Origin of the sequence: Parabacteroides sp. AF21-43 (assembly GCF_003635435.1) — a bacterium.
GTDB lineage: Bacteria > Bacteroidota > Bacteroidia > Bacteroidales > Tannerellaceae > Parabacteroides > Parabacteroides distasonis.
Genome location: NZ_QTMG01000023.1, coordinates 50,064 through 94,463 on the forward strand (window position 1 = coordinate 50,064; position 44,400 = coordinate 94,463).

39 protein-coding genes are annotated in these 44,400 nt (G+C 42.7%); 22 read left to right on the forward strand and 17 right to left on the reverse strand.

What is annotated here, in order from left to right:
- Nucleotides 1-12: 12 nt before the first annotated feature.
- The 14 genes from DWX84_RS15340 to DWX84_RS15405 all read left to right on the forward strand — a co-directional run bounded on the left by DWX84_RS15340 (nt 13) and on the right by DWX84_RS15405 (nt 14,327).
- A complete protein-coding gene (locus DWX84_RS15340; protein WP_009017866.1) occupies nt 13-402 on the forward strand; it encodes a hypothetical protein in 390 nt (129 codons plus the stop codon).
- Complete coding sequence (locus DWX84_RS15345) at nt 399-1,541, forward strand: MraY family glycosyltransferase (protein WP_005856244.1); 1,143 nt, start codon at nt 399-401, stop codon at nt 1,539-1,541. The genes DWX84_RS15340 and DWX84_RS15345 overlap by 4 nt, the downstream gene beginning before the upstream one ends.
- A 51-nt stretch (nt 1,542-1,592) precedes the next feature.
- A complete protein-coding gene (locus DWX84_RS15350) occupies nt 1,593-2,351 on the forward strand; it encodes a DNA-binding domain-containing protein (RefSeq protein WP_122377551.1) in 759 nt (252 codons plus the stop codon).
- A 137-nt stretch (nt 2,352-2,488) separates the two neighbouring features.
- Complete coding sequence (locus DWX84_RS15355) at nt 2,489-2,830, forward strand: hypothetical protein (RefSeq protein ID WP_011966449.1); 342 nt, start codon at nt 2,489-2,491, stop codon at nt 2,828-2,830.
- Nucleotides 2,831-3,055: 225 nt separating this feature from the next.
- Nucleotides 3,056-4,867 carry an aminotransferase class I/II-fold pyridoxal phosphate-dependent enzyme gene (locus DWX84_RS15360; RefSeq protein WP_011966448.1) on the forward strand — a complete coding sequence of 604 codons (1,812 nt, stop codon included), beginning with the start codon at nt 3,056-3,058 and terminating at the stop codon, nt 4,865-4,867.
- Between the two features lie 84 nt (nt 4,868-4,951).
- Complete coding sequence (locus DWX84_RS15365) at nt 4,952-6,202, forward strand: oligosaccharide flippase family protein (RefSeq protein WP_011966447.1); 1,251 nt, start codon at nt 4,952-4,954, stop codon at nt 6,200-6,202.
- 6 nt (nt 6,203-6,208) lie between these two features.
- Nucleotides 6,209-7,168 carry a phosphorylcholine transferase LicD gene (locus DWX84_RS15370; protein ID WP_011966446.1) on the forward strand — a complete coding sequence of 320 codons (960 nt, stop codon included), beginning with the start codon at nt 6,209-6,211 and terminating at the stop codon, nt 7,166-7,168.
- Nucleotides 7,161-8,126 (forward strand): polysaccharide pyruvyl transferase family protein, encoded by a 966-nt coding sequence (locus DWX84_RS15375; protein WP_011966445.1) that lies wholly within the window; start codon nt 7,161-7,163, stop codon nt 8,124-8,126. Before DWX84_RS15370 ends, DWX84_RS15375 begins: the two co-directional genes overlap by 8 nt.
- A gap of 54 nt (nt 8,127-8,180) precedes the next feature.
- The gene (locus DWX84_RS15380; protein ID WP_048927431.1) at nt 8,181-9,158 is read left to right on the forward strand and encodes a glycosyltransferase family 2 protein; all 978 of its coding nucleotides are present in this window, start codon (nt 8,181-8,183) and stop codon (nt 9,156-9,158) included.
- A gap of 391 nt (nt 9,159-9,549) precedes the next feature.
- The gene (locus DWX84_RS15385) at nt 9,550-10,449 is read left to right on the forward strand and encodes a hypothetical protein (RefSeq protein WP_141806851.1); all 900 of its coding nucleotides are present in this window, start codon (nt 9,550-9,552) and stop codon (nt 10,447-10,449) included.
- Nucleotides 10,427-11,584 carry a glycosyltransferase gene (locus DWX84_RS15390; protein ID WP_011966442.1) on the forward strand — a complete coding sequence of 386 codons (1,158 nt, stop codon included), beginning with the start codon at nt 10,427-10,429 and terminating at the stop codon, nt 11,582-11,584. Before DWX84_RS15385 ends, DWX84_RS15390 begins: the two co-directional genes overlap by 23 nt.
- 175 nt (nt 11,585-11,759) lie before the next feature.
- Nucleotides 11,760-12,251: a DapH/DapD/GlmU-related protein gene (locus tag DWX84_RS15395; RefSeq protein ID WP_227742544.1), complete on the forward strand. Its 492-nt coding sequence runs from the start codon at nt 11,760-11,762 to the stop codon at nt 12,249-12,251.
- 14 nt (nt 12,252-12,265) lie between these two features.
- Nucleotides 12,266-13,198, forward strand: a complete 933-nt coding sequence (locus tag DWX84_RS15400) for a glycosyltransferase family 2 protein (protein ID WP_048927428.1) — start codon at nt 12,266-12,268, stop codon at nt 13,196-13,198.
- A 37-nt stretch (nt 13,199-13,235) separates the two neighbouring features.
- Nucleotides 13,236-14,327, forward strand: coding sequence for a DUF1972 domain-containing protein (locus DWX84_RS15405; RefSeq protein ID WP_011966439.1), 1,092 nt, complete (start codon nt 13,236-13,238; stop codon nt 14,325-14,327).
- A gap of 560 nt (nt 14,328-14,887) precedes the next feature.
- On the opposite strand, the gene DWX84_RS15415 is transcribed toward DWX84_RS15405, so the two are convergent.
- Nucleotides 14,888-15,181 carry a nucleotidyltransferase family protein gene (locus DWX84_RS15415; RefSeq protein ID WP_048927426.1) on the reverse strand — a complete coding sequence of 98 codons (294 nt, stop codon included), beginning with the start codon at nt 15,179-15,181 and terminating at the stop codon, nt 14,888-14,890.
- A 667-nt stretch (nt 15,182-15,848) separates the two neighbouring features.
- Between DWX84_RS15415 and DWX84_RS21675 the strand changes: the two genes are divergently transcribed.
- The 6 genes from DWX84_RS21675 (at nt 15,849) to rho (ending at nt 23,443) form a co-directional block, all read left to right on the forward strand.
- On the forward strand, nt 15,849-16,022 hold the full coding sequence (locus DWX84_RS21675) for a hypothetical protein (protein ID WP_005856296.1): 174 nt from the start codon (nt 15,849-15,851) through the stop codon (nt 16,020-16,022).
- 120 nt (nt 16,023-16,142) lie between these two features.
- Nucleotides 16,143-17,900, forward strand: a complete 1,758-nt coding sequence (aspS, locus tag DWX84_RS15425) for an aspartate--tRNA ligase (RefSeq protein ID WP_005856298.1) — start codon at nt 16,143-16,145, stop codon at nt 17,898-17,900.
- Between the two features lie 111 nt (nt 17,901-18,011).
- Nucleotides 18,012-19,109 (forward strand): Nif3-like dinuclear metal center hexameric protein, encoded by a 1,098-nt coding sequence (locus tag DWX84_RS15430; protein WP_005868213.1) that lies wholly within the window; start codon nt 18,012-18,014, stop codon nt 19,107-19,109.
- Nucleotide 19,110: 1 nt separating this feature from the next.
- Nucleotides 19,111-19,875 carry a zinc ribbon domain-containing protein gene (locus tag DWX84_RS15435; protein WP_005868214.1) on the forward strand — a complete coding sequence of 255 codons (765 nt, stop codon included), beginning with the start codon at nt 19,111-19,113 and terminating at the stop codon, nt 19,873-19,875.
- 73 nt (nt 19,876-19,948) lie between these two features.
- Complete coding sequence (gene tilS, locus DWX84_RS15440; RefSeq protein WP_005868215.1) at nt 19,949-21,265, forward strand: tRNA lysidine(34) synthetase TilS; 1,317 nt, start codon at nt 19,949-19,951, stop codon at nt 21,263-21,265.
- Nucleotides 21,266-21,466: 201 nt separating this feature from the next.
- On the forward strand, nt 21,467-23,443 hold the full coding sequence (gene rho, locus DWX84_RS15445; RefSeq protein WP_005868216.1) for a transcription termination factor Rho: 1,977 nt from the start codon (nt 21,467-21,469) through the stop codon (nt 23,441-23,443).
- Nucleotides 23,444-23,539: 96 nt separating this feature from the next.
- Here rho and DWX84_RS15450 read toward each other — a convergent pair whose 3' ends face one another.
- On the reverse strand, nt 23,540-24,820 hold the full coding sequence (locus tag DWX84_RS15450; RefSeq protein ID WP_008778281.1) for a DEAD/DEAH box helicase: 1,281 nt from the start codon (nt 24,818-24,820) through the stop codon (nt 23,540-23,542).
- A 136-nt stretch (nt 24,821-24,956) separates the two neighbouring features.
- On the opposite strand from DWX84_RS15450, the gene DWX84_RS15455 reads away from it, so the two are divergent.
- Nucleotides 24,957-26,825 (forward strand): ATP-binding protein, encoded by a 1,869-nt coding sequence (locus DWX84_RS15455; RefSeq protein WP_048927424.1) that lies wholly within the window; start codon nt 24,957-24,959, stop codon nt 26,823-26,825.
- Between the two features lie 2 nt (nt 26,826-26,827).
- On the opposite strand, the gene DWX84_RS15460 is transcribed toward DWX84_RS15455, so the two are convergent.
- The 14 genes from DWX84_RS15460 to DWX84_RS15520 form a co-directional block, all read right to left on the reverse strand.
- Nucleotides 26,828-27,652, reverse strand: a complete 825-nt coding sequence (locus DWX84_RS15460; protein WP_048927423.1) for a transporter substrate-binding domain-containing protein — start codon at nt 27,650-27,652, stop codon at nt 26,828-26,830.
- 9 nt (nt 27,653-27,661) lie between these two features.
- On the reverse strand, nt 27,662-29,743 hold the full coding sequence (locus DWX84_RS15465; protein WP_048927422.1) for a putative porin: 2,082 nt from the start codon (nt 29,741-29,743) through the stop codon (nt 27,662-27,664).
- A gap of 104 nt (nt 29,744-29,847) precedes the next feature.
- Entirely contained in the window at nt 29,848-30,390 is a 543-nt protein-coding gene (locus DWX84_RS15470; RefSeq protein WP_048927421.1) for a 2-oxoacid:acceptor oxidoreductase family protein, read from the reverse strand.
- Nucleotides 30,391-30,408: 18 nt separating this feature from the next.
- On the reverse strand, nt 30,409-31,173 hold the full coding sequence (locus DWX84_RS15475) for a thiamine pyrophosphate-dependent enzyme (RefSeq protein WP_005856318.1): 765 nt from the start codon (nt 31,171-31,173) through the stop codon (nt 30,409-30,411).
- Between the two features lie 12 nt (nt 31,174-31,185).
- Nucleotides 31,186-31,356: a hypothetical protein gene (locus DWX84_RS21680; RefSeq protein WP_005856320.1), complete on the reverse strand. Its 171-nt coding sequence runs from the start codon at nt 31,354-31,356 to the stop codon at nt 31,186-31,188.
- A 5-nt stretch (nt 31,357-31,361) separates the two neighbouring features.
- Entirely contained in the window at nt 31,362-32,441 is a 1,080-nt protein-coding gene (locus DWX84_RS15480; RefSeq protein ID WP_048927420.1) for a 3-methyl-2-oxobutanoate dehydrogenase subunit VorB, read from the reverse strand.
- A 14-nt stretch (nt 32,442-32,455) separates the two neighbouring features.
- Complete coding sequence (locus DWX84_RS15485; protein ID WP_005856324.1) at nt 32,456-32,683, reverse strand: ferredoxin family protein; 228 nt, start codon at nt 32,681-32,683, stop codon at nt 32,456-32,458.
- Between the two features lie 65 nt (nt 32,684-32,748).
- Nucleotides 32,749-32,850 carry a helix-turn-helix domain-containing protein gene (locus DWX84_RS15490; RefSeq protein ID WP_255202288.1) on the reverse strand — a complete coding sequence of 34 codons (102 nt, stop codon included), beginning with the start codon at nt 32,848-32,850 and terminating at the stop codon, nt 32,749-32,751.
- Between the two features lie 174 nt (nt 32,851-33,024).
- The gene (locus tag DWX84_RS15495) at nt 33,025-33,942 is read right to left on the reverse strand and encodes a DUF368 domain-containing protein (protein WP_008780454.1); all 918 of its coding nucleotides are present in this window, start codon (nt 33,940-33,942) and stop codon (nt 33,025-33,027) included.
- 17 nt (nt 33,943-33,959) lie between these two features.
- A complete protein-coding gene (locus DWX84_RS15500) occupies nt 33,960-35,417 on the reverse strand; it encodes a tetratricopeptide repeat protein (RefSeq protein ID WP_008771897.1) in 1,458 nt (485 codons plus the stop codon).
- Between the two features lie 10 nt (nt 35,418-35,427).
- Nucleotides 35,428-37,167: a glutamine--tRNA ligase/YqeY domain fusion protein gene (locus tag DWX84_RS15505; RefSeq protein WP_008778287.1), complete on the reverse strand. Its 1,740-nt coding sequence runs from the start codon at nt 37,165-37,167 to the stop codon at nt 35,428-35,430.
- Between the two features lie 52 nt (nt 37,168-37,219).
- Nucleotides 37,220-38,473, reverse strand: coding sequence for an Nramp family divalent metal transporter (locus DWX84_RS15510; RefSeq protein WP_008780456.1), 1,254 nt, complete (start codon nt 38,471-38,473; stop codon nt 37,220-37,222).
- A gap of 172 nt (nt 38,474-38,645) precedes the next feature.
- A complete protein-coding gene (locus DWX84_RS15515) occupies nt 38,646-39,965 on the reverse strand; it encodes a PAS domain-containing sensor histidine kinase (protein WP_048927419.1) in 1,320 nt (439 codons plus the stop codon).
- Nucleotides 39,955-41,304 carry a sigma-54 dependent transcriptional regulator gene (locus DWX84_RS15520; protein ID WP_008771901.1) on the reverse strand — a complete coding sequence of 450 codons (1,350 nt, stop codon included), beginning with the start codon at nt 41,302-41,304 and terminating at the stop codon, nt 39,955-39,957. The genes DWX84_RS15515 and DWX84_RS15520 overlap by 11 nt, the downstream gene beginning before the upstream one ends.
- Before the next feature lie 86 nt (nt 41,305-41,390).
- On the opposite strand from DWX84_RS15520, the gene DWX84_RS15525 reads away from it, so the two are divergent.
- A complete protein-coding gene (locus tag DWX84_RS15525) occupies nt 41,391-42,788 on the forward strand; it encodes an MFS transporter (protein WP_005856339.1) in 1,398 nt (465 codons plus the stop codon).
- A 5-nt stretch (nt 42,789-42,793) separates the two neighbouring features.
- On the opposite strand, the gene DWX84_RS15530 is transcribed toward DWX84_RS15525, so the two are convergent.
- The gene (locus tag DWX84_RS15530; RefSeq protein WP_036616726.1) at nt 42,794-44,140 is read right to left on the reverse strand and encodes an MATE family efflux transporter; all 1,347 of its coding nucleotides are present in this window, start codon (nt 44,138-44,140) and stop codon (nt 42,794-42,796) included.
- Between the last annotated feature and the right edge of the window lie 260 nt (nt 44,141-44,400).

Here is a 44,400-nt window from a genome sequence, read left to right on the forward strand (position 1 = left end):
AATCAAAAAGAAATGTCTTCCCTTCCTTCCGGCGTTCGTTTGGTGCGGTTGCTGAACGAGCATTTAAATGATATCATGAACCGCGAGCGTGCGAACCAAAACTCGATTCACCTGTATTGCACGGGTCCTTACTGGGTGGCATTTGAGCGCTCGGCCTATCAGTTGCGCCATGTGTTCCCGGACAGCGAGATTACGCCAATGCGTTTGCTCGGCTACCCTTTTCCTGTGGTGATGGTGTCCGTTACGGATCGTTCGCTCCGCTCGTATGCCCGCAAGCACATCTTGCGAAGAGACGACATAGATTACAAATTATTAACAGCATCCCAACTCTCCCATGAGGACTACCAAGCGTGGCATGCCGGCGAGGTGAAGGGGTTGCCTTCATTAAGTGAGATCGTATGAGTGAGGTGCAAATTCTATTATTGTTATTACTGTCCGGATATCTGATCTCCGTGTCTTTGGGCATGGTGATCATCCCGAGGATCTTGGTGATCTCCCACAAGAAAAGACTGTATGATGTCCCGGATTCTCGAAAGGTACACACGACCCCGGTTCCCCGCTTGGGTGGCCTGTCGTTTTTTCCCGTGGTCTTGATGTCGTTTGCCTTGGTGATAGGCTTTCGCCTTTATCTGTGGCCCTCGGATCTGTCTAGCTTCTCGATCGAGATGCTCCATGAGTATCTTTTCTTGTTCGTGGGCATGACACTTCTTTATCTGGTGGGTGTCTGCGATGACTTGGTCGGGGTGGGTTACCGCTACAAGTTCATCGTACAAGTCGTGTCGGCCCTCCTGCTGGTGTTGTCCGGCAATTGGCTCGATACGCTGGGAGGCCTATTCGGGATCTATTCGGTCCCGGCCTTGCTGGGTGTGCCAGTCACGGTTTTCGCCGTGGTTTATGTGACAAACGCTATCAACCTGATTGACGGGATCGATGGTCTGGCCTCCGGTTTGTGCTGTATCGCCTTATCGGTCTTGAGCGTGTTCTTTTTCATTCAAGATCAATGTGTTTATGCCTTGCTCGCTATCTGTACGCTGGGAATCCTCATGCCTTTCTGGTGCTACAATGTCTTTGGCAATGCCAACTGCGGGCATAAGCTCTTCATGGGCGATGCTGGGAGTTTGACGTTGGGCTACGTGATCAGTTTCCTGATCATTCATTTATGCGTATCGAATAGTACCTCTACGGAGCGTTCGAATCCTTATTTGGTGATTGCCTTTTCCACGGTCTTGGTACCGTTGCTGGACGTGGTACGTGTGGTGCTGCGCCGCCTTCGTGAGCACAAGAACCCGTTCTTGCCGGACAAGAACCATTTCCATCATAAGTTGTTGCGCACGGGTATGCGGGTGCGGATGGTGATGGTGACGATCATTTGCGTGTCCGTTTTCTTTATCGCATTGAATATTGTATTGGCTAATCATTTGAATGTCAATTGTATATTATTTTTAAACCTGTCTCTATGGACGGTTCTTCACTTGGTGATCGATTGGCTGATCGCCCGGAATCGGCAGAAGAGGGAATCGGCATTCGACAAGAGGTTCTAGACAAGGAAAGCCGGGAAGGGCAATTCCGTCCTTCCTATAAATCAAAATACCATGAAGAAAGTATTGAAAGGCTGGCTCATCGACAATTCGGTGACCACCGACAACAAGACGGACAAGATCTTGTTACTGGCCTCGGCCGGAAGTTTAACTTTGGATGACGTGTTGGAGGAGATGTACAAGCAAGACACCGGTCTACGCCCGGAGACGATGCGTCACTCTGTGACCCTCTACCATCGGATAGTAATGGACTTGATCTTAAACGGCTATAGCGTGAACACGGGTCTGTTCCGTGCCGTCCCCCAGTTGAAAGGCGTGGTTGAGGGCGGCGTTTGGAACAAGGAGAATAATTCCATCTACGTCTCTTTCACGCAAGACAAGGCTCTGCGCGAGGCGATCGCCAAGACCGTGGTGGAGATCCTCGGCGAGAAGTCTAACATCATGTACATCCTGGAGACCGAGGATCGTAAGACGGGCTTGAAAGACGGCAGCGCCACTGCGGGTCACAACTTCTTCGTCCGTGGGGCGATGTTGAAAGTGGTTGGCGACCACGAGTCGGTAGGTGTTACGCTGACCGACTCCAAAGGTGCCACCACGAAACTGACGGATGACCAGATCACCATCAACAACCCTTCTTCGCTCACGTTGCTCCTGCCGGCTGATTTGGCGGAAGGTGAGTACACGCTGACTGTGACGACGCAGTATTCGAACTCCTACACGCTGAAAGTACCCCGCAGTATCAGTACCCCGATCTGGATTGGCGGCAAACCTGCTGATGGAGGCGGTGACAGTGAGAGTCCGGATGAGGTTTGATGATCTTATGAGCTAGTGGTTCTTTGTCCCAAGTGTTGAGACAGGTAATTCCCAAGGCATGGGAGTTATCAGTCCCAATGCTTGGGACAAATGAGGAATACAGAACCTTGTGTTAAATGAATTAAAGGAAGGAAAGAATGGAATCAATTTATCATCATACATCATTCAATGTTTTAAAGAGTATTGTAACCGATACCGGATTAAACTTTAGAGCCAGTAAATATAGTAACTATATAAATGGCGAGTATGAATGGATCAAGGATAAGGCGAATGTTGCGATTCAGGAGATGTGCGAGGAGCAGGGCGAACCTTTTGATAGTGATCCCAAAGAACATAATCCTGATGTTTTTTCAATGTGTTTACATGACAAAAGAGGAAAGGGAAGAAAAACAGCAATGAAACGTGTTTATGATAAATGCATGGTTGGGCCTGATAACTATCAAGAGGATTTGTCGGTCTGTACTTCTTGCCTCAAATAGGAAGAATTTGAATAAGAGAAGGAGTATAGGTATATGATGCCTAAATATAACCGGATCCTTTTTAGTATGATAAACAAATAACATATGAGTTAAGTGCGGAGAGTCGTGTGATGGGAGACTGCTTAGTATGGTTCTGTGAGAAAGGAAGGTTAAAGTTTCCCTCTCTTTACTTGACCTTGAAACATCTTTTTGATAATTGAAATATAGACGTACAAACTAATTAATATGCAAGCGATTATTTTAGCGGCGGGTATGGGAAAACGCCTCGGGGAATTGACTCGTAATAATACAAAGTGTATGGTGAAAGTTAATGGTACTTCCTTGATAGATCGTATATTAACTCAGCTTTCCCTGTTGGATTTGTCGAAAGTAATAATAGTTATCGGATATAAAGGGGATCTTCTACGTAACTATATTGGTCACAAATATAAAGGATTGAAGATAGAATATATAGAAAATCCAGTTTATGATAAGACGAACAATATTTATTCGCTTTCCTTGGCAAAGAAAGAGCTGCAAAAAGATGATACATTATTGATAGAATCAGATTTGATATTCGATGATACTCTTTTCCCGATGATTGTCTATAATCCATACCCTAATTTAGCGCTGGTAGCAAAGTACGAGACTTGGATGGACGGAACAATGGTTCGCTTGGATGAGGAGAATAATATTGTCAATTTTATTCCTAAGAAAGCCTTTAAATACGGAGATGTAGATTATTATTACAAAACGGTTAATATCTACAAGTTCAGCAAAGAGTTCTCCACTACGAATTATGTTCCCTTTTTGGAAGCGTATACTAAGGCTCTGGGCAATAATGAGTATTACGAGCAAGTGCTTCGGGTGATTACACTGTTGGATAAATGTGAATTGAAAGCCTTGCCTTTGCAGGGGGAAAAGTGGTATGAGATAGACGATGTGCAGGACTTGGACATTGCGGAAACGATTTTTGCCACAGAAGAAGATCGCTTGTCGCTTTATCAAAAGCGCTATGGTGGTTATTGGCGTTTTCCGAACTTACTAGACTTCTGTTATTTGGTCAATCCGTTTTTTCCACCTCAGAAGTTGAAGGATGAGTTGAAGGCTAATTTTGACGTGTTATTGGCTGAATATCCTTCTGGAATGCGTGTTAATTCGTTACTGATAGCTAGGTATTTTCATATTAAAAAAGAGTATGCCGTAATTGGGAATGGTGCGGCTGAGCTGATCAAGTCTCTTATGGAACAGATAGAGGGAAAGATTGGTGTCATATATCCGACGTTTGAAGAGTACCCAAATCGTTGCGATAAGGAACAGCTAATTTGCTTTACGCCGGATAATAGGGATTTCTCTTATTCTGCTTCCGATTTGAGAGCTTTCTTTTCTGATAAGCCTATTTCTACTTTGCTGTTGGTAAATCCTGACAATCCTTCTGGGAATTTCATTCCATACGCTGATTTGTTGGATTTGATAGCATGGGCACAACAAAGAAGAATCCGTATGGTGGTTGACGAATCATTTGTCGATTTCAGCGTAGGTTATGAAAATAATACTTTGTTGTGTGATGATGTATTGGAACAATATGAGAATTTGGTAGTGATGAAGAGTATTTCCAAGTCATACGGTGTTCCCGGTCTTCGTTTAGGCGTGTTGGCTTCGGGTAACATCGAGTTAATCAAGAAGATCAAAAGCGATATCTCTATTTGGAATATCAATTCGTTTGCCGAGTTCTATATGCAGATTTACGGGAAGTATGAGAGCGACTATAAGAAAGGTTGTGAAAAGTTTATCGCAGAACGCCAACGCTTTTATGAAGATTTGCGATCAATACCTTTCTTGCGTGTGATACCCTCACAGGCTAATTATTTCTTATGCGAGGTGACAGATAAATATAAAGCTACAGAACTTACACAACTCCTTTTGAAACATTGCAACATTCTTGTTAAAGACTGTAGCACAAAATCAGCCTTTGCTTGCAAACAGTATATTCGCTTGGCTATACGCAACAGAATTGATAATGCTTATTTCATAAAAGCACTTAACGAACTTTTGTAATAGAAATTGTTGTTCCACTGATTATTGATATACGGGGAAAATGCAATATCTCCGATTTGGGTAAATATACTTAATATCTATAAAATGATTTCTTTCTTAAAACTGGAAAATAATAAAACAGCAAAAACGTTATTTGCCAATTTTACTTATTTGTCAATTCTAGAAATCATAGGATTATTACTTCCCTTGATCTCATATCCATACGTTATAAGGACTGTTGGAGCCGATAACTATGGGGTAGTTGTTTTTTGTCAAGCTATTATTGCGTATGTAGTTATTATAATAAATTTTGGTTATAACGTTTCTGCAACAAGGAAAATAAGTGAAAATAGAACTAATGTGTTTAAAATTAGAGAAATATATTCAAGTATTGTATATCAAAAGCTATTGATATTTGCGATATGCTTGGTGAGTGGGTTGTTCGTATTAATATTCTTGAAATATGATTACTCTGTTATTCTCCTTGGATTTATAGGACTTTGCATTCAAGAAGTGTTTTTTCCTACATGGTTGTTTCAAGGACTAGAAAGGATGAAGTTTATAACAATTATCACTTTTGTGGCAAAGTGTTCATGTCTAATTTTAATTTTTTTGTTCGTACATGATAAAAAAGACTATGCTTGTATTCCAGTATTATATTCAATAGGAGGTTTTTTTACATCAGTATTATCGGTTATTATCCTTAAAAAAAAGTTCGATATATATTTTGTGAAGGTGTCTAAGTATAGGATGAAAGAGGATTTTTTAGAAAGTCTTCCTTTTTTTACATCTCGTTTATCTGCTATTGTCATGGAAAGAGGTAATGTCTTAGTGATAGGAACTTTTTTTTCTTATGATATGGTTGCTATATACGATTTGTGTGCTAAGATAGTTTCAATTTTAAAAACTCCATTTTCATTAGTAGCACAAGTTATATATCCAAATGTAGCTAAGAGTAAAAATATGCTGCTAGTGAAAAAATCTATTAAGATAGTGCTGCTTTTTGGTGCTTTTGTTTGTTTGTTTGTTTACTTATTTGCTCCTAATATTATTTTATTATTAAGTGATACTTCAATGTTAGGGGCCGTTTCGATATTAAAGATTATGGTTTTATATGTTCCAATAGTGGGGATCAGCTATCTATTTGGTGCTTCTGTTTTAGTTGTTAAAGGGTATTCAAGGGAATATAATTTAAGTGTTGTATATTCTGTCTTGTTATATATATTGATGTTATTATCATTTATCAGTTTTTCTAAAGTAAATCTTTATACAATGGCATTGGCTTTTGTTGCACCCGAATTATTTGTTGCGTTGTATAGGATTTGTATCGTTAAATATAAAAATATATTAAATTGATGGCGTATGTTATCTGATAAGCAAAAAAAACATATTTTGGTGAATCGTGATGGTTTGAAGTATTATACTGTTGAAGGGTTGGAAAAAGTACACGAAGAAATGCTACGTCTATTATTGATAATAGATACTATTGCAAAAGAAAATAATATTCCCTATTGGATAGATGGGGGTAGTTTGATTGGTATAGTACGTCATAAAGGATTTATTCCATGGGATGATGATCTGGATATTTCTCTGCTAAAAAAGGATTACCTTAGGTTAATTAAAGAAATATCAATGTATTGTGAAATGCACAATGATGTTGCACTGTTTTATAACGAGCCATTAGTAGAACATACTTGTAACTTTTTTGCCAGTAAAAAAGTATTTTCTCGTACTCAGGGTTCTTGTGTTCTTGTTCCTGTTAAAATAGATATTAGACCTGTTAATTGTATAGTTAAAAATAAAGATAATGTAATAGAAAATAATATTTATAGAGATACTGCAAATTATATCATATTTGGTAAATCTTATGGTTATATGAAAAAAACTTTAAGCCATAAAAATGAACAAATGGATTTTTTAGAATACTATAATTATAAATATGGGTTAGTAGATTCTGGATTAGAAAATGTTATAATGGTTCATCCTTATTTTGAATTTTCTAATACATTTGAGCTTACCTATAATGATTTGTTTCCATTAAAAATGCTGCAATTTGAGAATATGTTGTTGCCGGTTCCGAATAATTATGATTATTTGCTAAAAGAGTTGTATGGAGATTATATGAGTTACCCAAATATTTGCCATAGAGCACCTGTAGCATGTCAAATTTATCAAAGGCAATTGAAAGATAATCGTTTTAACTTGTGCTTGTCGATGTTTAAACATACTAACAGAGGATTGTTGTACAGGATGCGTATTATATTAGTGCAGATAAGATTGTTGGGAGTGTTTGAATATATGAAAATAAAAATTTATGAGTAATCGTGATAAAATTTTGAGTTATAGGGATTTGATAAAGAAAAAGCTGATTCCTTTAATAAATGCTGATTATGTATTGTTGGATGTACCCAACCATCCTAATATTGGTGATAATCTTATTTGGGAAGGAGAACTTCGATTTCTTGAAAATATTCATTATAAGTGTATTTACTCGGCAAATGTTCATAATTGGGATGAAAATAAGATAAAGGATGCCAAAATTATTTTATTTCATGGAGGAGGAAATTGGGGAGATCTGTATCGAGAGTGTCAAGAGCATCGTTTATATATTGCAGAGAAATTTAAAGATAAGCGCATAATAATATTTCCACAAACGGTGTGGTATAATAATAAAAGTATTCTTCCAATAGATTGTAAAATATTTAACAATCATGCGGATATTCATATTTGTTTGAGAGACCAAATGTCTATGGATATATTGTCTAATTATGTAGATGCAAAAAAACTGTATTTACTGCCTGATATGGCTTTCTTTGTTGATGTTGAAGCCATGCCGATGAGAAAGGTAAGGAATGATTGTATATTATTCATGCTTCGCACTGATTCAGAAATAGATGATATAACTTTTAAGTTGGAATCAGATTTTGACGTAAAAGATTGGCCTACATTTTCTAATAATAAATATATTTTATTATTGTACTCATATTTTGAGTATTTTAAAGTGGTGGTTTCTAAGAGATTGCAAAAATGTAAATTTCTAAATGTTTTTGTGAGTCCTATATATGGTTTAAATAGAAAAAATAATAGAGAGCGGTATATTTATAAGGGAATAAATTTTTTTTCGAACTATGAAATTATTTATACAACGCGTCTTCATGGACTAATTTTAGGTATTCTTATGGATAAGAAAGTGATAATTGTTGATAATAAATATAATAAGTGTAAAAATTATTATGATACATGGCTCCGTGAGTTTGATAATATAGAATTGATGAGCTAATTTTTTTCTGTTATAGACATCATTGCGAAATCTTATCTGCAAACATAACAATAAATGAAAGTTACAATTTTACTACCTGCATATAATGCGGCACTTTATCTTAGAGACTCTTTAGATAGCATTATGCGACAAGCATTTAAAGATTTTGATGTGCTGTTGATTGATGATGGATCTATGGATGATACCTCAAAAATCGCAATTGAGTATAGTAATATTGATAGGCGTATAAAGTATTATAAGAATGAGAAAAATATTGGTCTAATCAAGACGCTTAATAAAGGATTATCGCTTGCTAAAGGTGAATATATCGTTAGAATGGATGCTGATGATATAATGTTTGATGATAGGCTTTACAAACAAGTAAAATATATGGATTCAAATCCTGAATGCTTTGTATGCGGAGGGCAAATGGAGTATATAGGAGGCTTGACTGGAATGGCTCCTATTTTGCCTCAAAAATATGAAGATTTACTTTATTTATCTTTGATAAACTGTCCTTTGTATCATCCTACAACTATTATTAGGAACAGTGCGATTAAGCAGTTTGGATTGAAATACAATGACTCATATAAACATGCGGAAGATTATAAGTTTTGGAGTGATATAATTTTTTCACATCCTAACTCTATTGCCAATATCAAAGATGTTGTATTGTTTTATCGTATTTCGAACAACCAAATAACCGCAAAATATAGTGATGAACAAGATTTAATATCAAAAATAGTGAGAAGAGAAAATGTTCAGCATGTTTTAGTGCCATATGGTATAAAGTTGCCGGAAGTAGTGAACTGTGAAATAATTGAAAAGGTATCTTCGCTTATAAGAAAGGAGCATATTGATGCAGCTGAAATTCTGACATTGGTACTATGTATGCTGTATATGTCTATGGAAAATTCTTATGTTAGAATAAAGCATTTTATACTGTCGAAGGATTATTCTTTATTTGTTAAAAATTCTTCGAGAATCAAATTGGGATTGTCTGTTTTGTTAAGTGGAATTTTCTCTAATAGAGGGAAAAGATTTGTGATTTAAATCTTATAGTACTCGATTCATTATGCCTAAAGTTAGGTGGTATCAAAATATACTGATTATATTTTGCTTCTTTGTTTATTTCTTTCCATTTAAAGCTTACGGGTTTGATCCAAGGCTTTTAGTCTTTTTGTTTTTCTTTATTTATATGATTAAAGATGGATTGTTACTTAATAGAAAAGTAAAGTGTAGATATATAAAGACTTTGTTTTATCCTGTCTTGATGTCTTTGTTTACAGTGCTTTCAAGTGTTGTAAATACGATAACCGAAAATACGTTTATTATATTTCCTTTTCAAGTTATTTATTTATTACTTCTTTCTTACTGTATATACTATATTACAAAAAGGTTTTGCAAGGTAATAAGCTTTTATGTAATAACACGCTATTTTTTGATGACATTAGTTGTACAGTCTGTTATAGCTATAGTAATGTTTGTCAATCAACCAATATGTTTATTCCTGTTTGATTTACAAGGTATAGATCTTACTAGTAGGGTTATTAAAATGTATTTCGGAGTCCGGTTGATCGGACTCGGTTGTTTCTACTTTGGAGCTGGAGCTATATATGGATTAGGCTTAATTGCTATAATGCCATTCATGTTAAAAGCGAAAAACAAGCAGCAATTAATTAAGTTGATATTGCTATATGTTTATATATTCATTGTAGGTATCTTCTTTGCAAGGACGGCTATGATTGGTTGTGTGTTTAGTATAGTGTATTTGATTTTTTGTATATTAATACCTAAAATGTGTAATAAGGTATTTTTAGTTTTCAGACAATTTATAATCTATCTTACTGTTTTTGGTATAGCATTAGTTTTCATTTATACATCATCTCCCAAATTGCAGGAAGATTATGGTGATATCATTGATTTTGGTTTTGAAGCTTTTATTAATTTAGTTGAAAATGGAGAACTATCGACTGCATCAAGTGATGGATTAACGGAATATCATTTGAGTATATGGCCGCAAAATCAAAAAACATATTATATTGGTGATATGCGTTGGACTAAAGGCGATAGTTATTATGGTGATTCTGATGTTGGGTATGTTAGGTTATTGTTCTATTTTGGTGTTCCTGGAGTAATACTATTTCTATTATATCAATATAGTATAGTTAGAATTTCTGGTTTGATATTTAAAGAACGGATTCTTTCGTTTTTCTTTTTTACGGTGTTTTTTTATGCTTTGATATTATTAATTAAAGGGTATATTGATGTTGCATCATTGATATTCATTTATTTACATTATAAATCATTAGATTCAAAATATGAAAATCGTATACTTTGTTGATGGATTAAACAGAGGAGGCGTAGAGTCGGTTGTTTGTCATCTATCGTCAAGTTTCGCCAAATTGAGGAATAAGATCTATATTATATGTTTGCACAAAGATATGAATGATCTGCACCTTGAAATACCTGAATATATCTCTGTTTTTTACCTTCCTTTTGAAAGTAACAGGAATCATCATGTTAATTATATTCGTTATTTGCCGAATTTAGTGGATTTGTTGAAAAAGATAAAACCGGATATTGTTCATGCGCACAATTCCTCATTTTCATATTTCTTTTTATCTATAGGTATATTGCTATCGAGAACTGTTCCGGTTAATATTAGAAGCATACATTTTAGTGGTTTTTTTCTGGAAAAAAGAACAATCGAAGATAAAATACGTTTTATCTTCGATTGGTGTGCATGTCGATTGTTAAAAACGATAATTATATCTGTTGGTCCTACGGTAAGTCGTGTTGTTAAAAGATTATATACTTCTAATCAACATTTGACGATAGTAAATGGAATTGATACAAAAGAAAAATTTTGTAAACGTAATCTTACGAAATCGTGTATGGGGATTAGTGAAGATAAATATGTTGCTGTTTATGTTGCACGAATTTGTGAAGGAAAGAATCACGATACCCTAATCAAGGCGTGGGAAATAGTGACACAGTATCACCCTTCTGCCTTATTACTATTTATTGGAGATGGCCCACTTAAAGAACAATATCAATCTGTTGTTCATGAAAAATCATTAGATGATAAAATCACATTTACTGGTTCTATTCCCAATATTGTTGAATATCTGTCAATTGCAGATGTTGGAGTGTTTCCCTCAGAATCTGAAGGGCTACCATTGGTTCTTATGGAAATGATGGCTGTGGAACTACCTGTGGTTGCTTCTAAAATACCATCTTGCTGTGATCTAATAGAGGAGAATGTTAACGGTATTTTATATGAAACCTATGATTATAAAGATTTGGCTAACAAAATTCTGAGTGTTTTATGTGATAATGAGCTAAAGAAAAAACTTGGAGAACAAGCTAAGTTGCTTGTTTGTAATCATTACTCCATTGAAAATATGATAAATCGGCATAATATTCTTTATCAGAAGTTGCTATTAAAACAGAATTTTACAGATGCGTATAATTAACAGATTTATTAGTACTGTGAAAGGAGAAGATTTTAAATTAGATTCAAGGGTTCCATTATCTTATGTTATCTTACTTTTCCTGTCACGAGGACTATCCTTGCTTTGGGGTATTATTCGTTTTCGATCAATAAAAAAACTTTTTATACATCCTTCAAGTGTAATGAGGTGTACCTCTATGATTAAAGTAGGAAAAAATTTCAGTGTAGGAAGAAATTGTTATATAAATGCTCTTTCCCAAGAGGGGCTGATATGCGGCGATAACGTATCTATCGGTTATAATACGCACATAGAATTAACAGGTTCTTTACGGTATTTTGGAAAGGGAATGCGAGTAGGAAATTATGTCGGATTAGGTACACATGGGCATTATGGAAGTGGAATGGGCTTTTTAGAGATTGGAGATGATACTATATTCGGAAATTATGTGAGTATACATCCAGAGAATCATAATTATCATAATACAAATATTCCTATTAGGCTACAAGGTGTTAATGGTGTTGGCGTTAAAATTGGCAAGAATTGTTGGATTGGAGCAAAAGTTACGATTTTAGATGGTACTATCATCGGCGATAACAGTGTTGTAGCAGCAGGTGCTGTTGTGCGTGGACAGTTTCCTGATAATTGTGTTATAGGGGGGATTCCGGCAAAAATTATCAAATATATTTAACAATCATTCTATTTATGTTATTATCTATATGTATTCCGTGCTGTAAAAGGATTGAGCAACTAGAACTAACACTTACAAGTATTTTTCAAGATAATTCAGATGTTCCAATAACTGATTATGAGGTTATTCTTTCTGATAATGATCCTCTACATGAAATAGAACTGTTGGTTAATAAATTTGATTTTGAAAACTTAAAATATTTCCATACAGATTGTGAGGGATTTTTAAACTCCTATTGTGTTCTTACATATGCGAAGGGCACATTCTTAAAACTTCATAATAGTCAAGCAAAATTCAAAAAAGGGAGTTTGACGAAAATAATTGATGATATTAGAGGGTCGCAAGATGATAAAGCTTTACTATTCTATTCAAATGGAATGCTTAATAAAAACAGAGTGTTGGCATATGATGATTTTAATTCTTTTATGTATAACTTGTCATATTGGTCTTCGTCAAGCAATGGCTTCTGCATATGGAAAGATGAATTTGATAAGATAGGAGAAATAAAGTTAAATCCTTTATTTCCTCATACCTCCTTGTTCTTGACGCAACATTGTTTAGGAAAATATATTATTAATGATGAATATTTGTTTGATGTTCAAAGGATTCCTAAACGAGGTGGGCATAATAAATTCAAAGCTTTTACTATTGAATATCCGTCTTTGATTGATGCTGTATATAAATCTGGATATATTTCCATGAAATGTAAAAAGCATATATTGAATGATATATTATTCTATTTTCTTCCTACGCTTCTTTTTAATAAATATGTGGCAAGGATAGAATGCTTTGATATATACGGATATAAGCAAAATATTAAGAAGTATTTCCCGTGGTTTTCTTATTATTTGACATATATGTTAATACTTATTGTTCCTTTTAATAAACTATATAATCGTATTAAGAAGCGGTTGAAAAAATTATCTTTTTTAGTGTATAGTGGTTGATTTTGCTATGATAATGTGTGTATAATAAGTTGTTTACATGAAATATATAACAATCATTGGTACGGTTGGAGTACCTGCTAATTATGGAGGTTTTGAAACCTTAGTCGAAAATGTGATAGGTGAAAATGCTTCTAAGGATGGGAATTATACGGTATATTGTAGTAGTAAAAGTTATCCTAAGAGGCTTAGTTTGTATAAAGGTGCTTCGTTAAAGTATATTCCTTTAGATGCTAATGGCATTCAAAGTATCTTTTATGATATTCTGTCTTTGATTCAAGCTACACGGAGAAGTGATGTTGTTCTGATATTAGGTGTCTCTGGATGTTGCTTTTTACCCATTTATCGTTTGTTCTCAAAAAAGAAATTGATAATTAATATTGATGGATTGGAACACCGAAGAAATAAATGGGGAAAGTGGACACGGCGATTCTTGAGGTTCTCAGAAAAAATGGCTGTGAAATATGCAGATGTAGTGGTGGCCGATAATAAGGGAATTCAAGATTATGTATTAGAAGAGTATGGTAAACAGGCTGAGTTGATTGCTTATGGTGGTGATCATGTTTTGTGTGACGTTTCTGATATAGAAGATGAAGTATTAGAGCAATATGGTCTAAAAGATGTAGATTATTCTTTTTCGTTATGCAGAATAGAGCCGGAAAATAACGTACATATAACATTGGAAGCTTTTAAACGGACTGGGAAAGAATTGTTTTTTATAGGAAATTGGGAAAGAAGTTCGTATGGAAAGATGCTAAAAGATAAATATGGTGATTGTGAAAATATCCATTTACTTTCCCCAATTTATGATGTGAAGGTGTTGAATGTTCTTAGAAGCCATTGTTGCTATTATATTCACGGACATAGTGCAGGTGGTACCAATCCGTCTTTGGTGGAAGCAATGTTTTTTAATAAACCGATATTGGCTTATGATGTGATTTATAATAGAGAGACAACGGAAAATAAGGCGGATTATTTTTCTTCTGTAGAAGATCTTGTGAATTTATTGAAAATGCCTGATTCTTATTATGTTTTAAATGCAGAAAATATGATGGAAATAGCTCAAAGATGTTATCGATGGATAATGATAACAAAACAATATGAGCGTTTATATGGCGTATCTGCAAAATAAATTATTATGCCGTTAATTGAAGATTTTGGCATGTTGATTTATACTGTCCTTCCAAATAGATATTCTCTCCTTTGCAATTCATAAATGTATGATGGACTCTGAATGTATAGACTATTCTTCTTGTCTAACTTACAGACTTTTTGGGTGATACCGAATTGAAGAGTATCATGTCTGTAAGCACTCAATTTAGGGCTGAGATTTAGAATCCGTACCTTCGTTGCGAACAAAAACTTATAGATTTGTGTATAGCAACGAGGATTTAGAGCGATTTTATTTTCAGTACCAAACAGAGTCACTGCCAAGAGGCGAGTCTGTTCAGTCTTTTTGTAAAAGGAATAAGGTTTCTTGTAATATCTTTCAATCAAACAGAAGAGGGAGTAGTTGAGCAGGGAAACCTTCTTTCGAGCTCCTGTAAAATACAGTGAGGGTATGGCAGACGATCAAAAAGACCGATTCATTCAGTACTTGGCGGAACAACATTGGGAAGATGGGCTGACCAAGCGAGCGATCTATCTAAAGCCGTTTGTATCTTTGTCAAAGAGGAACGGACTAATTCTGTATCACACATAAATGCCTTCCTTTTCAATTCGGTTTCTCAAAAGTGAATCCATTTGATCCCGCAATCGGACAATATCGACATTACAGCCGAATAGGGATTGTAAATCTTCCTTTATATGTACCAATGCGAACATATTTGGCTTTGAGGTCTCTAAATAAACATCAACATCACTGTTTTCTGTTTGTTCCCCTCTGGCTACAGAACCAAATATTCCTATACGGGTAATGCTATATTTGGATGCATTCTTCGCCATATAGTCACGCAAGATGTTTATATATTCAGTTGTTGACTTCATGTCTTCTTAATTCATTTTACGCAAAGATATGATAATTAGGTAATATCTACTGTAACATAAGCCGGAAATCCGTACCTTTGGCACACGGCTTTTTCATTTAAGAAATATTGTTCATCGCTTGTTTTTGCCATAAAAATCCTTATATCCGTGCGCAGCGATACGGAAGCACCGCCTTAGGTGTTTCATCTTATCGTTCATTCTTATTTTTTTATAGGCGGAATTCAATAGCGATATGATGTTTATATTGTCTTCCGCTTTTGTTTTTGCGATAGCAAAAACAGGATTTATTTTCTTGATATACAACTTTTCACACATAATATTACTAAAGAAGAAACACCTTGACTGTCTTCGTGGCGGCATCATGACTCATTTGAGAAAATTTGTATCTTCAGTCCCTAAATACTGCAGAACAAGCAGGGAGAACTTCAAACACAAACTTGAAGACATACTCATGTTTGTCATATTGAGGAGGCTCAGCAAGTGTATTACCAGAGCTGAAATGGTATTTTTGCCTATGCCGCACTGGCGTGGCTAGGGGTATTGTTCCCTTAAATCAAAGCTTAAATGAAGATACTCCCCATGTTCACGGACAATGTCGCTATCGCTATAAACCATTGGCGGTACTTGCTTGTTTAATAGCCATTATTACGTTAATAAAATAGAGAATATGAGAACAAATGATTCAAAAACATCCGTAGACTCTAAATTGGAGGAGATGGAGGAAAAGTATCCTGTAGAGCAAATCGCTGTTAAAAATGAGAAGAAAATAACGGCCAAGGATGTAAAGGAGGCTGTGAAAGAGATTAATCCCGATACGGACAGCTTGGGTAGCAGAGGGTAAAACGTATTTTAATTTGCTTAAAAGAATAATTATTAAGATTTATAGTATTATCTTTGTGGTTGCGGTTTGTAATAAACTGAGGTATAAAGATTGGTAAATCTAGCAAATTAAATAATAAAGATGTATAGAACAAGAACTTGTGGCGACTTGCGCCTTGCGGATGAAGGTCTGGTGGTTACACTGGCCGGTTGGGTGCAGAAAACCCGCAAAATGGGAGGAATGACATTTGTCGATATCCGCGACCGTTATGGTATTACTCAGTTGGTATTTAATCAGGAGGTTGATGCAGCTCTTTGCGAAAAGGCAAATAAGTTGGGCCGTGAATTCGTGATTCAGGTTACGGGTACGGTTCGTGAGCGTTCCAGCAAGAATGCGCATATCCCGACAGGTGATATTGAGTTGATCGTTTCTGAATTAAATGTCCTGAACACTGCGCTTACCCCTCCGTTCACGATCGAGGAGGAGACAGATGGCGGTGATGACTTGCGTATGAAATATCGTTATCTGGACTTGCGTCGTGCTTGCGTTCGTAAGAATCTGGAACTTCGTCATAGAATGGCGTTCGAGGTTCGCCGCTATTTGGATGAGCAAGGTTTCTTGGAGGTAGAGACTCCGGTTCTTGTAAATTCTACCCCGGAGGGTGCCCGTGACTTCGTGGTTCCTTCCCGTATGAACCCGGGACAGTTCTACGCTTTGCCTCAGTCTCCACAGACCTTGAAGCAATTGTTGATGGTTTCCGGTTTCGACCGTTATTTCCAGATCGTAAAATGTTTCCGTGACGAGGATTTGCGTGCGGATCGCCAGCCGGAGTTCACGCAGATCGACTGTGAGATGAGCTTCGTGGAGCAAGAGGATGTCTTGAATATGTTCGAGGGCATGGCGAAACATTTGTTTAAGGTAATCCGTGGTGTCGAGTTCAAGGAGTCGTTTATGCGTATGACTTGGCAAGATGCTATGAAACAATATGGTAGCGATAAACCGGATTTGCGTTTCGGCATGAAGTTCGTCGAGTTGATGGACATCATGAAAGGCCATGGTTTCTCCGTATTCGATAACGCCGCTTACATAGGGGGTATCTGTGCGGAAGGTGCTGCAAGCTATACCCGTAAACAACTGGATGCGCTGACTGAATTCGTGAAACGTCCGCAGGTAGGTGCTAAAGGTTTGGTTTACGCCCGTGTGGAAGCGGATGGTAACGTGAAATCAAGCGTAGATAAATTCTATAGCCAAGAGGTTCTTCAAGAAATGAAGAATGCGTTCGGCGCTAAGCCGGGTGATTTGATTTTGATCCTTTCCGGCGACGATGCGATGAAGACTCGTAAGCAACTTTGCGAGTTGCGTTTAGAGATGGGTAATCAATTAGGCCTTCGTGACAAGGATAAGTTCGTTTGCTTGTGGGTAATCGACTTCCCGCTGTTCGAATGGAACGAGGACGATCAACGTTTCTACGCTATGCACCATCCGTTTACCTCTCCGAATCCGGATGATATACCGTTGTTGGACACGGATCCGGGCGCTGTTCGTGCGAATGCGTATGATATGGTTATCAATGGCGTTGAAGTGGGTGGTGGTTCTATCCGTATCCACGACAGCCAATTACAGGATAAGATGTTCAAGCTGTTAGGATTCACCGAAGAAAGAGCGCAAGAGCAATTCGGTTTCTTGATGAATGCGTTCAAGTACGGAGCGCCTCCTCATGGAGGTTTGGCTTATGGCTTGGATCGTTTCGTGTCTTTGTTCGCCGGTTTGGATTCTATCCGCGACTGTATCGCTTTCCCGAAGAACAATTCTGGACGAGATGTTATGCTCGATGCTCCGGGTGTCTTGGATCCGGCCCAGTTGGACGAACTGAATTTGATCGTTGATATCAAGAAATAATCCAATCTGAAATTCCATTCGAATGGGAATCTTATTCCATCTGAATGGAATTTTCTTTTCTTCCGAAAGGAATTACTTTTTCTCCCGAACATAAATCAAAAGATATTTAGCATGGTAAAGGTTAAAGATATATTGAGAGAAATCGAGCATTACGCCCCGCTGCCGCTTCAAGAAGGTTTTGACAATGCGGGTGTGCAAGTTGGCGACGTGAACCAGCATGCGACGGGTGTGTTGCTATGCCTAGATGTTACCGAGGAGGTGCTTGATGAAGCGATCGAGATGGGATGTAACCTGATCATCTCTCATCATCCTTTGGCCTTTAAGTCGTTTAAGTCGTTGACTGGCTCCAATTATATCGAGCGTTGCATGATGAAGGCGTGTAAGTATGATTTGGTGGTTTATGCCGCCCATACCAATCTTGATAATGCCGTAGGAGGCGTGAATTACCGTTTGGCAGAGTTGATCGGCTTGCAAAATGTACGGATCTTGAGCCCCCAAAAAGGCGCTTTGTTGAAGTTGGTGACGTTTGTCCCCGAGGCTTATGCCGAGATCATGCGGAATACCTTGTTCAATGCCGGTGCGGGAAGTATCGGGAACTATGATGCTTGCAGTTATAATTTACATGGCGAGGGAACATTCCGTGCCAATGCGGGATGCAATCCGTTTTGTGGTGAGATCGGCGAGGTGCATGTAGAGAAAGAGGTGCGTATGGAGATGATCCTTCCGGCATTCAAGAAGACAGCGGTGACCCGTGCTCTGTTATCCGTTCACCCGTATGAGGAGCCGGCTTTTGATTTTTATTCGTTATCAAACACATGGGAACAGGCAGGTTCCGGTGTAGTGGGAGAGTTGCCTGCCGAGGAAGATGAGTTAAGTTTCTTGTTACGGATCAAGGCCCTGTTTAACGTCGGTTGCGTGAAGCATTCCCCATTTACGGGTAAGTCTATCCGAGAGGTCGCTATCTGCGGAGGCAGCGGCGCTTTCTTGATCAAGGACGCTATCGCGTATGGTGCCGATGTCTTTATAACGGGGGAGGCGAAGTACAACGATTTTTACGATGTGGAGGACCAGATTCTACTGGCGGTTATCGGTCATTATGAATCGGAAATCTGTACAAAAGACATATTTTATAACATAATATCGAAAAAATTCCCTACCTTTGCGGTACATTTTTCGAATGTTAATTCAAACCCAGTAAAATATTTATAGAATGGCTACAGATAAACAATCAGCTGAAAAGGAATATACGGTTGAAGAAAAGCTTTCTACGCTGTATCAACTTCAGACGATGATGACTGAAATTGATAAGATCAAGACCCTTCGTGGTGAGCTTCCTTTGGAGGTTCAAGACTTGGAGGACGAGATCGCAGGACTGGAAACACGTCTCCAGAACTATCAAGCGGAGATCAAGGAGTTTGAGACTTCTGTTGTTGAGCAAAAGCATAAGATCACGGAATCTACCACATTGATAGATCGCTATAAGGCACAATTAGATAATGTGCGTAATAACCGGGAGTTTGATAACCTGTCTAAGGAGATCGAGTTCCAAGGTTTGGAAATTGAGTTCTCAGAGAAAAAAATCCGTGAATTCGGAGAGGCGGTAGACGCTAAGAAAAAAGATATCGCTGAGCTGACTGAGAAGCTGGAAGGCCGTAAGGCTGACTTGGTTCAGAAAAAGAGCGAGTTGGAGCAGATCATTTCCGAGACAAAGCAGGATGAGGAGAAACTTCGTGAGAAAGCGAAGAAGCTGGAAGCCGCTATCGAACCTCGTTTGTTGACCGCTTTCAAGCGTATCCGTAAAGGTGCTCGTAACGGTTTGGCTGTTGTTTATGTGCAACGTGGCGCTTGCGGTGGTTGCTTTAACAAGATCCCGCCTCAGAAGCAATTGGATATCAAGTTGCGTAAGAAAATTATTGTTTGCGAATACTGTGGTCGTATTATGATCGACCCGGAATTAGCAGGTGTAGAAGATTAATTCAAAAGATCTATAAGTAATGGCTCTAGCTAAAACCGGCTAGGGCCATTATTGTTTTTAATACAAAGATGTTATGATACATACGATACGTTTATATATAGAGAAGTACCGGCTGTTATCCGAGGATCGTCCGGTTTTGGTCGGATTGAGCGGTGGTGCCGATTCTGTGGCTTTGTTGGGCGTATTGGTGCGTTTGGGATATCCGTGTATAGCGCTTCATTGTAACTTTCATTTGCGTGGGGAGGAGTCGGATCGGGATGAGGCATTTGCCTGTGAGTTCGCGGAATCTTTGGAAGTACCCTTTCATAAGATAGATTTCGATACGATCTCTTATGCCGGAGAGAAGCATCTCTCGATAGAGATGGCTGCCCGTGAATTGCGCTATGCTTGGTTTGAGGAGATGCGGGAGCGGCTGGGAGGGCAGGCGATCGCCGTCGCCCATCACCGGGACGATAATGTGGAGACAGTCTTGATGAATTTGATACGGGGCACGGGAATCCGGGGGATGAGCGGGATCCGTCCGAGGAATGGTTTCATCGTCCGTCCTTTGCTGTGCGTAAGCCGTGAGGATATCTTGGCTTGGTTGGCGGATCAAGGCTACGCCTATATGGTGGATAGCACGAATTTATCGGATGCTTATACCCGTAATTTTATCCGTTTGAATGTGTTGCCGCTTTTGGAGGAGATAAATCCATCGGCCCGGAATACCATCGCACGTTCCGCCGAGCATCTTTCTGCCGCAGAGACTATATATATATATGTATTGGAACAAGCCCGGAAAGAGGTTGTCGTATCGGATGATCGTCTTTCTATCGGGGCGTTGATGCGGTTTCCGGCTCCGGAGACGATTTTGTATGAGTTATTAAAAGAATATGGTTTTACCCGTCTGGTCTCGGACGATATTTTCGCGGCCTTGACCAAGGAGCCCGGTAAGCTGTTTTACTCTTCCACCCATCGTTTGCTGAAGGATCGGGATTATTTATGGATCACTTCTTTAGAGAAGAAGGAAGAGCGAACCTTCGTTTTAGATCCGGAAAAGGGTATTAATCATGAACCTATTGAACTATCTTTCCAAAAACTTGTTATAACTATAGGTTTCCCTATCGAGAAGAATAAGCGGATCGCTTATTTGGATTATGATAAACTCGATTTCCCTTTAACATTGCGGACTTGGAAAGAAGGCGATTGGTTTATTCCCTTCGGAATGAAAGGACGTAAGAAGTTGAGTGACTATTTCTCCGATCATAAATTTAGCCGGATTGAGAAGGAGCGCACATGGCTTCTTTGTAGTGGCGACGCTATCGTTTGGGTGGTAGGAGAAAGGACTGATAATCGTTTTCGTATAGACGAATCAACAAAGCGTGTGCTAATTGTGAATTTTTTGGGCTAAATCCTCGTTTATTGTAAAAATATTCTTACATTTGCGAAGATTTACTCCGCAGATATGTTACTAATGGTTCAAATTAGCTGAACAATCCGGTTATTACATGAAAATTATAATTAAATAAAGATACAATGATACCATTGGGCGTACATCGTGTTTGTATATGTGATCCGTGTGTATGTACCATTTATATTATTACTTCGCAATATGCAGAAATATAACATTCTAGAACTAAATGAAAAACTTCTTCCCGAACTTCAAAGTATCGCGGAAGAGTTGGGAATAAAAAAAGTTAGCAGCTTAAAGAAAGAAGAGTTGGTTTATCGGATTCTTGATGAGCAAGCGATCTCCTATGCCGGCATCCAGGCTGAAAAGATGAAAGAGAAAGAGGCTAAGAAGCCTGCAGAGGGCCGTAAGAGAGGCCGTCCGGCCAAATCTCCTAAAGTGGCGAAGGCTGAGACTGCCGAAACTGCAGAGAGTACCCAACAGGCTCCGGAAAAGCTAGTGACTGCTCCGGCTGACAAGAAAGAGCAAAAAGAGCAGCCTGAACGTAAGAAAAGAGTCCGTATCGAGAAAAAGGAAAAGGTAGCGGGCGCTATCGCTCCTTCCGAGGATAACAAGGAAGTGGTGGTTTCGAAAGAGCCGCAAACGATCTCTACGGTAACGGAAATCTCGGCCGTGGAAACTCCGGCGGTAGCAGAGAGCCCGGTGGAGAAACCGTTGTTGCCTCCTGTTGTGGCGGAACTTGAAACGGAAGAAGAAGCCGCTTTGCCGGAAAATACGACTCCTGTAGAGGTAGCGGAAGAAACCACTTCTCCACAAGCGACAGAAGAAGAGCCTAAGCGCATCGTATTCCGCCATCCGGACGCTAAATCCGTATTGGATCAAATTTTCCCGTTCTCCGCTCCGAAACCCGAGGCTAACAAACCTCAACCCGAGGCCGCTCCCCAGCAGAATAATCCTCGACAGAACAATCGACAGAATAATCATAATAACAACCGTAATAACAATAACGCTAATAACAACCAGCAGGCTCAAGAGAAAATGTATGAGTTTGATGGCATCCTTACAGGAACCGGCGTGTTGGAGATGATGCAAGATGGTTACGGTTTCCTTCGTTCTTCAGATTATAACTATTTGACTTCACCGGACGATATTTATGTCTCTCAATCCCAGATCAAGTTATTTGGCTTGAAAACGGGTGACGTGGTAGAAGGTTCGATCCGTCCGCCGAAGGAAGGTGAGAAGTATTTCCCGTTGGTGAAAGTGGACAAGATCAATGGACGTACGCCGGAAGAGGTTCGCGACCGGGTTCCTTTTGATCATTTGACCCCGTTATTCCCGGATGAGAAATTCATGCTTACGGCACGTAAATCACCGAAAGTATACGATAATATCGCCGTACGTGTGGTTGATTTATTCTCCCCGATCGGAAAAGGGCAACGTGGTTTGATCGTCGCTCAACCGAAAACCGGTAAGACGATGTTGTTGAAAGATATCGCGAACGCTATCGCTTACAACCATCCCGAGGTTTATATGATTATATTATTGATCGACGAACGTCCGGAGGAGGTTACGGATATGGCTCGTAGCGTAGATGCGGAAGTGATCGCTTCTACATTCGACGAACCGGCTGAACGTCACGTGAAAATCGCTGAGATCGTATTGAACAAGGCGAAACGAATGGTAGAATGTGGTCATGATGTCGTGATTCTTCTGGACTCGATCACTCGTTTGGCTCGTGCTTATAATACGGTACAACCGGCTTCCGGTAAGGTGCTTTCCGGTGGTGTGGACGCAAATGCGTTGCAGAAGCCGAAGCGTTTCTTTGGTGCCGCCCGTAATATTGAGAATGGTGGTAGCCTTACGATTCTAGCCACCGCCCTTACGGAGACTGGCTCTAAGATGGACGACGTGATCTTCGAGGAATTCAAGGGTACGGGTAATATGGAGTTACAATTGGATCGTAAATTATCCAATAAGCGTATCTATCCGGCTGTGGATATCACGGCTTCCAGCACTCGCCGTGATGATTTATTGCAGGATGAGAGCACGTTGAACCGTATGTGGGTCTTACGCAAATATCTATCAGACATGAACTCTATGGAGGCTATGGAATTTGTTAAGCAACGGATGGAACAAACCGTTGATAATATGGAATTCTTGGCATCCATGAACGGTTGATAATATCCCATAAAAAAACACTATACTTTTGAGTTCAAAGCAATATTGTTTTAGCTCCAAAAGTATAGTGTTTTTCAAATAAAAAGTATAGTGCTTTTATTGCGCCTTTTTAGGCCTTCCACGATGTCCCATATTTCGTTTTTGTGGGCTCGAGGATGATCCTTTATCCTCACTTTTACGAGGCCGTCCTCTGCCTCTTTTATTCATACCGTATTTTTCCGGCTCATACAAGGGCACTTCACCGAATTCCGGGCTGACCGGTATCTTATAAACCTCTTTTTCCAAGAAATCCTCTATGCGCTTGAATTGTGCTTGTTCGTCGATCGATACGAAAGTAATCGCCAATCCTTCGCCGTTCGTACCCCGTGCCGTACGTCCGATTCGGTGTACGTAATCCTCCGGATCATGCGGGATATCGAAGTTCACGACCAACTTGATGTCATTGATATCAATTCCACGTGCTACGACATCCGTAGCCACAAGGATATCGATATGTCCGCTCTTGAATTCTTTCATGACCTCCTCCCTTTGGGATTGCTCTAGATCCGAGTGCATGGCGGCTACATTGAACTTTAATCTTTTTAAGGTAGACGCTAATTCTTTCACCTTCATTTTAGAAGAGGAGAAGATAATTACTCGTTGAGGGCGGCTTTGAGTGAAGAGATCTTGTAGAATCTTGAGCTTTTGTGGATCGTAGCAGATATATGCGGTTTGCATGATAGATTCGGGTGGGCGTGAGATAGCGATCTTGACTTCTTCCGGATCTTTTAGGATGGTTTTAGCCAACGTCCGGATCTTAGGCGGCATGGTAGCCGAGAACATGATCGTCTGGCAGTAGGGGGGCAGCTGTTTATGAACCTGCATGATGTCGTCATAAAAACCCATATCCAGCATGCGGTCCGCCTCGTCTAAGACGAAGAACGACACTTTAGACAAATCTACAGTACCTAACTTAATATGGGACAATAAACGTCCCGGGGTAGCGATCACGATATCCGCACCCATCTCTAAACCTCTCTTTTGTTGTTCCCAAGCGATTCCGTCGGTACCTCCATACACGGCTACTGCGGATACGGAAGGTATAAAATAAGTGAATCCTTGAATTTGTTGGTCTATTTGTTGAGCCAATTCCCGGGTCGGTGCCATAATGACCGCATTCACCGCGTCTGTCGGATGACAACCTTTGCTTAGTTCATTAATAACTGGCAAAACATACGCCGCCGTTTTACCGGTTCCGGTCTGTGCGCAAGCGATGATGTCTTTACCTTCTAAAATGACAGGAATCGTTAACTCTTGGACTGGAGTCGTTTCGTCAAAATTCATGTCATAAAGCCCGTCTAATACGGCATCTTCCAAATCTAATTCATCAAATCTCATCTTTTTACATTCAAATTCCCGGTAAAGATAAAGATTATTTAGAAATATTATGCAATAGGTAGGTTTCTCTTTGGTGATAAATAGAAAAATAAATACCTTTATCCCCGAGTTATACCCCAAAAACGAAAGAATTAATATGAATAGTCTAGAAAGCGGAAGTAACGTTCAGTCTGGATTAGAGATGATCATGGAGAAGAGTCCCGATACGATTGTATTAGTAGATCGAAATCTTACTCTTGTCAAGGTTATTTCTGCAAAAGACGATTATTATCATTATTTAGCGAATAACTGTATCGGAAAGCAACCTCAAGCGTTGTTCCCGGACGGGAAGAACTACGATCAATATGAGATCTATAGAGCTGCGGTTAAACGTGTTTTCGAGGAGCAAGTGAAAGTGGATTTCTCTTTTGAGGTCTCTTTTGAAGGAAAGAACTATTATTATCTATCGCAAGCAAGCCTTTTTAATGAGGAGCTTGTGATCGTTTATACGTGCGATGTATCTTCTCTGAAAACAGAAAAAAATCTACAAGAACTGATCAATACGATATTAGATCGGTTACCGTTGGGGGTTTTCGTGAAAGATGGGGATAACCATTTTAATTACCTGTATTGGAATCATTTTATGGAGGAAATAACGGGTATTGAAACCCGGGAGATCGAGGGACATGATGATTTCGAGGTGAATTATAATGCCTTGATGACTGCCGAGGAGCGTCTGGAAACCGATATGAACGTGATCAAGACAGGACTGACCGCTAGATTCAAGGGCAAGGTAAAATCGGCCTCCGGCGATTACCGGGATATAGAGGTCGCTAAATATCCTATTTCCCTAAATAATGGCAAGCCGCTTGTCTTGGCTTTATGGAGAGATATAACTTCCGAGTTGGCTACGGAGAATACTTTGAGAAGAACCCGGATCTTGACGAAAATGGCATTGCGGATAAGTGATATACGTACATGCTCGATCTTCATCGATCCGGACTGTACCCATAATTTCAAGGATTCCGTTGTGACCTTGAACGATTGGAATACCATGTCGGAAGATATGATAGAGGTGTCATGGGGGCAGTTTATCAGCCGGGCGCATCCGGATGATCAAGAACATTATCATAATATGTTTACCCGTCTTTGCCGAGGGGAAATCTCTGAGGCAAGGATCGAGGCACGTATGCTATTTCCCGGCAAGAAGGAATATGTTTGGAGAGAGGTATTCGCTACCGTGTATGAACGGGACGAGAAAGGAAGACCTTCGGTTATCCTTGGATGTTCAACGAATATTCAGGAACGGAAGAATCAAGAATTAAGCCTTGAGGAGGCGAAGGTGAAGGCCGAGGCCGCTGATAAGATGAAATCGAAATATCTGGCGGATATGAGCCATGAGATCCGGACTCCTTTGAATGCGATTACCGGCTTCTCTGAATTGATGGCTTTTGCTGATACGGATGAGGAACGTATGTCGTACTACGATGTGATCAAGATGAATAACCAATTGTTGATGCAATTGATTAATGATATCTTGGATATCTCGAAGATCGAGGCGGATGCGATAAAGATCACATATGAGCAATTAGATGTCAGTGAATTGATGGATACGATTTATGCTTCCGCCAAGTTACGGGTTCCGGGAGGAGTCAAGTTGATTTTGGAGAAAGGGGCTGACCACCATATGTTCGGTACGGATAGCATGCGTCTGTTGCAGTTGATTAATAATTTGGTGAACAACGCTATCAAGAACACGAAAGAAGGTAGCATCACGATGGGATATACCATTCAACCGGATAATCAATTACGTTTTTACGTAAGGGATACGGGAATCGGTATCGATAAGGACAAATTGAAAGATGTCTTCGGTCGTTTCGTGAAAATAAACGACTATATGGAAGGTATCGGATTAGGACTGGCTATCTGCAAAGGATTAGTTGTTAAGATGGGAGGTTCGATACATGTTACTTCTGAATTAGGGGTAGGTTCAGAGTTCTCCTTTATTTTGCCGTCTCACGAATAGCGCTATTTGTAATAGCGCTTATAAATTTGGTCGTATAATCCACTGTTCTTGATTTGCTGGAGCCAACTATTTAGGCTATCCAGTAGGACAGGGGAGTCTTTACGGACCGCCCACGATTGCAATTGGGTAAAACTGACATCCGTTAGGATATCGACTTCCGGCAGGTTTTTCTGGGTCATGCGAGCGATTTGTTGGTCGCATACGGCATAATCGATATCGCCTTTGGCTACCATGATCATAAGCTGCTCGGTAGAATATAACTCATCTTCCACCACGTAGATCGTATCGCCTATCTCGTGTCCCAGATTTTGCAGACGCAATAAGGCCGGGGAATCTTTCGGTATGTATAAAGTCTTTTGGGCTAAATCCAATTGGTTACGGATAGGGGCTTGTCCGTTGTTCGCCTCTGCCGTACGTTGTACCAAGACTTGCTTGTTGAGAACGATCGGTTCGGTGAACAGGTAGTTTTCCCGCATCTCGGAGGTGATGGGGATGTTTCTTGCGATTACGTCGCATTTGTTGTCCGATAATTCCTCGAAACTTTTCGCTAAACTCATTTCCAAATGCGTCTGAACCTCCAATCCGGATAATTTAGCGATCGCTTGGCTAAGCTCGTATTGAAAACCTTGCACTGTATCGCCTGATACGAAATACCCGGATTGATTGTATTCGGTTATCATCCGGAGAATTCCTTCTTCCTTGATTTCCGGATAATCACGAGGTCCGATCTCTTGAGGACGTTGGTTGAATCTCCAAAGCTGTATCATTGTCGTTACAGCGACAATCAGTAGAAAAGCGTATAGGATAAGCAACTTCTTAGATCTCATGGCAATCGATTAATTATTGAAAGTCACGGAGATGCCCATTTTCAAGACCATCGGGTCCAACGGATAATGCGCAAGAGAGAAGTAATTCGGGTCAACGAACTTAGAGCCTAGATTGTATGCCATGATGAAGAAGCGAGCTTGCTTCAAATGGAAATTCGCATAAGCGTTGATCAACGGATAATTGCCAACCTTCACTTTCTTGTCTTCTTCCTGTACTTGGAACTGCTGGGTAGCCGGCTCGTAATAAGGAGCGTAATAAGCGGTGTTGTAGTATACGTTTGCGCCAATCTGTACGGTTAATACTTTCGCCAACTTAAACGCTAGATATATATTCGAGTATGCGCTGATATCCGGTAACGGGAGTTGAGACTTCTCGCTAGAAAGCTGATAGGCCACCTCATTCTCCCATCCGAACGCACGGTACATGATATCTTGCTTGATACGGGCTGAGACAACTTGAATGTTCTTACTGCTTTGCTCCGGCAAACCTTTGCCGTTGAAGAATACATAATTCTGGATACTTTCCACTCCTCCGGATAACTGGGTACGGGTGGATTCCAAGTTGATTTTCGCTCCGGCGTAAATCCTTTGCACATTTTTCAATGATAGATCCCACCAATAGTAACGCCCATGATGGTGACGTTGGTAAAACGCCGGGGTGATATTCTTGATATATCCTTCCGCCTTGATGGTAGCGTCTTTCTTGAAAAGCTTGAATTTGGTCTGTAAGTCTCCGCTCACTCGAACCTCTCCGGCGTCACTTCCCGCAAGTCCTAATTCTCCACGGACATTGTAGGTAAGAAGGCTACCACGGCGTTTGGATAATTCGCCTCCGATGTAGGTCGTAAACTCATCATATACCTCGGAAGTAGGGAAATTTAATGTACTCGGCTCAGAGCTTCCACGACCATCCGGACCGTAATCCAGTCCGGGAACTTGGGATGCCAATCTAAACCGGCGTTTCTCGAAAGTAACGAAGGCGGTCAGCCCAAACTTAGCCCAATCTTGGAAACCTTCCCGCAAGGCCAACGCAAAAGTATTCTTTAAATTCCATGAGGAAGTCTGGTCATTCAAAGATGCGTCCATACCATAAAGATGAGTGTAGCAGGTATCGATCCCGGCATCATTAGAGATAAAGCGTCTGCGGTTATCTTCGTAATCGATGGTATGGATGATACTGGAAACCGGAATGAATACCTCTTTTATGTTCCCTTCCTCATCGGTTTCTTCCAATTCTTTGGTAAAACCGAGATTGTATCTCTGTGTCAGGAAATATTGTTTTCCACGGACACGGTTCCATGTGTCCGTGTAACGGACAGGGTATGATTTACTATCGATATTTCTTTGATTCTCGGCCAAGTCATCGGGATTCGTGATATACTGGTCATTTGTAAGTCCACCGTTCTCGTAGTTTACGAAATTGAAATTACTTAAATAAGCGTTTAACTCGTAACGGTCGGTGATATAACTTCCGAAAAAACGATAACTTAATAATTTATTACCGTTGGAGTTATAATATCCGCGGCTATAGATATAATCCATCTCGCCACCGACATTGATCTTCTTGCCAAAGTTCATGGTCAGTACCCCTTTCAGTCGGTCCATCTTATTCTGGCTAGCTCCTCCTGTCGTATAAGTCACTTGGGTATAGGGTACTTTGGTATCATAGAAATAAGCGTTTGTCGGGGTCGTGATATAATAATCATAGGCATCGGCGAAGATGAAATCACGTTCCTCCTTACGTTCGTTAAAAATACGGGTTTGCGCCGGCGATCCCACATTCGCCAGATAACCTACGGCCAATGAGTTCGCTTCCACCAACGTACTATTCCCGAAATTTAATCGATTGGTATCCATAGGAGCGATATAACGTTCTCCCAAAAGAGGCGTGAGCCGATAACCGATGATTCGTTTTGATTTCAGCGCCGCGCTATCTGTTTGCAGCAAGCTATCCGGTATTTCCTTGTTTGAGGATGATAAATTAGATAACGAGAATCCACCTCGTCCTCCCCGGCTCCCGGAACGTCCTTGCGCATGCGCGGAAGCCGCCGTTCCTATCAGAAAAAGTAATATGTATAGATAATACTTCATGGGTTGCAAAGATATAACAAAAAATAATGTGCCAATTATAAAATATGCCAATATGCCAATCAGAAAACTTAATTGGCATATCGGCACATCAATGAATGAGCTTCTTATATTTTCTGTATAATCTCCATTCCTTTCTTAATGGCAGCCTCGTTCATCGGCAACAAATGATGGTGACGCTCGGGCAAGGATTTCTTCAATCCTAGCATGACGTTCTCCAATTGAACCATCGGGACGATATTAAGTAACCCGCCTAAGATCAACATATTGAATGCCTTCTCGTTCTTCATCTCGGTAGCGGCGTCCATGGCATCTACCCGATATACGTTAATATCCGTACGCTTTGCGGGCGTATGGATGCCATAACCATCGTAAATCAAAATACCGCCCGGTTTCACCTTGTTCTCGAACTTATCCATGGAAGGTTGGTTCAAGATAATAGCGATATCATATTCATTCAATACGGGTGAGCTGATACGCTCGTCGCTCAAGATAACGGTTACGTTGGCCGTACCGCCACGTTGCTCAGGTCCGTATGAAGGCATCCAGCTAACCTCCTTGCCTTCCATCAAACCGGAATAGGCCAAGATCTTACCCATAGACAATACACCTTGTCCACCGAAGCCTGCTATAATTATTTCTTGTTTCATTGTCGTTTACCGTATTACTTATTCAACATTCTTTAAGTCGCCCAGCGGGTAGAAGGGGAACATGTTCGCTTCCATCCATTTATTGGCTTTTTCCGGAGTCATCTTCCAGCCGGATGAGCAAGTGGAGACGAACTCTACCACAGAAGTACCCTTACCGGCCATAGCGTTCTCGAAAGCCTTACGAAGCATCTTCTTCGCTTTCCGTACGGCTGCGGCTGTCTGTACGCTTTGGCGTGTTACCAAGCAAGTTCCTTCCAATTGGGCTAATAAATCACCGATCTTCAGCGGGTAACCGTTCAAGGCGATGTTGCGTCCGTAAGGACAGGTAGCCGTGGGCATACCTTCCAGTGTAGTCGGAGCCATCTGTCCGCCGGTCATACCATAGATCGCGTTATTTACGAATACGATCACGATATTCTCGCCACGGTTGGCTGCATGAATCGTTTCGGCCGTACCGATAGCCGCCAAGTCACCATCTCCTTGATACGTGAATACCATCTTCTCCGGATTCAAGCGTTTAACGGCGGAAGCGATGGCTGGCGCACGTCCGTGGGCTGCCTCGATCCAATCGATATCCAAGTAGTTATATGCGAATACGGCACATCCCACGGGGGAGATACCGATTGTCTTATCTTCCAGACCCATATCGGCTATAACCTCGGCGATTAGCTTATGTATCACACCGTGGCTGCAACCGGGGCAGTAGTGCATGGGATTTTCATTCATCAATCTGGGCTTTTCATACACCAGATTTTCCGGTTTAATTATATCGTTGAGTTCCATAATCTTTAATTATTAATGTATATATCTTAAGACATATTGCACCAGCCGCAATACGATCGCCGCCCCGCCACAATACAAGAATACGGCCTTATCGCTAACAGCGAAGTAACATACCACGGCAGCTATGGCCAGTAGCATAAAAACCAGCGTCAATATCTCGTCAGCTTTACTTCCTCGTGTCATACGGATCAGAATAATTTTTCCTTCAGCGCGTTCAATACCTCATCCGGGGTGAATACGATTCCACCCAATCGGCCAAAGTGCTCTACCTTCACCTTACCATTTACGGCTAGGCGAACGTCCTCTACCATCTGTCCGGCGTTCAACTCAACCGATAACATACCTTTTACCTTATCCGCATAAGCGGCGATCACTTTTGTCGGGAACGGCCATAACGTGATCGGGCGTAACAAGCCAAGCTTGATACCTTCCGCACGGGCGATCTCAACTACCTTCTGGCAAATACGGGCGGAAGAACCGAATGCGATCAATAGATAATCAGCGTCCTCACATTGGAACTCCTCGTAACGAACCTCGTTTTCCTCGATCTTGCGATATTTCGCTTGGAAACGGATATTGTTCTCTTCCATCTTCGCCGGGTCTAGCTCCAAGGAAGTGATGACGTTACCTTTGCGTCCGCCCTTCTTTCCTTGTACGGCCCAAGGACATTGAGTGATAATCTCTTCCTCGGTACGACGGGTATGATAGGGAGGCATAACCACTTTCTCCATCATCTGTCCGATGATACCGTCTGCCAAGATAATAGCGGGGTTATTGTATTTGAAAGCCAGATCAAAACCAAGGCCTACGAAATCGGCCATCTCTTGTACGGAAGAGGGTGCCAAGGTAATCAAACGGTAATCGCCATGGCCACCGCCTTTCACGGTCTGGAAATAATCAGCCTGACTCGGCTGGATCGTTCCTAATCCGGGACCGCCACGCATAACGTTCACGATCAGACAAGGAAGCTCCGCTCCTGCGATATAAGAAATACCTTCTTGTTTCAAGCTCACGCCCGGACTGGAAGAAGAGGTCATCACTTTCTTTCCGGAGCCGGCTCCGCCGTATACCATATTAATAGCGGCTACCTCGCTCTCCGCTTGTAAGACTACCATGCCGGTCTTTTCCCACGGCATCTCTGCCATAAGGGTTTCCAATATCTCCGACTGCGGAGTGATCGGATAGCCGAAGTAACCGTCCACGCCATAGCGGATAGCCGCATGGGCGATGGCCTCGTTACCCTTCATTAATTTTATATCTTCTGCCATATCTTGATATAACTTTATATTTTTACTTTGTAGATCGTTAGACAACCGTCCGGACAAACTAACCCGCAACTAGCGCAACCGATGCATGCGTCCGGGTTCTTCATGTACACATAGTGATACCCCTTGTTGTTTACTTCTCGTGGGTGCAACTCCAGTACATCCGACGGGCAGGCTACTACACAAAGGTTACATCCCTTGCAGCGCTCTGTGTTTACAACAACAGCTCCTTTTATTTTCGCCATAATACTTGTTTATTTAAAATCTAAATGTAACACATTTCTATTGAGGCATCAAAGTTAGTAAAAAATTACTCGTTGCCAAGATTATAACGTTTCATTTTGTTGAATAGCGTCTTTCTACTGATATTTAAAGCCTCGGCGGTCAGGGTACGGTTATAGTTACTTTTGATGCTTCTTTATCACTTAATTGGTATGGAGAGGATTTCGCTTATTGGAAAAGTACGATGTGCGATGATAAAATGTAGGTAAATAACAATGGGCATCGTAAGCTCTTTACAATGCCCATTCAAAGAAGGTTACAATGGGCATTCTAATCACCTTATAATGCCCATTGTAATATTGGGTTACGCCTTAGCGCTTTTTTGTGAGAGCTTTTCTAGGAAATATACGATCCCGAAACCTAAGATCATCAATCCGACGGCCTCCCAAACAAACTGATTCGGAGCGATATTCGCCTCAACCAACGGCTTGGTCATGCCATGGCTATCCACATAGGTCTCGATCGTTTCTTTCCAAGGCCATACCTTGTTAAGCGAACCCAACATGAATCCGGCCAATACGGCGATCGTTATATCATGGAATTTACGAAGGGCGAATGACAACACGCGGGAGAACGTCGTGATACCAATAGCCGCACCCGCTATAAACACCAACATAACGGGAACGTTAAACGTCTTGACCGCCTCCATGATATAGAAGTATTTTCCGAGCAACACTAAGATAAAGCTACCCGAGATACCCGGCAAGATCATGGCGCAAATAGCGATCGCCCCACAGAGGAAGATAAAGAGTAAATTACTCGGAGTCTCGGCGGGAGTCGCCACGGTGATATAAAAAGCGATCACTCCCCCGACAACAAAACTCAAGATCGTCTTCCAGTTCCATTGCTTGATATCCTTAGAGACGAACCAAGTAGAGGCCAGCACCAAACCAAAGAAAAAAGACCATACCAAGATCGGATGATACACCAAGAGATACGTAATGATCTTCGCTAGGGAGAATATACTAATACCAATACCACCCACGATAGAAAGCAAGAAATTAGCGTTGATCCCTTTCCAGAAGGCCGCTATTTTCCCCGTGAATAATTGTTTCAATGTCGTCCCGTTAATACTTTTGATAGAGTCGATCAGTTCCTCGTAGATACCTACGATAAAGGCGATCGTTCCTCCCGACACGCCGGGAACGACATCCGCCGCTCCCATACCCATACCTTTTAATACTAAAAAACCGTAGTCCTTGAGATTTCGTTTGTTAGGCATATTACATTATTAATTGTCTAATTACTGTTATCTTTATTCTTTAAAAACTCTTTTACCAGATCCTCGGGTTGGATATGTTTCTTCTCTTTATCGGAATCGATGGTAAAGTCCGCAAATACTTCTGGTCCCACTTTACGAAGCAAATAAAGAAGATCATCTCCGGATATTTGGCCGATATGCTCCATGAAATTTTCCATATCACGGTTATCCAGATAAGCCATAGCCAAATGGATATGAATCATTGGAGTCTTCGGGTTGATTTGAAGGACTTTCTTGTAATAAGAGATCGCCTTATCTACATCTCCCTTAGAAAGCAAATATTGTCCGGCATGAAGCAGGCTGTTGCATTCTTCTTGAGTTTCCGGATTGATACTTTTCTTATCGATGATCTTGAATATCTTATTCGTAATAGCGATAGCCTCCTCCTTTTTCCCGCTATCAAGCAAGCAAAGCGCTAAAAGAGAAAGGAGACGGACATTGTTCGGATACAATTGCGCCGCCTTGAATAACATGATGGAAGCCTCGTTGTCACGCTCAGTCTCGGTACAACAACGGATATAATTGATATAATTGGTCGGCCCATCCTCCATATCCGGATCGTTTATGATCGTGGAAAGCAGTTGGTAAGCCTTCTCATATTGCTCCAGCTTCATATAACATTCCGCCATGAGTGGAGAGATACGGCGCATCACCTCCTCATCACCCTCGATTTCTTGATATTCCTCGATCGCCTTCTCATAGCTCTCGTTCATATACAGGCAGTACGCTTTCAATATTTTCAGTTCCGTATCGGAATCATCACACGTCAAGGCGAAGTCGAAAGCCTCGATCGCTTTCTCGTAATCGCCAACCATGGAATGTAGCCTTCCCAGCGTAAACCAATACTCGTATGAGAAAGGATTCTTATCGATTAGCTCATTACATAACTCGATCGCCCGGGGAACGTCTCCTTCCGTCTCGAGGATGTAGCAAAGCTCATTCTTAAGGATCAAGTTATCCGGAAATAAAGCCAAGCCACGGTCCACGAAATCGCGGGCCTCTTTGTTCATGTCTAAATCATTCAGGATGGGGGAGATGTACTCGAAGACTTCCTCCAAATAGTCACAATCCCTAGTGATCAACTCTTCCGTGATCTCCAGAACCTTGGGATATTGGTTGAGCGAGCAATAGCATTCCATTTTTAACATATCCAGATCTTGGTTATCAGTCTCCGCTATATTCTCGAGCAGAGCGAGAGCGCTCTCATAATCCTCGTTATACGCGAATTGCCTGCCTTTCTTGATTTGCAAGGCGGAATTACCGGGATGAAGCTTTAGCCCGAGGGCTAAGACTTCATCAAAGTAAGTATAATCGTTCGAATCTTCAAAGCTGTCCAACATTTCATCGATTTGATCAGCGTCGAAATAAGGCTCCTTACCCTCTTCCTTCGCTGAAAGATAATGTTGTAACAAGCGTGAGATATCGTCTTTTTTCATTTACTATTCTTTATTTATTAATCTTGCTCCACGTGTCCTTTAGTCCTACGGTACGGTTGAATACCAAGTTGTCGGGGGTGGATTCGCTATCTATGTTGAAATAGCCGATACGCTGGAATTGAAGGTAGGAAAGCTTGGGCAAGGTAGCCACGAACTTCTCTACGTAACAGTTTTTCCGGATCTCCAAGGAGTTCGGGTTGATGATTTCCTTCATCGCCTCTAGCGGGGAGCAATTCTTCTCCTCCCGGATAGCGGCCAATTCGTCTCTAGGGTTCTCCACTTTCCAAAGGCGGTCGTATAAGCGTACTTCCGCTTTTTGGCAATGGGCGCAGCTTACCCAGTGCAAGGTACCTTTTACTTTACGGTTAGCGTCCGGCATACCGCTGCGGGTATTCGGATCGTATTCGCAATATACCTCGGTAATCTCACCGTTCTCGTCTTTCTTACAGCCCGTACATTTTACGATATAGGCGTTCTTCAGACGAACTTCCTGTCCCGGTGTCATCCGGAAATATTTCTTGGGAGCGTCTTCCATGAAATCCTCACGTTCCATCCACAACTCACGGCTGAACTCGATCGTATGGCTGCCGGCTTCCGGATCTTCCGGGTTGTTGATCGCTTCCAGCTCCTCCACCTGTCCTTCCGGATAGTTGGTGATAATCAGTTTCACCGGATTGATCACGGCGGATACACGGATGGCGCGGGCATTCAGATCCTCGCGTACGGCGCTTTCCAGCAAGGCGAACTCGTTCAGGGCGTCGTAAGTCGTATAACCGATCTTGTCGATGAACTTACGGATAGACTCCGGAGAGTAACCCCGGCGGCGGAAACCGCAGATGGTCGGCATACGGGGGTCATCCCAGCCGTTTACCAAGTTCTCTTTTACCAATGTAAGCAGGTTACGCTTGCTCATCAGCGTGTAGCTTAGGTTCAATTTGTTGAACTCAGTCTGTCGGGGGCGGTTGTCGTTCAAGTCCTCGCCTTCCTTCAGCCAGTCGATAAACAAATCATACAGAGGACGGTGTACGACAAACTCCAAGGTACACAAGGAATGCGTCACGCCCTCGAAGAAATCGCTCTGTCCGTGGGCGAAGTCGTACATCGGATACGCTTTCCACGTCGTGCCCGTACGATGGTGCGGATGGTTAACCACCCGATAGATGATCGGATCGCGGAAGTGCATGTTCGGGTTTGCCATGTCGATCTTCGCGCGAAGTACCATGGCACCTTCCGCTATCTCACCCGTGTTCATCTTCTTGAAGAGAGCTAGGCTTTCCTCGATCGGACGGTTGCGATACGGGCTCTCGATGCCCGGTTGTGTAGGCGTGCCCTTTTGCTGGGCTATTTGTTCGGATGTCTGCTCGTCAATATATGCTTTACCTTCCTCAATGAGGCGGATCGCGAAATCCCACAATTGCTGGAAGTAGTCGGACGCGTAATAAATATTTCCCCACTGATATCCCAGCCATTGGATATCCTCCTTGATCGCCTCCACGTATTCCTCATCCTCCTTCGTCGGGTTCGTGTCGTCGAAACGGAGGTTGCAGATACCGCCATGGCGTTCAGCGATGCCGAAATCTAGGCAAATGGCCTTCGCGTGGCCGATGTGAAGGTATCCGTTGGGCTCGGGCGGGAAACGGGTTTGTACACGTCCTCCGTTCTTGCCTTCCGCTAAATCTTTCTCTACGGCTGCCTCAATGAAATTCAGGTTCTTCTTGCCTTCTTCTTCGTTTGTATTGATATCGCTCATACTTAAAAATTGATAGTTTTTCTTCGAATGGGGCAAAGGTAGCGATTTCTTTTTAAAATAGGCTGATGAGCAGGGCTATATTTAGGACGGTTACCATCGTTCCCAACAGCAAGAGGATGATGGTCGTAGAGCGGCTGTTCGCGTAGACACCCATGACCTTCTTGCTGGAAGTGAGGTACACTTGCGTGAAGACCGTGATCGGCAATTGCACGCTCAACAACATCTGCGACAGGATCAATCCCTTGAACGGATCGCCGATCAGGAATATGATGGCCAAGGCGGGGACGAACGATAGCAGGACTCCCAGCTTTGAGTGGAGGTCGGTATGATTGTACGCCTCGCCATAGAATCCGGCGAAGATGGAAGCCCCGGCGATACCGGATGTGATGGTCGAGGAGATACCTGCCAGTAATAGGGCGGCGGCGAAAATCACCCCGGCGTTATTTCCTACGAGGGGTACCAATAACTGTTGCGCTTGGTCCAGCTCGTCTACGGCGATGTTTTGCTTGAAGAAGGTAGAGGCGGCCAAGATGATCATCGCCGAGTTGATCGCCCAGCCGATCACCATGGACAGGAGCGTGTCGTAGAACTCGTACTTCAGTTGTTTCTTGATGACCGACTCGTCTTCTAGGTTCCATTCCCGGCTCTGTATCACCTCCGAGTGCAGGAACAGGTTGTGAGGCATCACGACGGCTCCCAGTACGCTCATGATGATCAGCATGGAGTTCTCGGGGAAGGTGGGTTTCACCCAGCCTACCACGGCCTGCCCCCAGTCTACGTCGACCAACGCCAGCTCGTATAGGAACGAGAGCCCGATAATGGACACGAACGTGATGATCCAGCGTTCGGTCTTACTATATGTATTACTGAATAGCATGGCGAGGCATACGATGGTGACGATCACCGCTCCCGCCTTGATCGGCATACCGAACAGCATCCGGAGGGCGATGGCTCCACCGAGTATCTCGGCGAGGGAGGTGGATACGCTGGCGAGCATGGCCGATCCTAGGATCGGGCGGCTTAGCACGCGGGGCATGTATTTGTTGGTCGCCTCTGAGAGGCAGAGGCCGGTCACGATACCGAGGTGGGCCACGTTGTGCTGGATAATGATCAGCATGACGGACGAGAAGGTGACGACCCACAGGAGGGCGTAGCCGAACTCGGAGCCTGCCGCAAGATTCGTCGCCCAGTTTCCGGGATCGATAAAGCCTACGGTGACAAGTAATCCGGGGCCGATATATTTTAGCAAATCCAATGCCCCGGAGCGGGGGCGGTGGTTGATCTTCAGTTTGTCTAGTAAGTTCATGTTTGTATAGATACTTTTAAATTTAAAAAACAGTGTAAAGATACGAATAGTTTCGTTGTTACCCAACGGTGGCCGGAAATACGTTCGTACGGCCGATGGCGGGTATCCGTACGGCTGTCCTCTTGTAGCTGCCCGGCCGCGTGTCCGCGTTTATGCGGATACGGTAAACGAGCTACGGGAATGTCAACACGAAGGTAGTCTGCCGTTGGGCCGGGTTGCTTCTCAACGCGATGCTGCCGCCGGACAGGCGCATGATCTGTCGTGAGATGGACAGCCCGATACCGCTTCCACCTTCTTTCGTGGTGAAGAACGGCACGAATATATGCTCGGCTTCCTCGGGGGGGATGATGGGGCCGTTGTTCGTCACTTCTAGGATAACGGCCTCGTTGGGGTCGCAATACGCCTTGAACAAGATAAGGCCGTTTTCTTGCTCGTGCCCGATCGCTTGCATGGCGTTCTTCAAGAGGTTCAAGACTACTTGCGTGATCAGGTTCTCGTCGGCGTAGACGATCAAGTCCTTCGGTTCCACGTCGATGCGAATGGTTATGTTCGGGTAATTATTGTGGTGGCGGGCCAACCGCGTGAGCCGTTCGGCGAATTTGTTGACGTAGAATAAAGAGGGCTGAGGCGTCGGTATATGCGTAAACTTACGGTAAGACTCGACGAACGCGATCAAGCTCTTTCCGGTAGAGCTGATTACCTCCAAGCCGCCCCGTATCTCCTCGTCGACATTCTGGTGGAGGGAAAGCAAGGTGTCGCTCAAGGAGGTGATAGGGGTGACGGAGTTCATGATCTCATGGGTCAAGACCCGTGTCAGTCGTATCCATGACTCGATCTCCTTATCGTCCAGCTCGCTGTTGATATCATTGATCGCGATGATGCGGACGTGTTTCTCTTGGAGCGTCATCTCGGAGACACGGACCGAGAGATGTACCGTACCCCGCTCGTTGATAAAGGAGATCTGATGTTTCTCGCCGGGACGAACGTCGCTGATGAGGCGCTCTAGATTCTCGTCGATACGTCCGAGCTGGCGGGCATGGGTAAAGACTGTCAATCCCAGCAGTCGCAAGGCCTCGTTGTTTGTCTGGAAAATATTGCCCTTATCATCTTCTACGATGATACCCGTATTCACTTGGTTCATGATCAACTCGTAATATTTCTCTTTCTGGATCGCCTCGGCTTTCGCTTGAAAAAGTATTTGGGTGATGCGGTTTAAGGAGTCGCTAACCAGCTTGTCGTTGGAGGAGCGCCCCCGGGTAGCGTACTTGAAAGCGTAATCGCTATTGTCGATCGCGTCGAACATGAAGGCTACCTTTTGCGCGTTCCGCTTGAACAAAAGGCTGATGCCCCGCAAGGCAGCCAGCCATCCGATGCCTAAGAACAGGAACCACCCCCATTCTTCCGCCAAGGCCAAGTAGGTGAGTGCCGCCGTCAGCCCGATAGCGAGGGCGAGGCGGAAGGTGAGGCTGTAATAAATGCCTTTAAAGTTCATACCGCTTGATCTTATTATAAAGCGTTTGCCGTGAGATACCCAACTGGTTCGCCACGAGCGAGAGATTGCCGCCGAATTTATCCATGGCGGCCTTGATCATAGTATACTCCATTTCCTCGAGCGTAGTGATGTCATTCTTGACGGGCGCCTCCCGCTTACGAGGGAAATCGAAATTGCTGCCATCTAAAGTATCACCGTCGGCGATGATAATCGCTTTCTCCACGGTATGTTCCAGTTCGCGGATATTACCCAGCCAAGGTTGGGCTTTCAGCTTTTCCTTGGCGTCGTCGGTGAGGGCCATGGGCTTTTTACCGTAGATATTGGTATATTTCGTGATGAATATCTCGGTAAGCGGTACGATATCCTCCGGCCGCTCCCTCAAGGGCGGGATCTCTACGTGTATCGTATTGATACGATACAGCAAGTCCTCGCGGAATTGCTCTTTCTGTACCATCTCCTGCAAGTCCCGGTTCGTGGCGCAGATCAAGCGGATATTGATGGGGATCGGGGTATTGCTACCTACCCGTACGATGCTCCGGCGTTGCAAGGCGGTCAGTAATTTGGCTTGCAGATGATAAGACAGGTTACCGATCTCGTCGAGGAACAAGCTTCCGTTGTTCGCTACCTCGAACTTACCGGGGCGATCCGTCCGGGCGTCGGTGAAGGCCCCTTTTACGTGGCCGAATAACTCGCTCTCGAACAGCGTCTCCGTGATAGCGCCCATATCCACCGGTACCATGGCCTCATCCTTGCGGGGGGATAGCAGGTGTATTTCCCGGGCCAGCATTTCCTTACCGGTTCCGTTCTCTCCCGTGATTAATAGATTGGCGTCTGTCTTGGCTACTTTCTCTATCAGCATCCGTAGTTGCTGCATGGCGTTGCTGTCTCCCCAGAACATACCGCTTTCCTTGGATACCAACTGCTTGTTGCCGACACCGCCTTTATGATTGGCCGAGCGGATTTGGTAAGCGGCTTGCAAGGTTTCCAATAATTTGGCGTTGTCCCAAGGCTTTACCACGAAATCGGTGGCTCCTTCCTTGATTCCTCTTACCGCCAGATCGATGTCGGCGTAGGCGGTAAAGAGAACGACTTGTATCGAGGGATAAGCCTTCTTGATCTCGGAGAGCCAGAACAGCCCCTCGTTGCCGCTGTTTATACCGGCGCTGAAATTCATGTCGAGCAATACGACATCCACGTTCTCGTCGTGCAGCGTGTTTTTTATCTTGTTCGGGGTAGAGATGGTGATAACCTTCTCGAAGCAAGTTCCTAACAGCATTTGTACGGCGGTCAGGATACCTTTATTATCATCCACAACTAGTATAGTGCCTTGTTTTGCCATGTCATGTCCATTTATACGGGCAAAGATACTCGATCTGGTCGATACTTCCTAAACCAGATACACCCTATTTCTGTTTCATATACCGTATGGATAAAGAAATAACGAATATAAATGGTCAGACGGGAGGGAATATCCCGGATGGCTTGCCAATCCCTAGCCGTTATTGGGCGATCCTAGCGATTGGGCTTGGTGTTACCGTGTCGGTGTTGGATGGGGCGATCGCAAACGTGGCTTTACCTACGATTGCCGGCGATCTCCATACGAGTCCGTCTGCTTCTATATGGGTGGTGAACGCTTATCAGTTGGCGATCACGATTTCTTTACTGTCGTTATCGTCGATGGGAGAGATCTGGGGGTATCGGAAGGTGTATACGATCGGGTTGCTGTTATTTAGCTGTACCTCTTTGGCCTGCGCTTTATCCGATTCCTTGTTTACGCTGATTATCGCCCGTACGCTACAAGGTTTTGGCGCCGCTGCCATAGCGAGCGTGAATACGGCCTTGATCCGTATTATTTATCCCAAACGTTTTCTGGGGCGAGGTATGGGGATTAATGCCTTGGTGGTATCCGTATCGGCCGCCGCTGGTCCTACGATAGCCGCCGGTATATTGTCCGTGGGGAACTGGCCTTGGTTGTTCGCTATAAATATCCCGATAGGTATTACCGCTTTGATATTGAGCTTTAAGTTCTTGCCGCAAAATCCGGTGAAGGCTGTCGGACGTAAGTTTGATGTTACGGCGGCACTCATGAACGCGCTGACATTCGGTTTGGTGATAGCGATTATCGAGGCGTTCACGCATGATGTACATATCTCATTGATAATAGCGGCGATTGTTATCGTATTGTTCTGTGGGTATTTCTATATCCGGAGAGAGGAACGGCAGGCCTATCCATTATTGCCGATAGACTTGCTGCGTATTCCTCTTTTTACCCTTTCTATCATTACGTCTGTGTTTTCTTTCATCGCTCAGATGCTGGCTATGGTCTCTTTCCCGTTTTTCTTGCAGCGGGTACTGGGACGCGATGAGGTGGCGACCGGCTTATTATTGACTCCTTGGCCTTTGGCGACAATGGTGTGCGCCCCTTTGGCCGGGATCTTGTCGGAGAAAATGAATGCCGGGGTCTTGAGTGGTATCGGGTTGATTATCTTCTCGGGAGGGTTGTTCTCGTTGGCGGAATTACCGGCGCATCCTTCCGATCTGGATATTATCTGGCGCATGGCGCTTTGCGGTTGTGGCTTCGGGTTGTTCCAGACTCCTAACAATAGCCTCATGATCGGGGCCGCTCCGGAAAGTAGGAGTGGAGGGGCTAGTGGTATGTTGGGTACGGCCCGTTTGCTGGGACAAACTTGCGGGGCTTCGCTGGTAGCCTTGATGTTTAAGTTATTTCCCGGCCATAGCATGCCCGCGGCGTTATGGCTGGGAAGTGTGTTGGCCTTGATCGGGGCGGTTATTAGTTTCTCCCGGATCAATCGTAAGGCTTGATCGGATTAGGCGAGATGCGATTTTACCTGCATTTTCGCCCGGTATCCCAGCAGGCATACGGAGCATAAGAAGCCTAATGGGTAAGCCATCCAAATCCCGGCGATACCCCAATGGAACGTGAATCCCAATAGATATCCGGCAGGTATGGCTATGATGAAATAAGCGAGAAACGAGATCCACATAATCGCTTTCACGTCGGCTAGCCCTCGTAAGGAGTTCGCTAAAATGATTTGTGCGCTGTCTCCTATTTGATAGAGCATCAATATGGGGAGTAGTGTCTTCACGATTGCGTTGACATGAAGATTATCCGTAAATATCAATCCAAGCCCGGATTGGGTCATGAATAAGGTGGTGCAGACAATACAAACGACAATAAGCCCCAGATGAAGCCCGGCAATGGTGATCTTACGCACCATATACCAGTCGTTCGCCCCTTTATAATAACTGGTACGAATCGCTACGGCGGCTCCAAGACCTAAATAGATGGTAAAACTGATCGTTGATATGGTAATGGCTATTTGATGGGCGGCAAGCTCAAGGCTACCCAGCCAACCCACCATGATGGCGGTGACGCAGAATGTTCCCGCTTCCAAGCCTTGTTGTAGACTGATCGGCCAGCCTATGGAATTCAGCCTTCTCCAACTCTGCTTATTGATACGAATATGGGTGAAACCTTTCCGGTAAGGCTTATAGTCGGTTCGCAGCATGAATACGGCGATGAAAAGCAATAGCATGATGATACGCGAGATAAAGGTGCTTATACCTGCCCCGAGCAGTCCGAGTTCCGGCATTCCGCATTTTCCGTAAATGAGGATATAGTTGCCGATGATATTCAGCAGATTCCCTGTCAATAGGACCCACATGGATATGGATGGGTTGGCTATGCCTTCCACGAATTGACGGAATGAATTATAAAGCATTACGAATAGGATCGAGACTAATGAGACTGCGAAATAAGGTCTTATCAATGGCAAGAGTTCTTCGGGTTGGCCTAAAGAGTCTAGGTTTAGGTAAATCCCCAGTAAGACGGCTATCAATAATAAGGTGGTAGTCATATTGGCAACCAGACTGTTTTTGAGCCAGCCTCCGATCACGATCTTTTTATTCATCGCTAAATTCTGTCCGATCAGCGGGGTAAGATTATAGGAGAATCCAGTTCCCATTATGATAAACGCATTTATTACATTATTGACGAACGATGCCGCCGCTAGTTCCTCCGTACTGTGCTGTCCCACCATGATGGTGTCTGCCAATCCGGTGATGATAGCCCCCAATTGTCCGATGATGATAGGTACCCCTAGCATTACTAAGGATTTATAATATTGTTTGTAACCCGCTATTCTATTGTACATATGTATTGTTCTGTTATTAATGATGGTGTAAAAATCCTTGATCGTATATACCGGATATACGATAGAGTTGTTCTAAATGAAAATGTAAAGATAAATTAGAAGGAATAGGGTGCGGATACGGTAGAACCTCTCGTAGTCCAATGGACGAACAAGATGCTTTTAGTCGTAAAAAAATAATATTCGAATTTACAGCTCATACCTCTTCTTAGATTTAGCGGTACAAAATTACGTAAAATCTCTGGAAAAGACGAATAAAAAGG

Coding starts and splice junctions, on each gene's coding strand:
- DWX84_RS15380 (WP_048927431.1), top strand. CDS start 8,181: ATGAAAGTTACAATTTTACTACCTGCATATAATGCGGCACTTTATCTT.
- DWX84_RS15525 (WP_005856339.1), top strand. CDS start 41,391: ATGGATAAAGAAATAACGAATATAAATGGTCAGACGGGAGGGAATATC.
- aspS (WP_005856298.1), top strand. CDS start 16,143: ATGTATAGAACAAGAACTTGTGGCGACTTGCGCCTTGCGGATGAAGGT.
- DWX84_RS15520 (WP_008771901.1), bottom strand. CDS start 41,304: ATGGCAAAACAAGGCACTATACTAGTTGTGGATGATAATAAAGGTATC.
- DWX84_RS15460 (WP_048927423.1), bottom strand. CDS start 27,652: ATGAGATCTAAGAAGTTGCTTATCCTATACGCTTTTCTACTGATTGTC.
- DWX84_RS15355 (WP_011966449.1), top strand. CDS start 2,489: ATGGAATCAATTTATCATCATACATCATTCAATGTTTTAAAGAGTATT.
- DWX84_RS15515 (WP_048927419.1), bottom strand. CDS start 39,965: ATGAACTTTAAAGGCATTTATTACAGCCTCACCTTCCGCCTCGCCCTC.
- DWX84_RS15510 (WP_008780456.1), bottom strand. CDS start 38,473: ATGAACTTACTAGACAAACTGAAGATCAACCACCGCCCCCGCTCCGGG.
- DWX84_RS15480 (WP_048927420.1), bottom strand. CDS start 32,441: ATGGCAGAAGATATAAAATTAATGAAGGGTAACGAGGCCATCGCCCAT.
- DWX84_RS15435 (WP_005868214.1), top strand. CDS start 19,111: ATGGCTACAGATAAACAATCAGCTGAAAAGGAATATACGGTTGAAGAA.
- DWX84_RS15340 (WP_009017866.1), top strand. CDS start 13: ATGTCTTCCCTTCCTTCCGGCGTTCGTTTGGTGCGGTTGCTGAACGAG.
- DWX84_RS15400 (WP_048927428.1), top strand. CDS start 12,266: ATGTTATTATCTATATGTATTCCGTGCTGTAAAAGGATTGAGCAACTA.
- DWX84_RS15505 (WP_008778287.1), bottom strand. CDS start 37,167: ATGAGCGATATCAATACAAACGAAGAAGAAGGCAAGAAGAACCTGAAT.
- rho (WP_005868216.1), top strand. CDS start 21,467: ATGCAGAAATATAACATTCTAGAACTAAATGAAAAACTTCTTCCCGAA.
- DWX84_RS15375 (WP_011966445.1), top strand. CDS start 7,161: ATGAGTAATCGTGATAAAATTTTGAGTTATAGGGATTTGATAAAGAAA.
- DWX84_RS15405 (WP_011966439.1), top strand. CDS start 13,236: ATGAAATATATAACAATCATTGGTACGGTTGGAGTACCTGCTAATTAT.
- DWX84_RS15485 (WP_005856324.1), bottom strand. CDS start 32,683: ATGGCGAAAATAAAAGGAGCTGTTGTTGTAAACACAGAGCGCTGCAAG.
- DWX84_RS15450 (WP_008778281.1), bottom strand. CDS start 24,820: ATGAGATTTGATGAATTAGATTTGGAAGATGCCGTATTAGACGGGCTT.
- DWX84_RS15365 (WP_011966447.1), top strand. CDS start 4,952: ATGATTTCTTTCTTAAAACTGGAAAATAATAAAACAGCAAAAACGTTA.
- DWX84_RS21675 (WP_005856296.1), top strand. CDS start 15,849: ATGAGAACAAATGATTCAAAAACATCCGTAGACTCTAAATTGGAGGAG.
- DWX84_RS15430 (WP_005868213.1), top strand. CDS start 18,012: ATGGTAAAGGTTAAAGATATATTGAGAGAAATCGAGCATTACGCCCCG.
- DWX84_RS15360 (WP_011966448.1), top strand. CDS start 3,056: ATGCAAGCGATTATTTTAGCGGCGGGTATGGGAAAACGCCTCGGGGAA.
- DWX84_RS15530 (WP_036616726.1), bottom strand. CDS start 44,140: ATGTACAATAGAATAGCGGGTTACAAACAATATTATAAATCCTTAGTA.
- DWX84_RS15390 (WP_011966442.1), top strand. CDS start 10,427: ATGAAAATCGTATACTTTGTTGATGGATTAAACAGAGGAGGCGTAGAG.
- DWX84_RS15370 (WP_011966446.1), top strand. CDS start 6,209: ATGTTATCTGATAAGCAAAAAAAACATATTTTGGTGAATCGTGATGGT.
- tilS (WP_005868215.1), top strand. CDS start 19,949: ATGATACATACGATACGTTTATATATAGAGAAGTACCGGCTGTTATCC.
- DWX84_RS15395 (WP_227742544.1), top strand. CDS start 11,760: ATGATTAAAGTAGGAAAAAATTTCAGTGTAGGAAGAAATTGTTATATA.
- DWX84_RS15500 (WP_008771897.1), bottom strand. CDS start 35,417: ATGAAAAAAGACGATATCTCACGCTTGTTACAACATTATCTTTCAGCG.
- DWX84_RS15415 (WP_048927426.1), bottom strand. CDS start 15,181: ATGAAGTCAACAACTGAATATATAAACATCTTGCGTGACTATATGGCG.
- DWX84_RS15350 (WP_122377551.1), top strand. CDS start 1,593: ATGAAGAAAGTATTGAAAGGCTGGCTCATCGACAATTCGGTGACCACC.
- DWX84_RS15495 (WP_008780454.1), bottom strand. CDS start 33,942: ATGCCTAACAAACGAAATCTCAAGGACTACGGTTTTTTAGTATTAAAA.
- DWX84_RS21680 (WP_005856320.1), bottom strand. CDS start 31,356: ATGACACGAGGAAGTAAAGCTGACGAGATATTGACGCTGGTTTTTATG.
- DWX84_RS15470 (WP_048927421.1), bottom strand. CDS start 30,390: ATGAAACAAGAAATAATTATAGCAGGCTTCGGTGGACAAGGTGTATTG.
- DWX84_RS15455 (WP_048927424.1), top strand. CDS start 24,957: ATGAATAGTCTAGAAAGCGGAAGTAACGTTCAGTCTGGATTAGAGATG.
- DWX84_RS15385 (WP_141806851.1), top strand. CDS start 9,550: ATGACATTAGTTGTACAGTCTGTTATAGCTATAGTAATGTTTGTCAAT.
- DWX84_RS15345 (WP_005856244.1), top strand. CDS start 399: ATGAGTGAGGTGCAAATTCTATTATTGTTATTACTGTCCGGATATCTG.
- DWX84_RS15475 (WP_005856318.1), bottom strand. CDS start 31,173: ATGGAACTCAACGATATAATTAAACCGGAAAATCTGGTGTATGAAAAG.
- DWX84_RS15465 (WP_048927422.1), bottom strand. CDS start 29,743: ATGAAGTATTATCTATACATATTACTTTTTCTGATAGGAACGGCGGCT.